This is a genomic window from Roseateles sp. P1_C1_2 (genome assembly GCF_056406535.1).
This window is the reverse complement of sequence record NZ_JBFUAB010000008.1, coordinates 1-57,671: the sequence shown is the minus strand read 5'-3', so window position 1 is coordinate 57,671 and position 57,671 is coordinate 1. Positions and strand designations below refer to the sequence as shown.

Sequence of the window (57,671 nt, the reverse complement as noted above, 5' to 3'; positions counted from 1 at the left end):
GGCCCTGCGCCTGCATGCCTTCAACAACGCCGCCCGCCTGCTGGAGCAGGAAAAGCGCTATGACGAGTCCGAGGCGCTGATGCGCCGCTCGCTGGAGCTCGACCCGCGCCAGAGCGACGTCGCCCAGCATTACGTGCACATCCGCCAGAAGCAATGCGCCTGGCCGGTCTACCAGACCGTCGGCGAGGTCACGCACAACCACCTCTTGATGAGCACCTCGCTGCTCGGCATGCTGGATGAGAGCGACGACCCGGCCCTGCAACTGCTGACGGCCCAGCGCTTCGTGCTGGAGAAGGTCACCAAGGTCACTGAGCCGCCGCTGCACAAGGGCCGCCAGCGCGAGGGCAAGATCAAGATCGGCTATTTGTCGGGCGACCTGCACATGCATGCCGTCGGCCTGCTGACGGCGGAGCTCTACGAGCTGCACGACAAGAGCAAGTTCGAGATCCACGCCTTCAGCTGGAGCCGCGACGACGGTACGCCGCTGCGCGCCCGCATCCGTGCGGCGATGGACCACTACACCCCGCTGCATGGCGTGCCCGAGCGCCGCGCCGCCGAGATGATTGCCGAGGCCGGCATCGACGTGCTGGTCGACCTGCAGGGCCTGACCAGCGGCGCCCGCCCGGGCATCCTGGCCTACCGCGGCGCCCCCATCCAGGTCAGCTACCTCGGCCTGCCCGCCACCTCGGCCCTGCCGGGCGTGGACTGGATCCTGGCCGACCGCTTCGTGATGCCGCCGGAGTCGCTGCCGTATCACACCGAAAAGCCCATCTACCTGCCGCACTGCTACCAGGTCAGCGACCGCACCCGCGCCGCCAACCCGGCGCCCAGCCGTGCCGAGATGGGGCTGCCGGAAGGCGCCTTCGTCTTCTGCGCCTTCAACAACAACCACAAGATGAGCGAGCAGGTCTGGCGCTGCTGGATGCGCGTGCTGCGCCAGGTGCCGAACAGCGTGCTGTGGCTGCTGGCCGACAACCCCTTTGCCAAGGCCAACCTGACCCGCGTCGCGGTGGAAGAGGGCATCGCCCCGGAACGCCTCGTCTTCGCGGGGCGCGCCCAGCCGGCCGACTACCTGGCCCGCTTCACGCTGGCCGACCTGTTCCTGGACACCTTCCCCTACAACGCCGGCACCACGGCCAGCGACTGCCTGTGGATGGGTACGCCCATCCTGACGCGCTCGGGCAGGACGTATATCTCCCGCATGGCCGGCAGCCTGCTGACGGCCGTCGGCCTGCCCGACCTGATCACGACGACGCTGGACGAATACGAGCAGCGCGCCATCCAGATCGGCAACCAGCCGGCCCGCGCGGCTTCTTACAAGCGTTACCTGGCCGAGCATGGCCACAGCTCGCCGTTGTTTGACATCCCGGCCATCGTGCGCGATATAGAGCGTGAATTCGAGCGCCTGGCGCTCGACGCGCGCAGCAGGACCTGATGTCACGCCAGCACGACCCCTTCTTTGACGGCCAGCCCCAGGCGCCGGGCCTGCGCCTGGCCGCCAATGGCGAACCGGCGCCGCCGCCGGACCCGCTGGAGAACCTCGCCAACCAGCCCGCCGGCGACCCGCTGCTGCAGGCACTGTCGTGGCTGACCCGCCACCACGGCCGGCCGCGCTCGCCCGAGTCGCTGCGCGCCGGTGCGCCGGTGGAAGGCGCCCTGGCGCCCGACAGCGCCATCCGCGTCATGCGCGAGGCGGGCTACAACGCCGGCCTGCTGCGCAAGAGCATCGACGACATCCACGAACTGCTGCTGCCGGCCGTGCTGCTGCTCAATGGCGGCGACGCCTGCGTGCTGGTGCGCCGCCTGGACGACCCCGCCACCGTGGCCGCCGGTGCCTGCCGCTACGAGGTGGTTTTCCCTGGCCCCGAGGCGGCTGCCGTGCCGGCCACGACGGCCGAGCTGGAGCCCGAGTACAGCGGCTTCATGCTGGCGGTGTCCCGCCAGGAGGCCGCCCAGGGCCAGCGCGCCGAGTCGCCGCTGCTCAAGCTGGCTGACAAGGGCCTGGCGTCGCACTGGCTGTGGGGCACGCTGAAGCGTTTCACGCCCTACTACCGCGCCTCCATGCTGGCGGCCCTGCTGTCCAACGTGCTGATGCTGGTGTCGGGCCTGGTCACCTCGGTCATCTACGACAAGGTCATTCCCCACCAGGCCATGGTCACGCTGTGGACGCTGACGGTCGGCGCCTCGGTGGCCCTGGTGTTCGACCTGTTCGCACGCCAGCTGCGTTCCCACCTCATCGACCTGGCCGGCCGCAAGGCCGACCTCGTCATCGGCGCCAAGCTCTACCGCCAGACCCTGGGCGTGCGCATGGAGCACAAGCCCGCTTCGGCCGGCGCCTATGCCGCCCACCTGGCCCAGGTGGAGATGGTGCGCGAGTTCTTCACCGGCGCCACGCTGTCGGCGCTGTCGGACCTGCCCTTCCTGGTCATCTTCATCGGCATGACCTTTGTCATCGGCGGGCCGCTGGGCTGGGTGCTGGTGCTGGCCGTGCCCGTCATCATGGGCCTGTCCTGGGCCATCCAGGGCGCGCTGCGCCGGGCCATGAGCACCAATATGCAGGAGACGGCCGACCTGCATGGCACCCTCGTCGAATCCCTCGAGGGGCTGGAAGACCTGAAGACCTCGGGCGCCGAAGGCCGCTTCCTGCGCCGCTACGAGCGCACCACCGCCATCGTGGCCGACACCGCCCTGACTTCGCGCGCGCTGTCCAGCTGGAGCATGAACCTCTCCAGCACGCTGCAGCAGGCGGTCAACCTCATCATCCTCGTCTGGGGCGTCTACCTGATCCATGACGGCGTCATCTCGGCCGGCGCGCTGATCGGCTCGGTGATGTTCGCCAGCCGCGCCATCGCGCCGCTGGGCAGCCTCGTCAGCCTGGCGACGCGCTACCAGGGCGCCCGGGCGGCCATGCTGGCGCTGAACCAGATGATGAATGCGCCGGTCGAGCGCGACAGCAGCCGCAACTATGTGCCGCTGTCCCAGGTCAGCGGCAAGGTCGGCCTGCACGACGTCGGCTTCAGCTACCCGCCCCAGCCCCAGCCCGGCCACCAGCCGGCGGGCGACGCGGCCTCGCCCAAGGTGCTGCGCAACGTCACCATGCGCCTGGAGGCCGGCGAACGCGTCGCCATCCTGGGCCGCATCGGCAGCGGCAAGTCCACCATCCTGCGCATGCTCGGTGGCCTCTACCAGCCGTCCGAGGGCATGGTCGAGGTCGACGGCATCGACCTGCGCCAGGTCGACCCGGCGGAGTACCGCTCGCGCGTCGGTTTCGTCAGCCAGGAGCCGCGCCTGTTCGTCGGCACGCTGCGCGACAACGTGATGATGGGCCGCGCCCACCTGGACGCCAGCCGCCTCGTCGAGGTGGCCAAGCTGACCGGGCTGGATCGCGTCGTCGCCGGCCACCCGATGGGCTGGGACCTGCCGGTGGGCGAAATGGGCCAGTTGCTGTCCGGCGGCCAGCGCCAGCTCGTCGCCCTGGCCCGCGCCCTCGTCACCAAGCCGCAGATCCTGCTGATGGACGAACCCACCAGCTCCATGGACGCCCAGAGCGAGATGGCATTCCTGCGCCAGCTGCGCGATGCGGCCGGCACGGCCACCCTCGTCGTCGTGACCCACCGCCCGGCGGTGCTGGAACTGGTGCAGCGCATCGTCGTCGTCGACGGCGGCCGCATTGTCATGGACGGCCCGCGCGACCAGGTGCTGGCGGCGCTGTCGGGCGTGCGCCCGGCCGCGGCGCCCGGCGCCCAGGGCGGTGAGGGCGTTCACATGCACCCGTCCGCCCAGCCCGTGCAGCGCTCCGCTTCCGTATGACGTCGGCCCTGACCAAGGAAGAGGGCCTCTTCGTCAGCGCCCTGCATGCCGCGCACATCGACGAGCCCCTGCCGCGTGCGACCTGGGCGCTCTATCTGCTGTGCGCCGTCGTCACGGTGGCCATCACCTGGTCGGCCCTGGCCAAGGTGGACGAGATCACGCGCAGCGACGGCCGCATCGTGCCGGACGGGCGCGAGCAGGTCATTGCCAGCCTGGACGCCGGCATCCTGCGCGAGCTGAAAGTTCGCGAGGGCCAGGAGGTGCAGGTCGGCCAGGAGCTTGTCGACCTGGACCCGACCCGTGTCGAGGCCCAGCAGAACGAAGGCCAGGCCAAGCTGCTGGCCCTGAAGGCCGCCGCCGCGCGCCTGACGGCCGAGGCCAATGGCCGCGCCAGCATCCAGTGGCCGCGCGATGTCGACGCCAAGGCGCGCTATGCCCAGGGCGAGACCGAGTCCTTCGAGGCGCGCAAGCATCTGCTGGACGAGGCGGTCGGCAGCATCAACCGCAGCCTGGGGTTGATCTCCAAGGAACTCAAGCTGGCCCAGGACATGTCCAGGAGCGGCCTGATGAGCGACGTGGAAGTGATGCGCCTGAACCGCCAGGTCAACGAGATCCAGCAGCAGCGCGCCGAGCGCATCTCGCGCTACCGCCAGGAGGCCAGCCAGGAACTGGTGCGGGTGCAGAGCGAGATGGCCCAGCTCGACGAACAGATGGTGGTGCGCCAGGACGCGCTGACGCGCACCGTGCTGAAGTCGCCCGTACATGGCGTCGTCAAGAGCATCAAGGCCGGCACCATCGGCGGCGTGGTCGCCAGCGGCGCACCCATCCTCGAGATCTCGCCCATCGGCCCCAAGGTGCTGGTGGAGGCCAAGATCAAGCCCAAGGACATCGGCTTCATCCGCCTGGGCCAGACGGCCGAGGTCAAGCTGGCCGGCTATGACTTCAACACCTATGGCGGCCTGGAAGGCAAGGTCACCTACATGGGCCCCGACGCCGTCACCGAGGGCGACAAATCGGGCGAAGGCCATTACCGCGTCATCGTCACCGCCGAGCGCAACAACCTCAAGTACAAGGGCGAGAAGCTGCCCGTCATCCCCGGCATGACCTCGCAGGTCGAGATCAAGACCGGCGAGCGCTCGGTGCTGAGCTATCTGCTGCGGCCGATGATGAAGTCACAGGAAGCGCTGCGGGAGCGGTGACGCCTAGTGGCGGCACCGCCTTTACCCTCCATATGCTCATCAAGGACAGGCGGGGTAGTTCGCCTGGAAGGCCGCGCGGCCGGCCGGGGCGGTGTAGTCCTCGGCGCTCGGGGTGTTGATCGTGTACGTGCAGCCGTAGCTGGGCAGGGCCACCGTGGCCGCCGTGCTCACGTCGTCACCCGCCGGCTTGGGCCCGCCGGCCTCCCACTTGACCATGTCGTCGAAAGCCTTGGTGGCTTCGGCGGCGGTGAAGGCGCAGTGGCCCACGTCACGGATGGCGCGCTGCACCAGCCATTTGTCGTTGCCCTTGGCCTTGGCCCGCGCGGCGTAGACCTGCTCCATCTTGAACGGGACAAACAGGTCGCCCAGCGTGTGGAGGGTCACGACCGGCACGCTGAAGTCGCCGGCCACCTGCGGAATCCAGCGCAGGCCGTCGCGGCGCAGGCGGTTGGCATCCGCCGTCGGCTTGATCTTGAAGATGCTGTTGTTGAAGGCCGTGTCCAGCGCGGTGGTGCTGGCGCTGGACGCATCGACCTTGTAGGTCAGTGCGGTGGTGTCGAGCACATTGGCGGTCAGGATGCCATTGATCGTGCCGTCGCCGCCAATGGACGCCCAGATGTTGCCCTGGTTGCCGGCGTTGGCCCAGCCTTCGGCGAAGAACGGGCGTGGCCCGCCGCTGAGGTAGGCGACGATGTTCTTGAGCTTGTCGCCGATGGCGTTGGTCTGGGTCGGAAAGGTGGTCCAGAGCGTGGCCTGGATGGCCGGGGCTATTGCCGGGAAGTCGGCCTGCGGAAAGCTGCTCATCGGGAGCCCGGCCAGTTGCTGCGCGGCCAGCTGGTAGCCGGCGAAGTAGTTGAACAGCTCGTTGTCGCCCACCACGCCGCATAGGGGCACCGCGCCGTTGTATTTGACCTTGTTCACCGCGTTGGCCTGTGCCTCCGCCTCGATGGCCGCGGCCGTGATGTGGCCGCCCATCGAGACGCCGGTGATGAAGATCTTGCTCGGCGCGGCCAGCGTGCGGCCGTTGGCGGCTGCCAGCGAGACAAACTTGTTGGCGAGCGCGTTCGTGTCCTCCACGCCGGCCTTCACGTCGTAGTAATTCTTGGAATAGCTGGACGCCGCCCAGGCGTAGCCGTTGGCGATCAGGTAGCGCCGCATGATGGGCGTGCCGACCGTGAGGCTGGCACCGGTGCCGGCATAGCCGTGCGCCCACATGACGAGCTGTCCGTTCCAGCCGGTCTTGGGCACTTCGATGCGATAGGCCGAGCCGTTCAGCACGCCCACCCAGCGGTCGGTGTCTGCGGCACCCGCGAGGGCCGTGAAGCCGGTTTCCACCGCCGGCGTGAACGTGCGCGTGTCCTGCGGCCGGGTGTCCTCGGGCATGGGGGCTGGCGCGGGCGCCGGTGCCGGGGCGGGGTCGCTGCCACCCCCGCCGCAGGCGCTCAACGCCAGGGCCGCGGCGAAGCAGGCGCCCACGACGCGCGGGCGAGGGCAGTTTTGGATCGAATTCATGGATTGTCTCCAGATGGATGCCGGCGCTCGACAGTTGGCGCCGTGAGGCGACGGTAGGCAAGGCGAGTGGCCCGCGCAGTCCGGTTGGCGACTCGGCGGCACCCCTAACTCGCAGTCAACGGGCCGGGCCGCGCGGGTGGAAACCACAGCCTCACCGACGAAAACCACCCCCGCACCCGCGCTTTTTCAGGCTTTGGACCGAGGGTGCGGATGGTCTAGTCACGGAGCCATGCTGTACCCGCTCCGTCCCCTCATCGCCCTCGGCTTCGCCGCGACACTTGCCATCCCGGGCTCCCTCGCGCTGGCGCAGTCGCGCCCAGCCAAGACGGCCACGCCGCCACCCGCCCCGGTCGCCGAGGCGCCCGCATCGCAGGGCCGCTGCAACGAGGACGACGCCGGCCTGTCACGCCTGGGCCGCGACATGAGCGCCCTCGAGACCCAGAGCGGCGACCCGCGTGCCGCGCTGCAGACGCTGATCGGCGCGACGCTGTCGCGCAGCAAGGCCCTGGGCGCCGTGCGCCTGCTGGCCGACGCCGCCCGCTCCGACCTCGAGGAGACGCGCGCTCTGGGCATGCCGACGGCCAGCCTCACCATCAGCACGAATGGCGTCTATCAGAAAGCCGGTAGCGTGACGGTCGGCCGTGGCGGCCAGGCCGGTGCGACGCTCTCGGCCGGCATGCCGGTGTGGGACTCCGGCCGCATCGCCAAGCTGACCGAATGGCGCAAGGAACTCGCCGAAGTCGCGGCCCAAGGCCAGCGCAGCGCCGAGGAGCAGTTGTCGCTCAACGTCGTCACGCTGGCACTGGACCGCAGCCGCTATGTGCTGCAGGGCCAGGTCTACACCCAGTACGTGCGCAAGATGGCCTGCCTGGTCGATGCGCTGGAGATCATCACCAAGGCCGACCGCGGCCGCGCCAGCGAGCTGGTGCAGGCGCAGAAGAGCCTGCAGCAGGCCGACCTGTCGCTGGAGCAGACCATGTCGGCACTGCGCCAGACCGAGGTGCGCATGCGCCGCCTGGTGGGCGAGCCGCTGCCGCCCAGCATCGGCATGACGGCCCAGCTGTCGGTGATGCCCGACCTGGAGCAGATGCAGAGCGACATCCTGCTCGGTGCCGACGTCGCCCAGGCCGAGGCCCAGGCGCGCTCGCAGCGCAGCTTTGCCGAGTCCGTCATCGCCGGCCAGAGGCCCAGCGTCAACCTGACCAGCAGCGCCAGTGCGATGTTCCGCAGCGGCCCCGGCGAATCGCGCTCGAACGACATCGGTGCCGGCGTGTCCGTCACCATCCCCATCCTGCAGCCCGGCGCCCAGGCCCAGGCCAGCGCCGCCGTGCAGCGCTACCGCGCCACCGTGTTGCAGCGCGACGAGGCCATCGAAGCCAAGCGCTACCGCCTGTTGGAGATGAACGAGGTCGGTGCGTCCACGCTGGACCGCGCGCGGCGCATCGTCGAGATCCTGCGCAACAGCGACCGCGTGCGCGCGTCCACGCTGCAGCAATGGCAGCAGCTCGGCCGCCGCTCGCTGTTCGACGTGATGGCCGCCGAGGGCGACTACTACTCGATGCGCGTCGCCCATGTGAACGCGATGTTCGACGCCCAGCAGATCGTCGCCTTGATCTGGTCCATGGGCCGCGGCGTTTCCGCGCCGCTGCGTTAGGCATACTGAAAGCCGTCACAGTTCGGGAGACATATCGATGACGGAAGGCAGCGGCTTCGTGCATTCGCACGCCCTGGTCGAATCCACGCAGATCGGGCCGCGCACGCGCATCTGGGCCTTCGTGCATGTGCTGCCGGGTGCCCGCATCGGTGCCGACTGCAACATCGCCGACCATATCTTCATCGAGAACGAGGTCGTCGTCGGCGACCGCGTCACGCTCAAGAGCGGCGTGCACCTGTGGGACGGCGTCACGCTGGAGGACGACGTCCTCGTCGGCCCCAACGCGGCCTTCTCCAATGACCCCGCGCCGCGCAGCCGCGTCAAGCCCGCCGAGCTGCTGAAGACGCGTGTGCGCGCCGGTGCCAGCATCGGCGCCAACGCCACCATCCGCGCGGGCGTCACCATTGGCCCCGGCGCCCTGGTCAGCGACGGCGCCGTCGTCACGCGCGACGTGCCGCCGCGCGCCATCGTCGCCGGCAACCCCGCCCACATCACCGGCTATCTCGACACGCCGGAGGTGCAGGTCAGCGGCCCGGCGATTTCCGCCCAGCGCCTGGGCAGCGAACTGCCGGCCCTGCAGGCGCGTGGCGCCAGGTTGCATGCCCTGCCCAAGATCGTCGACCTGCGCGGCGCCTTGAGCTTCGGCGAGATCGGCGCCCATCTGCCGTTCACGCCGCAGCGCTTTTTCATCGTCTACGACGCGCCCAGCGAAGAGGTGCGCGGCGAACATGCCCACAAGGCCTGCCACCAGTTCCTCGTCTGCGTGAAGGGCAGCTGCACCATCGTGCTGGACGACGGCGAGAAGCGCGACGAGCTGCGCCTGGACAGCGCCAAGGTCGGCCTGCACATCCCGCCCATGGTCTGGGGCATCCAGTACCGCTTCTCGGCCGACGCCGTGCTGCTGGTGCTGGCCTCGGACACCTATGACGCGGACGACTACATCCGCAGCTACGACGACTTCCTCGCCGCCGTCGGCAAGACTCCCGCATGAAGATTCCCTTCCTCGACCTGCAACCCACCTATGCCGCCTCGCGCGCGGCCATCGACGCGGCGCTGTCCCGCGTCGCCGGCAGCGGCTGGTTCATCATGGGCAAGGAGCTGGAGGCTTTCGAGTCGCAATGGGCGGCCTATTGCGGCTCGACCCATGCGGTAGGCCTGGGCAATGGGCTGGACGCCTTGCACCTGGGCCTGCGCGCGCTGGGCGTGGGGGAGGGCGACGAGGTCATCGTGCCGTCCAACACCTATATCGCGACCTGGCTGGCCGTCAGCCAGTGCGGTGCGACGCCGGTGCCGGTGGAGCCCGATGCGCGCACCTACAACCTCGACCCGGCCCGCATCGAAGCCGCCATCACGCCTGCTACCCGTGTCATCCTGCCCGTCCACCTCTACGGTCAGCCGGCCGACATGGACGCGATCAACGCCATCGCCGGCAAGCATGGCCTGAAGGTGCTGGACGACTGCGCCCAGGCCCWTGGCGCGCGCTGGGGTGGCCGCCGCGTCGGCGGCACGGCCGATGTGTCGGCCTGGAGCTTCTACCCCGGCAAGAACCTCGGCGCCATGGGCGACGGCGGCGGCCTGACGACGAACGACACCGGCGTGGCCGAGCGCGTGCGCGTGCTGCGCAACTACGGCTCCAAGGTCAAGTACCACAACGAGGTCAAGGGCGTGAACTCGCGCCTGGACGAGATGCAGGCCGCCGTGCTCGCCGCCAAGCTGCCCGAGCTGGACGCGCTGACGAACGAGCGCCGCCGCATCGCCGCCCAGCTGCTGGACGGGTTGAGCAGTGCCAACGTCGTGCTGCCCTTCGTGCCGGCGCAGGCCGACCCGGCCTGGCATCTCTTCGTCATCCGCCATGAAGCCCGCGACCGCCTGCAGGCCGCGCTGTCCGAGCGCGGCATCGGCACGCTGATCCATTACCCCGTGCCGCCGCATCTGCAACCCGCCTATGCCGAGCTGGGCAGGGGCAAGGGCGACTTCCCCGTCTCCGAGGCCATCCACCGCGAGGTGCTGAGCCTGCCGCTGTGGCCCGGCATGAGCGAGGCGCAGATAGCCGCCGTCGTCGCGGCGGTCAAGGGCTGCGCGTGAGCGCATCGCCCGCGCTGGAGCACAGCCTGCGCCGCATGGCCGCGCAGGAGACGCTGTTCGCGCCGCGGCCCAGCCGGCTGGACCTCCTCGGCCTGGCGCTGGACCCGGCTCAAGGCCAGTCGCGCCGCATCAACATCTGGCGCAACCACGCCATCGAGACGCTGCTGACGCTGGCCAAGCCCTATCTGGACTGGGCCGACCTGGCGCTGGACCCCTGGCTGTCCGGCTATGACGACAGCCTCTCCTTCGCCGAGCATGCGCCGGCCGAGCTGGAGCTGCTGTGGTTGGACGCGTCGCGCCTGCCGGCCGATGCGGGCTGGCTGAACGGCCGCATCGCCGCTTTGCGCGCCATCAGCCGCGCGCCCATCCTCGTGCTGGCCACCGCGCCCGTCGAGGCCTCAGGCCCGGATGTGCAGGCCGCCGACCTGGCCGCCGTCTGCGAAGCCGCCGGCGTGCCGCTGCTGGATGCGCGCCTGGCCAAGGTGGCCGGCTCGCCGCTGTCCGCCGCGGCCCAGTCCGTCATCGCGCGCGAGCTGGCCTGCCGCTGGCTGCCGGCCCTGCTGCTGCCCCCGGTCAAGGCCGTGGCGGTCGATCTTGACCACACGCTGTATGCCGGCGTGCTGGGCGAGGACGGCCCCGACGGCGTGCTGCTGACGCCGGGCCACGCCGAGTTGCAACGCCAGATCAAGGCCTTGCGCGAGCGCGGCATCTTCATCGCCCTGGTGTCGCGCAACGAGCATGCCGACGTGAAGGCACTGTTCGAGGCGCGCGCCGACTTCCCGCTGCGCTGGGACGACTTCTCGGTCACCGAGGTCTCCTGGGGCGACAAGGCCGAGGCGCTGCAGCGCGTGGCGCAGGCCCTCAACATCGACGTGTCGGCCGTCGCCTTCGTCGACGACAACCCCGGCGAGCTGGCCCAGGTGGCCGCGCGCCTGCCGACGCTGCGCAGCGTCTTCGCCCATGCCGACGCCGCGCTGACCAGCCGCGTGCTGGGCCATCTTCCGGCGCTGTGGCGCTGGCGGGTCAGCGCCGAGGACGCCAAGCGCGTCGACGACCAGCGCGCCAACAGCCAGCGCGCCGAACTGGCATCGGCCGACCCCGAGGCCTATTTCAAGTCCCTGGGCGTGAAGCTGCGCTTCTCGCTGAACGACCGCGCCCAGCTCGCCCGCATGGCCGAGATGAGCGGCAAGACCAACCAGTTCAACCTCGCGCTGGCGCGGCTGGGCGAGGCTGACTACGCCGCGCGGCTGAATGACCCAGCGGGCGCCATCGTCACCATCGAATTGGCCGACCGCTTCTCCGACAGCGGCGTCATCGGCTTGCTGGCGGCGCACACCGGCAGCGACGGCATCGTCGTCGACGAGTTGCTGATCTCTTGCCGCGCCATGGGCCGGCGCCTGGAGGACAGCATCGTCATCGGTGCGCTGCAATGCCTGCCCGTCGGCGCCGTGCGTTTCCAGGTCACCGAAGGCCCGCGCAACCAACCCGCTCGCCAGTGGCTGGGCGAGGCCACAGAATGGCCGGCCGAGCGTGTCCAATCCTTCGCGCCGCCCGACGGCGTCCACATCGAGAGAATCGTTCCGTGATCAACACCGTCCTCGACGCCCTGCGCGTCGTGCTCAAGACCGAGGTCAATGCCGACACGTCCGTGCACAACACGCCGCAATGGGACTCGCTGCGCCACATCGAGGTCATCTTCGCTGTGGAGGACGCCACCGGCGTGCAGTTCGACGAGGCCGAGCTGAGCGAGTTGAACAGCGTCGCGCGCATCGTCGCGGCCATCGAGGCCAAGCGTGCGCCATGAGCTGAATCTCAGAGGCGCGGCCTTCGGCCTGCGGCCGGTGCGCGACGACGATGCGGAATTCATCGTCGGCCTGCGCAGCGACCCCGAGCTGGGCCGCTGGCTGAACCCGACGTCGCCCCACGTGGCCGACCAGCTGGACTGGCTGGCGCGCTACTACGAGCGGCCGGGCGACTACTACTTCGTCATCGAGCGGCTGTCGACGGGCGCCGCCGAGGGGCTGATCGGCGTCTATGACGTCGAGGGCGGCGAGGCCGAATGGGGCCGTTGGCTGCTGAAGCCCGGCTCGCTGGCCGCGGTCGAGAGCGCGGCGCTGATCTACCGCTGCGCCTTCGAGCTGCTGGACCTGGACGCCGTCTGCTGCCGCACGCTGGCGGCCAACGAGCGTGTCGTGTCCTTCCACGATTCCTGCGGTATCGCCGAGCGGCGCCTGCTGCCTGGCCATGTCGAGCTGCGCGGCGAGCGCCGGGATGCCGTCGAGCACCGCCTGAGGCGCGAGGCCTGGGGCGCCGTCGACGCGCGCCTTTCGCAGCTGGCCCAGCTCACGGCCCGGAGGTTGCAGCGTGGCGCCTGACGCATTGCCGCAAGGCTTCGATTTCCACCACCTGGGTTACGCCTGCGCCGACCTGGCCAAGGATCAGGCGCAGTTCGAGCGCCTGGGCTATGCCGTCGAAGGCGAGGCCTTCGAAGACCCGGTGCAAGGCATCAGCGGCGTCTTCCTGACCGGCGCCGGGCCCCGTGTCGAGCTGCTGCAGAACCTGCCCGGCAGCACGACGCTCAAGCCCTGGCTGGAGCAGGGCACGCGCATCTACCACTTCGCCTACGTGGTGCCCGACATGGCGCAGGCCCTGGCCTGGGCGCGCACGCAGCGCGCCGTCACGACGGTCCAGCCCGTGCCGGCCGTGGCCTTCGGCGGGCGCCACATCGCCTTCGTGATGCTGCGCACTGGCTTCATGCTGGAGTTCATCGAGAAATGACTCAACCCGACCTCAATGCCATCGCCCAGAAGGCCTATCTGACCGACTCGACGGGCGAGGGCTTCATCGAGCCGCTGATCCACGCGACCCAGCTGCCCAGTCTGCTCGCCCGCATCGGCGCGGCGCCGCGCCGCGTGCTGGAGATGGGCTTCGGCGAAGGCACCATCACCGGGCCGCTGCTGGAGGCCGGCTATGACGTCGAGCTGGTGGAAGGCTCCAGCGCGCTGTGCGACGACGCCCGCGCGCGCTTCGGTGCGGGCCTGCCGGTGCATTGCAGCTATTTCGAGCGCTTCACGCCCAAGCAGCGTTTTGATCGCGTGCTGGCCCTGCATGTGCTCGAGCATGTCGTCGAGGACGCCGCCGTCGTCGAGAAGATGCACGACTGGCTGGCGCCGGGCGGCCAGGTCATCGCCGTCGTACCCAATGCCGAGTCCCTGCACCGCCAGCTCGCCGTCATGATGGGCCTGCAGCCCCAGCTGGATTCGCTGTCGCCGCGCGACCATCTCGTCGGCCACCAGCGGGTCTACAACCTGGCGGGCTTCATCGCGCTGTTCGAGCAGGCCGGCTTCGAGGTCGTCGAGCAGTTCGGCTATTTCGTGAAGACCGTGCCCAACGGCATGATGACGACGTGGAAGCCCGAGCTGATCCGCTCGCTGACGCAGATCTCCGACCAACTGCCGCCGCGGCTGCTGGCCAATATCGGCCTCGTCGCCCGCCCCCGCACATGAGCAGCAGCCCCAACTTCCTCGAACTGGTGCGGCGGCTGGAGGCCCACCAGGCCGCTGGCGAGTGGCCGGCCATGATGCTGGAGATCACCAACATCGTCATCGCCGTCGTCAACGACCCGCGCGCCAAGGGCCTGGTGTTCGGCTCGGCCGAACTGGACCGCTTCTGCCTGGCGGCGGGTGCGATGTCGGCGCGCCATCTGGGCATCCAGACGCCGACCGACTACAACGAYCATGTCGCCGTGCATGTCGCCACGGAGCTCTACGAYGGCCAAGGCGGCCACTCGCTGGCGCTGAAGGATGTGATCCGTGCGCGGCCCGACCTGACCCATGTCGTCGTCGTCACCAATCTGCATGACCGCACGCTGCCGCTGGAGCGCTTCAACCGCGACCTCGAGCGGCCGGTGCAGATCGTGCTGGCGCCCAAGCTGCCGCTGCAGGACAAGATGGGTTGGCTGCAGCTGCAGCTGGCCACGCTCAAGCCTGGCCTGCTGACGCTGTTCAACCACCACTACGACACGGCGGCCATCGGCGCGGCCCAGCCCGGCGTGGCGCGTGAGACGGCCTATTTCCACCATGCCGACCACGACATGGCGCTGGGCGTCTTCCTGCCGCATGCCCTGCATGTGGACTGCACCAACCTGTCCCACCACAAGTGCCAGCACTACCTGGGCGTGCACAAGCCGGTCTACTGGCCGCTGGTGTCGCCCGACCTGGGCGCGCGCGCGGCGCATGGCTTCTTGGTAGACGGCCAGCCGACGACCTGCTCGCATGGTTCGTCCGGCAAGTTCATGTCGCCCGGCCGCTACGACTACTTCGACGTCATGCTGCGCCGCCTGGCCGAGGTGGGCGGCACGCATGTGCATGTGGGCTCGCTGCCCGACGACGTGCTCGCGGCCTTCCGCGCCAGGCTGGGCGAGGCGGGTATTGCCCAGGAGCGCTTCATCCACCAGCCGCCCGTGCCCAGCCTGTGGGGCTGGCTGCGCGACAGCCGCGTGGACCTGTGCATCTCCTCCTTCCCTATCCAGGGCGGCAAGGGCCTCGTGGAGACCCAGGGCGCCGGCCTGCCGGTGCTGATGCAGCAGAGCAGCCTGTCCAAGCACCACTCGACGCGCGATCTGATCTACGACAGCGCGCTGTGGTGGGAAACGCCGGACGACCTCATCCGCGTGCTGCGCGGCCTGACGCCCGAATTGCTCGCCGATCAGGCCCGCGCTTCACGCAGTTTCTACGAGCAGTGGCACCATCCGCGCGAGCTGGCCTATGCGCTGGCCAATCCGCGCCGCACGGCGGCCTGCCCGCCGGTGCAGCACCCGCCGGTGGACACGCTGGCCCTCTATCTGAGGTGAGCGCGTGATCGACCTTGTTTGCGCCACGCGCGCCACCGAAGCGGAGTTCTGGAACAAGTCCGCCCTGGGCCTGTCGCTGCGCCGCATGGCGCACGACGACCGGCTGCTGCCGCGCGTCTATTTCGAGAATCGCCGCGGCCTGCCCATCCTCTACAACGAACGCATCGCCGCGCCCGATGCCGCGCCGGTGCTGGCCTTCATCCACGACGACGTCTGGCTGGACGACTATTTCTTCTACGAGCATGTGATGGCGGCCGTGCACGCCTTCGACGTCATCGGCGTGGCCGGCAACAAGCGCCGCGCGCCGATGCAGCCGTCCTGGGCCTTCCCGACCACCCAGTTCGAGTGGGACGACCGTGCCAACCTCAGCGGCGTCGTCTCTCACGGCCCGTCGCCCTTCGGCCAGATCTCGGCCTTCGGGCCCGTGCCCGCCGAGTGCGAACTGCTTGACGGCGTGCTGCTGGCCGCCAGGCGCGACACGCTGCGCGCCAGACAGGTGGGCTTCGACGAGCGCTTCGACTTCCATTTCTACGACATGGACTTCTGCCGCAGCGCCCGCGCCGCCGGCCTGCGCCTGGCCACCTGGCCCATCGCCATCACCCACCAGAGCGAGGGTGGCTTCGGCTCGAACGGCTGGATAGAGAACTACAAGAAATACGTCGGCAAGTGGGGCGACTAGCTGTGGAGTCTCAATAGGTTCTTGCGCGAAGCATGGAGCCTGGAGATGGGTGGCAGGCATCCGATGCCGTGATGACGGCGGTGCCAGTTGTAGAAGTGAGTCCAGACCGGCAAGGCTTGGCAACGGGCCTCGGAGTTGCTGTACGGTCGCCCGTAGGCCCACTCGCGCAAGGCCGACTGGATGAACCGCTCGGCCTTGCCATTGGTCTGGGGTCGGAATGCACGCGTGAACTTCTGCGCGATGCCGTTCTCCAAGCAAGTCTCGGCGAAGGCTATGGAGTGGAAGGCCGGCCCGTTGTCCGTGATCACGCGCTGCACCGGCACACGCAGCGCGGCAAAGTGGCCTATGGCAGCCCGCAGGAAGCTGACTGCGCTCTCCTTGCGCTCGTCTGGGTGAATCTGCGTGAACGCGATGCGGCTGTGGTCGTCCACGGCAACGAAGACGAAGTCCCAGCCCACATGGCGCGTTCGGTGGCTTCGATCGCCGGTGACGCGATGGCCCGCACCGTCGAAGCGTCCGAGCTTCTTGATGTCGATGTGCAGCAGCTCTCCCGGCACTTCGCGCTCGTAGCGCTGCACCGGCTCAACGGGACGCAGATCGCTCAGCCGAGACAGCCCTTCGCGCTTGAGCACGCGGCTGACCGTCGCCTTGGATACGCCCATGTAGGACGCGATGTTGGACTGCAGGAACAGCTTGCGGCGCAGCTCGACGATGGTGTTGGCTACGGCCGGCGTGATGGCGCGAGGCGAGCGCGCTGGGCGCGAAGACTTGTCCAGTAAAGCCTGGGCGCCACCGGCCAGGTAGCGCGCGTGCCACTTGCGCGCGGTAACGGCGCTGACACCGTGGTTGATCGCCGCCTGTGAGGCGGACAAACCACGCTCTGCGATGTCTTGAACCATCTTCAGACGGCCAAGGTACGTCAATCGGGCATTCTTATGGATGTTCATCCGGCTCCGGCTTTGAAGTTGACTGGGGGTTTGGCGATTTCCAGTCTCTCAAAACCTCGCCGGGTGAACACCCGCAACAACCTATTGAAGCTCCAGAACTAGCGCGCGTTCGGGCGCCGCAGTCCCGACCAGCTCGCCTGCACTGGAAGCCGCGGGTGGCGAGCGTCATGCCTTGCATCAGTCGATGCTGTACTGCAGGCCGGCCCAGAGGCCACGCGGTGCCCCATGGCCACGAAACTGCTCGGCGCGCGCGTTGGCCGCGTCCCAACTCGCACCCGGGCCCGTGAACACGTTCATGCCCAGCACGCCGAAGTTGGCGTAGCGCCGATCCAGGACGTTGTCGATACGGGCGAACAGGTTCAGCCGCGGCGAGGGCGCGTAGCGGCCATCGAGGTTGATCAGCGAGTAGCCACCGATGCGGCCATTGACGTCGGCATTGTTCTCGTCACCGCGCGCTCGTACGGCGCTGCTGGTGACGAGGTTGAGGCCCAGGGTCCATCCCGGCAAGGGCGAATGCTCCGCACGCAGCTTCAGCGTATGGCGCGGCAAGCCGGGAATACGGTCACCAGGCTTGACGTTGATGGCGCCGTTCGCATCGGCGGTCGAGTTGCTGGGGCTGCTCTCCAGGAAGCCTGAGACGTAGTGAGCGTCGAGGTAGGTGTAATGCAGGTTCAGGACCAGAGGGGCCGCACGAAGGCCGGCATCGAGCTCGAGTCCCTGGCGGCGGGTGGAGCCGATATTCTGGAAGTAGCCGGCGTTGACCGCCAGGCCGTCGCCGCTGACGAACTGGATGTCGTCGCGCAGGTCGCTGCGGAACAGCGCGATTCGCCAATCCGTGGATGCCGATGGCTTGCCGCGCGCCCCCAACTCGAAGGTGCTGGAGACGACCTTGCGCAGTGGTGGGTCGGAGATGAAGGCGTTGGGCAGCTTGCAGGGCGCGGCAGGGTCGGCGCAGGTGAGCTCCATCGCGGTCGGCGCCCGCATGCCCTGGTTGTAGCTGGCATAGGCAGTCAAGCCGGGCCTCGGATTGAAGTTCACGCCGATGGACGGATTGAAGCGGGTGAAACGGTGGCTGCCGTTCAGTTCGGGCGCGGTGCCGCTGCGGTCCCTGATGGACACCGTGGCGAGGTTGAAGCGCCCGGCGAGCGTCAGCGTCCAGACGGGGCCGAGGTCCAGCGAGCTCGATGCATAGGCGCCGCTGTAGCGGGTGTCCGAGTCGGAATCGGTTTCGGCTTCGAACGGTCCCAGCGGCGTCGTGCCGCGGTCGCTGGTGAAGGCGGCCGGCTGCGAGGTGCGCGTGAAGCGGGCGTGCCCGTCGTCCAGCCCCAGGCCGATGCTGAGGTGGTGCGGCATCGCCGCCAGCTTGCCGGCATAGGCCAACTGCACGCTGCCGCCCCGGCTGGTCTGGGTGACGACCGAGGCGTCGTTGACCGCCGGGGGGGCGTCCTCGTCGTCCTGCGAGTCGTTGGCATTGCTGCTGACATTGCGGTTGCGGAAGCTGCGGTGGTAGACATTGCCGCTCAGGCGCCAGGCCTCGCCGAGGGCCTGGCTGCCATGCAGGGCCAGGCCGAACAGGTGGTTCCGGTTCAGGTCGGGCCAGGTGTAGGCCTGGCGGATGTCGCTGAAGCTCCGCGGCAGTGTCTGCGTGCCCTCGAGATGGTTGTCGGCCCACTGCAGGCTCAGGGTCAGTTCGCGGGTGGTGTCCTGATAGCCCAGCTTGCCGAACACCTGGCGGAGCTCGCTGGCGTTGTGCTCGGCCCAACCGGTTTCCCGGGTGTGGGCACCGGTCACGAACCAATCCCATCGACCCTGGCGGCCGCCGAACTCGGCGCCGTAGCTGCGGCGCCCGAACGAGCCGCCGGAGGCCGTGATGGATGCGCCCGGATGGTCGGGATACTCGCTGGCACCGCGCTTGGTGACGAGGGCCAGGGCGCCGCCCAGCGTGTTCATGCCGTGCACGGGGCTGGACCCGGGGATCAGCTGGATGCCGGCGATGGCCGAGGACGGGATCAGGTCCCAGTTGACCACGTCGCCGAACAGCTCGTTCATGCGCACGCCGTCCAGGAACACCGAGATGCCCTGCGGCGTGCCCAGCAGCGGCGAGGCGGTGAAGCCGCGCACATTGAGGTCGACCTGGTTGGCGTTGCCTTGCACCGCATTCAGGTTCAGCCCGGTGGCGTTGGCGGCCAGAAAGGCGGTCAGGCTGTCGGTGCCTTGCGGGCCCCACTGCCCGCTGGTGAAGGTCTGCACATTGGCCGGGATCTTGCTGAGCGGCAGGGTCGAGCCGGGCAAGGGCATCGGGCTCACCAGTTCGACCTTGGGCAGCACTTCGATGGCGGCCGGCGCCGGGTCGGCGTGACCCAGCGGCGCCAGCAAGGCGGTAGCGAGTGCGAGAGGGAGTCGGATGAAGCGGGCAGGCCTCATCGGATGGCAACTCCCCAAGGCAGCTTGCCAACGGTGACATCGGCCAGCCGGCCGTTGCCTGCGGTATCGATCACGCTGACCACGCCCGATCGGCCGCAGGCCACGTAGAGCTTCTTGCCATCGGGGGTCAAGGCCATGTTCCACGGTCGCTGGCCCACCGGGATGGTGGCCACGATGGTGCGGCTGGCGACGTCGACCACCGACACCGTGGCATCGCCGCCGTTGGACACGAAGACCCGTTTGCCGTCGGGATGCACGCTGATGCCATTGGCGCGCAGGCCCGCCTTGATCCTGGCCAGCACCTTGAAGCCGGCGGTGTCGATCAGGTAGAGCTCGCTGGAGTTCTCGGCAGCCACATAGGCCACCTTGCCATCGGGTGAGAAGCCGATGCCGCGGGGGCGTGCGCCCACCGGAATGTGGGCCACCTGTTCGCGACGCTTGAAGTCGATCACGTCCACCGCCTCACCTTCCTCGGCGCTGACGAAGATCAGCCGCCCGTCGGGCGAGAAGACCGCGTGCTCGGGGTTCTTGCCCTGCACCTTGACGACGAAGGCCTTCTTGTTGGTGCCGGTGTCGACGAAGACCACATCGTTGGACTCCTCCAGCGCTACCACCACCCAGCGCCCGTCGGGCGAGATGCCCACGCCCTCCGGGGACTCGCCCAGGGCGATCGCTCCGCTTTGCCTGCGTGCCTCCAGGTCTACCAGCACCAGTTGGTTGCTGGGCTGGTCGCTCACATAGGCCGTGCGTCCGTCCAGACTGATCACGGTGCCGCGGGGCTTCTTGCCGGCGGGAATCTCGGCGACCACCATGTCGCTGGCCGTATCGATCACGCTGAGCGTGCCCGAGCCCTCGTTCGGCACGTAGGCCAGCGGTGCAGCGAGGGCCAGCCAGGGGCTGAGCATCAGGGCAAGGAGCAGGCAACGGGAGTTGGGCATCAAGGGTCCTTTCGCAATCTCAAGGCGCAATCTCAAGGCGCAATCTCAAGGCGGTTTGCGGCTGTCGTGCGTAGGCGGACAGACCCGCCAGCCAGTTGCGGCCCTCGTTGACGATGACCGATTGGCGTGGTGGCGATCGAGGAGGTTGGTGGCACGTGCGAAGGCCGACGGAAGCCGCGACTTCAAGCCCGCGCCCCTAGATCAGGGCGTCGATCTGGCGTTTGAAAGCCGTCAGTTCCGCGCGGCCAACCGTCGGTCCTTCATTCGGCACCGCTTGGTCGAAATCGAGTTCCAGCACCTGGGCCAATGCCGCGCTCCAGCCGGCGAGGTTGCCGCCGGCGGCAGCATCCAGGTGCGGCCCCTGCGGGGAATACAGGTCGCCCACGGCCACCACCTGCTTGTCAGGGAAATAGACGACCGTATCGGCATCGGTCGTGGCCTTGCCAAAGTACTTCAACTCGATCTGGATGCCGCCGAGCTTGAGCAGGTAGCTGCGGTCGAAGGGCACCAGGGCCGCCGCGCCGCTGTCCTTCAAGCGGGGCACGGCGTTGGCCTGCAGCAGGATCGGCACCTTCGCAGCGGCGAAGCGCGTGCTGTTGGCTGCCTGCCCATCCAGGGCGTTGGTCAGGATCAAGGCGCGCAGCGGCATGTCCGCAAGCTTGTTGATCTTGCGGACCTGGGACATCAGGACCTTGTAGCTGTCGGGAGACTTCCCATTCACCAGCACGAGTCCGTTGGCACTGAAGCGCAGCAGCGAATTGCCGCCGCCCCCGGTGATCAGGTACAGGCCCGTCTTGAGCAACTGGGCCTGCAACTGGGGCGGCTGTACCGCTACTTGCGCCTCTTGCTTCTCTTGCGCCTGGGCGCCCAGGCAAGCCAGGCTGCCCAGCGCGATGAGCAGCCGCCTGCGTTCCTTATTTGCCATTCTTCGAGAAGGCAAAGAATTTGTTGTTGGTCGTGAAGCCAGGAATGCCGAGGTGGGCATAGCCCGAGCCCCAATAGACGACGCCGTCGACGATGGAAGCACCCGCGTTGACCGAGGAGCCCGATGCGTAGGTCCACAGCGTCTGGCCGTTCGCGGCATCCAGGGCCAGCATGGTGGGCGCGGTCGGCGCGCTGCCCATGGACGACGCGAACACCACGCCGTCCGCCACCGACAGCGGGCCGATGGCGATGGAGCCGTTCGGGTCGCCGACCTGCCAGAGGATCTTGCCGGTCTCCGGGTCCAGCGCGGCCCAGGAGCCGCCACCGCCGTATTGCGTCGGGATGCCGTAGAAGTTCGCGATCGACACATAGATGCGCTTGCCATCCGTGGCCGAGCCCCATTCCATGCCGCCCAGCGAGGAGCCCGGGCCGACCTGCGTGCGCCAGAGTTCGGCGCCGGTGTCCGGGTCCATCGCGAAGTAGATGCCGCTCTTCTGGCCTGCGCCCAGGATGGTCTTGTACCGGCCCTTGCTGTCGCGGTAGGTGATCAGGTTGGGCGCCGACGCGAAATCGTAGTCGGGGCCCGCGCCCGCCGGGCAGTTGCCGTTGGCGAAGATGAAGCAGTCGACGTTCCAGTCATCGCTGCCATCCTTGGCCATGCCGGGTTGGTTCCAGGTGACGAACTTCTTGGCCCAGCGGATCTTGCCGGTCAGCAGGTTGAGCGCGACGATGGAGTCCACATGGTTGTCCGGCGAGGCGCAACTGGCTTGCGTGCCGCCTGCGGCGATGCAGGCCACATAGGTCGGGTCTTTCGGCGTGCTGTAGTTGTTGCCGGTGCTCGCGTAGACCGTGCCGCGCAGGATGTCCACGACGAAGTTGCTGCTCCAGACCCCGGCGCCGCTGTAGCCCTTGGGCGTCATATAGGTCTGCCAGAGCACCTTGCCGGCGTTCTTGCCCTCCAGCGACACCGCGACGACGCTGCCGCGCCCGTTGCAGCAGACAAAGCCCGGGAAGAAGGCGGCCAGGCCTTCGCCGTTGGAGGCCACGCCCGTGTAGAGCAGGCCGCCCACGACGACCGGCGAGGCCGTGATCATCGCGAAGGCATCATTGGCCGGCGATTCGAGCTGCGTCTTCCAGAGGAGCTTGCCGTTGTCGGCCTTGATGGCCAGCAGCCAGGCGCCCTCCTGCGTACCGATGTAGACGACGCCGTCGTTCACCGCCGGGCTGGTGCGCGAATGCGTGTTGGCCGGCAGCCCATAGTCCGATAGCTGGTGTCCCCAAACCTTTTTGCCGGTCTTGGTGTCGACGGCCCAGACATTGCCGCCCCAGTCGGGGAAGTAGGCCGTGCCGTCCACGACCGCCGCGCGGGCCGAGATCTCGCCGCCGGCAGTGAAGACCCATTTGGGCTTCAGCTTCTCCACGTCCTTCAGGGAACCAGGGACGGCCTGGGCCGTGTTGTGGATGTTCTGGCCGAACATGGGCCAGTCATTGGCGCCGATCCAGTCGGGCAATTCAGGCGCGTTGTGCGCCGTGGCGCAGAAGCTGAGGGCGGCGAGCGCCAACCCCAAACCCGCACGCATAACAGACCAAACGAAGGCGTTGCGACCAGTCATCTCACATCTCCCAGTTAGGAATACCGCTTACCGATGAAGTCTTTGGTTCGTGTGTTATTGCCGTTTGTTACGAATTGATTGTGCGCGACACGTCCAAAGAGTTTTAGGTGATTACCCGGGTGGCTACGGTTTGTCACGCCTGCAGGGCTGCGGCATCGCGGCAAGGCGAGGTGATGGACACGCATGCCGCGCGACGCCGGTCCCCATCGTGCGCCCGGTGATTGAGCCCTCCAGCCGGCCTATCCTTTCGTAGGGCTGCCAGTTGGCGCGGGGCTGGGCATGATGCGAGGCATGCTGCCTCACCCCCAGGACGAACGCACGCGCCGCGCGATGCTGGGCTTGTTCTATGCCCAGAGCGGGGTGAGCCTGGTGGCGGCGGCGCTGCTGGTGCTGCTGCATGTGGGCACGCAGATCGACCGCGTGGCGCTGCCGCTGCTGCTGGCCTGGGGCTTGGCATTTGCGGCGCTGATCGTGCTGCGGGCGCGGTGGAAGCACCAGGTGGCGCAGCTGCCGGAGGCCGCCGACGCCGTGCCCTGGGAGCGGCGCGCCGAGCTGGGGGCGCTGGCAACCGGTGGGCTGTGGGCGCTGGCGCTGCTGATGGCTTTCGACGCGCGGCTCCATGCGACCCAGATGTACGCCGCCATGCTGGCCTGCCTCACCTGCGTGGCCAGCATCAATGTGATGGCGCCGCAGCCGCGCGCCTTCGTGATGCTGATCGCCCCCGTGGCCGCGGCACTGATCGCGCTCTTCCTGTGGCCCGGCAGCTGGGGCGGCGCCTACAACGCCTTGCTGGTGCTGGCCGCCGTGGGCCTGGCGATGGCCTTGACGCTGCGCCACACCCGGCTGCTGCGCGACAGCCACGCGCTGCGCTTCGAGCGCGAGGCCTTGCTGGCCCAGGCCCAGGCGGCGCGCGAGGCGCAGACGCGTTTCCTGGCCGCCGCCAGCCACGACCTGCGCCAGCCCGTGCATGCACTGGGCCTGCTGGCCGCGCAGGCTGCGCACGAGCTGCAGGGCCGGCGCGCGGCGCAGACGGCGGAGCAGTTGCAGGCCATGGCCCAGGCGCTGGATGGGCTGGTGGAAAGCCTGCTCGACGTGTCGCGCCTGGACAGCGGCGCGCTGCAGCCGCAATGGCGCTCGCTGCCGCTGCAGCCCTTGTTCGAGCGCCTGTCCACCGAGTACGCGGTGCTGGCCGAGGCCAAGGGTTTGCAGTGGCGCCTGCGCCCGACGCCGCTGTGGGTGCGCAGCGACGCGCAGCAGCTCGAACGCCTGCTGCGCAATCTGCTGTCCAACGCGCTGACGCACACCGTGCACGGGGGCGTGCTGCTGGCGGCGCGCAAACGCGCGGGCCGCGTGCAGGTCGCCGTCTGGGACACCGGGCCGGGCATCCCGCCCGAGCACCACGAGCGCATCTTTGAGGAGTTTGTGCAGCTCGCCAACCCGGGGCGCGACCGGCGCCGCGGCCACGGCCTGGGCCTGGCCATCGTGGCGCGGCTGGCGCGGCTGCTGGACCACCCGGTGGCCCTGCGCAGCCGCCTGGGGCATGGCAGCTGCTTCACGGCCAGCCTGCCGCAGGACGAGCCGCGCCAGCTGACCGAGCCTCGCACGGTGCCGCAGGGCCAGCCGCTGCAGGGCCGCTGCGTGGCCCTCGTGGAGGACGATGAGGCGGTGCGCGAGGCCACCGTGACGCTGCTGCGCACCTGGGGCTGCGAGGTCTGGGCCGAAGCCGCGGTGGCGCCTCTGCTGGTGCGCCTGCGCGCGGCGGGCGCGCGGCCGCAGCGCCTCATCAGCGATTGGCGGCTCGGCGAGGGCGACGGGCTGAAAGCCATTGCGGCCCTGCGCGAGGCCTTCGGCGGCAAGCTGCCCGCACTGCTGATCAGCGGCGAGACGCTGCCGATGAGCGCCAAGACGCTGCAGGCGCTGCGCGTGCAGCCGGCGCGCAAGCCCCTGCCGCCGGCGGCCCTGCGCGCCTGGCTCAGCGCGCCGTCAGAGCCACGTTCAGAACCGCATTGACGCCAGCCGCGCCTGACCCGCCAGCGCGGCCTCGGCGCGGTTGCGCACGCGCAGGATGCGAAAGATCGTCACCAGATGGCCCTTGACCGTCGGCTCGCCCATGCCCAGCTCGCGCGCGATCTCCTTGTTGCTGCGGCCCTTCACCAGCTCGGCCAGCACTTCGGCCYGGCGCTGCGTGAGGGCTTCTTCCGCGGCCTCGGCACCGCGTTGCAGCAGAAACGGCGGCAGATAGCAGCCGCCGGCCAGCACCAGCTCCAGCGCCCCGAGCAGCACGCCCACGTCGGCGCTCTTGGGCAGCCACCCGGCGGCGCCCTCGTCCAGGGCGCGCATGGCCAGCAGCGGGTCGGTGTCGGCCGACATCAGCAGCACCGGCAGCAGCGGCCATTCCGTGCGCAGCTGCTGGAGTGCCTGCAACGGGGCGAGGCCGGGCAGGTGCACGTCCAGCACGACGAGGGCCACGTCGGGCCGGGCGCTCAGCAGCGCCTGCGCGGCGGCCAGGCTGTCGGCCTCGCTGACCTCGCAGCCCTCGCGCTGCGTGCGCAGCAGCTGCGCCATACCCACGCGCACGACGGGGTGGTCGTCGACGATGAGGAGGTGCAGTGCGTGCAATGGCGCGGTCATGGCCGCGCGATCATGCCGCCAAACGCCGGGTTCGGGCAGGCCGGCGCTGGATTCTGGCGCCGGGCCTTGGCCAGGCCCCGCGTTCAACCGCCGTGTCGCAGCTGCCGCCGGGCGGCTGCGGTGAGGACGGCGAGCCCGATGCCGAACAGCGCGAGGGAGGCCGGCTCGGGCACGCTGGAAACGTTGATGGTGCTGCCCATGGGCGTCGTGGTGATGTCCGCCAGTGCCGAGTCGAGCAGCACGACATTGCCGAAGGACAGCTCGCTTCGCCCCGCGGTGAGCGCCTGGAAGGACAGGTGCACGACCCAGCCGTCGCCGCTGACGCCGGGGCCCGGCCCGACCAGGGTGTTGGCCGTGAATGACACCGTGCCGGCGAGGTTGTCGATGCTGCCGGGCCAGAACAGCGTCGCCCGGCCGCCGGCGGACAGGAAGTCGCCCTCCAGGACCGGGCTGGCCTGCAGGATCGCGGGGTCGAACGCGATGTCGAACTGGAAGGCATACAGGTCCACCACTTCGGCGACGAGCACGTCCAGCGTGAAGCTGTCGCCGGGGCGGACGGCGGCGGGCGGGGTGGTGAAGGACAGGGTCGCGGCCGGTGCGGGCGCGACCAGCAGGGCCAGGGCGACGGCGCACAGGCCGGTCAGCAGCTTGATCATTTTGTTCTCCTTGGAGTGGCGTCTTGCCTTGTCGGGCGGTCAGGGGCAGCTCGTGCCCGCCGCGAGCTTCTGCGCGACGAAGGACAGGTCACGGATGTCGACCACGCCGTCGCCGTTCACGTCGGCCCGGGCGTCGAAGCCGGCCTGGCCGGTGCGCCTGCCGAAGGAGGCCTTCACGACGGCCTGGTCCTGGCAGTTGATGGCGCCGTCGAAGTTCACGTCGCCCGGCAGCGTCACGACGGTGAAGGTGGTGGTGCCTAAGCCGGTGTTGCCGGCGACGTCGGTGGCGGTGGCGCTGTAGCGGTGGCTGCCCGGGCCGAAGGAGGACGCCAGGCCGCGGATGTCGGCGCAGCTCGTCGACGCCACGCCGGAATCCTTGTCCATGGCCTCGCACTTGATGTCCACGGTCTGGCCCGGCGAGTAGGCGCCCAGGTTGCCGCGGTAGACGACGGCGGGCGGTGTCTTGTCGATCTTGACCGTGAGGCTGGCGCCGTCGCTCTTGTTGCCGGCGACGTCCAACGCATACATCAAGCCGGTGGACACGATCCCCTCCCTGCTCAGCACCAGCTCGCCAGGGCATTGCGCAACGCCGGAGCCGCCGGTGTCGGCACAGCTGAAGCGCACGGTCACGTTGCCGGTGTACCAGCCGGCGCGGCCGGGCTGCGTCGTCGCGGCTGCCGTGATGGTGGGCGGCTTCGGGTCGACGCGGACGGGGCTGGTCATGAAGCTGACGCTGTGGCCACCGCCCGACATGACGTAGTTGAATCCGTTGGGCAGGTCCTCCGACACGGCCAGGCGGTTGCCGACACAGACGACGTCGCACTGCGGCTTGACCACGACCTGCCGGTTGGTCCAGGTGCCGGGAACATAGGCCTTGCCGTCCGACGTCACCAGGGCGTAGGCGAAGCTCGGGCGACTGAACGTGACGCCGGCGTTCACGCCGGCCACCGCCGTGATGAGACGCCAGCCGGGGAAATCGGCCGTGACGATGCCGACCCGGCTGTTGGCGAGGTGGAAGTTCGGGCGCATCAGGTAGTCGGCCACCAGGGTGTTCATGCCCTCGAACGAGATGGTGCACAGGCCCAGGGCGCAGCCGGTGCGCGGGAAGTCCGGGTAGGTGGAGGCGTTGGCCGTGATGCCGTCCACCAGCCCGGTGGACAGCCGTGCCGCGCCGGTTTCGGGGCTGACATGGCCGCTGGCGAAGAAATAGGGAAACCCACCGACCGAACCGGCCAGCCCCGTCCTTTGCAGCGTGGAGAAGACTTCATTGACGCGTGCCCCGAGGAAGGCCTTGGTGGGCACCCACAGCAGGTCGTACAGGTCCCAGTTCGTCGTCAGGTCATGAGTCACCGGCTCCGCATAGCGGATGTAGCCGTCACCGGCTTCCGTGTGTTCGCGCCGGTAGTGGTGGTTGGCGTTCATGGCGCCCGACATGAACTGGTCCACGATCAGCAGCTTGCCGCGGGCATTGCAGGAGGCCGGGTCTGGTTTGGCGTTGATGGGGCGCACGGGCCCCAAGGTCAGCGCATCGGGATCGGGGCAAGACAGGGGCAGCAGGTAGTCGGCATATTTCTGTCCACTCGGCACGCCATCCAGGATGGCCTCGCGTTCCAGCAGCTCATCCAAAGCCTCGCCGGGGTTGCAATTGCAGTTCGCCGTCTCCTTGGCAATGCGCATGATGACGATTTCGGACGGGTTGTTCTTCAGGAACGAGACGGTCGGCCTGAGCACGTCCCGCTCGAAGTACAGGTTCATCTGGACCCCGCCGTGGAACACCATGACCTGGCAGCGCGTTGAGATCCCGGCACACCCGATCAAGGTCGCCGGGTCGACGTACTTCACCCGGATGTCGAGGTAGCGGATGCCGGATTCCAGCTGCTCGCCGATGTTCATCGTCTGCGTCTGCGCGAGAGGGCCGCCAATGCCCGGGTAGGTGCCGCTGTCATGCGTGCCCGGCAGGGACAGCTCGGTGAGCTTCTTCGCGCCGCTGATGGTCAGCATCCACTGCGGGTTTTTCGCGGTGGCGCCGGTGTCGTGCCAATAGGCGCCGTCGTCGTGCGCCAGTGCGGGCAACGGGCAGCAGAGCGCGGCCCCTGTGAGCGCCAGCAGCGCGGCCACGCGCCGCGCTGTGCGCGCAAATGCGGAAGTCAGCATGGAACTCTCCCTGTCAACGGGGCAGGGCAGGCCACCTATCCACCGCGTCAACGGCTTTGGCCAGCTCGCAAGTCACCCGATGCAGAGCAGTCTAGGAAGCGCCACCCGGGCTGCCCAGCCGACAGACGGATGGGTTGGGGGGATCCGTTTGGATGAGCGGCAGACCCCTCACGCAGCGCCCAGGGCTGCGACGTACACGGCCAGGTCTTCTTCGGAGAAGCAGCAGAAGGTGATGTCCGCAGGCAGTTCGCTTTCTCGCAGCCACAGCTGCACGCTTTCCACGGCGACCTTGGCGGCCAGCTGGATGGGGTAGCCGTAGGCGCCCGTGCTGATGCTGGGAAACGCCAGGCTCTGCAGACCCTGGTCGCGGGCCAGGGCCAGGCAGGCCGCATAGCAGCTGCGAAGCAGCGCCTCCTCACCCTTGCCGCCGCCCTGCCAGACCGGGCCGACGGTATGGATGACGTGCTTCGCGGCCAGGCGAAACCCTGGCGTGATCTTGGCCTGCCCGGTCTTGCAGCCGTTCAGCTTGCGGCAGGCTTCGAGCAAGGCCGGGCCTGCGGCGCGGTGGATGGCGCCATCGACACCGCCGCCGCCCAGCAGCGAGGAGTTCGCGGCGTTGACGACGGCATCGACGGCCAGGGTGGTGATGTTGGCGCGGATGGCGCGGGTCTGCTTCATGGCGAATCAACTCCGGTTCAGATGTCAGGCCGTGTGGCGTGGGCTGAAGGTCCTGGGGAAGAACACGGGCGCCGAGCGGTCCTTCAGGCGGTAGCCCATCGGTGGCCGGTTGGATTCGCTCTCGACAAAGCCGACCTCCTGCAGAAAGTCTGCCGCCATCATGCGGGTGCGAAAGCCGCTCTTGTCGATGGGGCGCCCCAGCACCACCTCATAGGTGCGCTGCAACTGTGGCAGGGTGAAGGGCTCGGGCAACAGGAAGGCGGGCAGCGAGGTGTACTCGACCTTGCCGCGCAGGCGCTCGACGCCCGCCTGCAGGATGTCGGCGTGGTCGAAGGCGAGCCTGGGCGCCTGCAGCAATTCGTCCACCTCGAACCAGGCGACGTCCGCCGCGTTGGCGCCCTTGGCCAGCTCGAGATCCTGCGCCGCGATGAGCGCGAAGTAGGCGTGCGTCGCCGACCAGCCGCGTGGGTCACGCGCCGCGCCGCCCCAACTGCCCAACTGCTCCAGGTAGGGCGAGGTCACGCCGGTCTTCTGCAGCAGCTTGCGGCGCGCGCAGGCCAGCAGGTCCTCGTCCAGGCTGACGTTGACGAAGCCGCCCGGCAAGGCCCAGCGCCCGGGATAGGGCTCGGCCGTGTCCGATGGCCGCTGCACGAGCAGCACCTTCAACGCGTCCTCCAGCACCGTGAAGATGACGACGTCCACCGTCGTGTAGGGCCGGGGAAAGTCGTTGACCGGTGCTGCCGCCTTGGGGGTTGCCTTGCTCGCCATGAATCCGCTGCCTCTTGACGTTCCAGGATATAGGTTGTACTGTACACCTTATAAAGTTGTATTGAGCAACTTATAAGTCGAAGGAAGGAAAGGAATCATGTTCGGCATTCGCTTCATCAAGTCACAACCCACCACCCACCTGATGCAGTTCCGCGGCGGCAAGCTGGCGCGCCAAGGCGCTGGGTTGTCCTTCTATTACTACGCGCCGACCACGACGCTCGTCGCCGTGCCCGTGGCCAGCCATGACCGGCCGTTCATGCTGGACCTGGTGACGTCGGACTTCCAGAGCGTGACCGTGCAGGGGCAGGTGACCTATCGCATCAGCGAGCCGCAGCGCACCGCCGCCCTGATGGACTTCTCGCTGCGTGCCGACGGCAAGACCTATGCGTCCGATGATCCGGCCCGCCTGGCGGACCGTGTGGCCCAGCAGGCCGAGGTCATCGTCCAGCAGGCCGTGCAGGCGCTGGACCTCAAGCAGGCCTTGCGCTCCTCGGCGCTGATCGCAAGGACGGCCCAGCGTGAGCTGGGCGTGCAGCCGGAGATCGAGGCGCTGGGGCTGGAGATCCTGGGCGTGTCCATCCTGAGCGTGAAGCCGACGCCCGACATCGCCCGGGCGCTGGAGGCCGAGGCGCGCGAGTCCAATCTGCGGGCCGCGGATGACGCGGTCTACTCACGCCGCATGTCGGCCGTGGAGAAGGAGCGCGCCATCCGCCAGAACGAGCTGGACACGGAGATCGCCGTCGAGCACAAGCGCCGCGAGATCAGTGAAACCAAGCTGGAGGCCAAGGCGGCCCTGATGCGCAAGGACAACGGCCTGCGCGCCGAGCAGATGGACGCGGACATCGAGCTGGAGGAGAGCCGCAAGGCCTTCGTCAGCGGCCAGGCGGCCAACAGCCGCACGCTGGCCGAGGCCGAGGCCCATCGTGTTGCCAGCGTCATGACGGCCCTGAGCCAGGCGGACACGCGCGTGGTGCAGGCCCTGGCGGCTGTCGGCATGCAGCCGGCCCAGCTGATCGCGCAGGCCTCGGCGGCATTGCCGAGAACGCCGAACGCATCGGCCAGTTCAATATGGCGCCCGAGCTGCTGCAGTCGCTGCTGGGGCACACGCTGCCCGAAACCGAGGGAGGCAGGCGTGAACGCAGCCGTTGAACGCAAGGTCGTGCTGGTCACCCGCAAGACCCGGCTGGAGGAGCTGATCGCCAGGTACCACACGCTGGGGCAGGCGCGCTTCTACATCGAGCACCTGGGCGCCGACTTCACGGACTATGTGCAGGAGAACCTGGCCTATGCCGACAGCCTGCAACGGGTCTGTGCGGCGCTGCGGGATTGGGGGCGCCATCAGGTGCTGGACCGGGCCCTGCTGCCCAACTTCGTGTTCGCACCGGACGACATCGTGATGGCGCTGGGGCAGGATGGCCTGGTCGCCAACACGATGAAATACCTGGAAGGCCAGCCGCTGATCGGTGTGAATCCGGAGCCCGGCCGCTGGGACGGCTTGCTGCTGCCCTTCGAGCCCTGTCATCTCGGCGCCTTGCTGAGGGATGTCTCGCGGGGGCGGCGGCCGACCCGGGCGGTCACCATGGCGCAGGCCCGGCTGTCGGACGGGCAGACCTTGCGCGCGGTCAATGACCTGTTCATAGGGCCCCGCAGCCATACCTCGGCGCTCTATGACATCGCCCAGGGCGACAGCCACGAGCAGCAATCGTCATCGGGCGTCATCGTCTCGACCGGCCTCGGCTCCACGGCCTGGTTGAAGAGCGTCATGACGGGGTCGTTGGCGCTGGCCACTGCTTCAGGCGCAGCGGGGCGAGGCGCATACCGGCCCATGGACTGGGATGCGGATCACCTGACGTTTGCGGTGAGGGAGCCTTTCCCGACACGGCGCACGCAGGCCAGTCTGGTCTACGGCCAGGTGACGAAGTCGGCGCCGCTGAGCCTGCGATCCAGAATGCCCGAGCATGGCGTCATCTTCTCCGACGGCATGGAGGCGGATTTCCTGCGTTTCACGGCGGGCATGGAAGTGACGGTGAGCGTGGCGCAGACGCAAGGGATGCTGGTGACCTGATCAAAGAACAAGACGAATGAAATGAATTCCAAATCTCAACTGACAGCCGTCAGCAAATTTCTCAGCCTGGTGCTGAGACACGAACCGCATCGCATCGGCCTCCAACTCGACGAAGCGGGTTGGTCATCGGTCGACGAGTTGCTGGGCAAGGCCGCAGCGGCTGGAAAGTCGATTTCGCGTGCCGTGCTGGATGAAGTGGTGGCGGGCAGCGACAAGCGGCGCTTCGCCTTCAGCGAGGACGGCCTGCGCATCCGTGCCAACCAGGGGCACTCCATCGAGGTCGACTTGGACCTGCCCGCCATCCAGCCGCCGGACCTCCTCTTCCATGGGACCGCGTCGCGGTTCGTGGAGTCCATCCTCAAGAGTGGGCTGGAGCGCCGGGCGCGACATCATGTGCATCTGACGCAGGACCGCTCGACGGCGTCCGCTGTCGGGCAACGCTACGGCGAACCGGTGCTCCTGTGCGTCGATGCCAAGGCGATGGCCGCCCAGGGGCACGAGTTCCGTTGCTCTGCCAATGGCGTGTGGTTGGTCGATGCCGTGCCCGTCGAGTTCATCCGTGTCGAGCCGTGATGACGAGCCCCTGGCCTTGAACTTCACATTGACCTCACCGACCTCTCACTGAGCTCACCGCCGGTTTGCAAACTTCGGGGCAGGGCAGCCGGTCCCCTTGCGCATCTCGCGTCAAGGGCGGCATGCCGGGAGGCTTGCATGAAGGTCATCTTGATCAACCCGCCGCACACGGCCATCGGCAGTCGCATTCCGGACGATCATCTGCCGCCGCTGGGTTTGCTCGGCATTGGCGGGCCCCTGATCGACGCCGGCTTCGCGGTCGAGCTGATCGATGCCGACCTGGAGAACATGCCGCTGGAGCGGATCGTCGAAGCAACGGCGCGCAGGCAGGCTGACGTGGTGATGCTGGGGCATTCCGGCTCCAGCTCCGCCCATGCCACAGTGGTCACGCTGTGCAGCGCAATCAAGCAGCGGCTGCCGGGCGTCACGGTCGTCTATGGCGGCGTGCATCCCACCTACCACTGGGACGAGATCCTCGCCGACTGCCCTTGCATCGACATCATCGTGCGCGGCGAGGGCGAGCAGACGGCCGTCGACCTGATGCAGGCCTTGAGCCGTCAGGGCGAGTTGCACGGGCTGCGCGGCATTGCCTTTCGCGAAACGCGCCCCGACGGCCCGCCGAGGGTCGTCGAAACGCCGGCGGCCCACATGATCCGCAACCTGGACGATTACCGCATCGGCTGGGAACTGATCGAGCACCGCCGCTACACCTACTGGGGCGGCAAGCGCGCGGTGGTGCTGCAGTTCTCGCGCGGCTGCCCCTATCTGTGCAACTACTGCGGGCAGCGCGGCTTCTGGACGCAATGGCGCCACCGCGACCCGGTGAAGCTGGCCGGGGAAATTGCACGGCTGCACCGCGAGCAGGGCGTGGAGCTGATCAACTTTGCCGACGAGCTGCCCACCGGCTCGCGCAGGATGTGGCGGGCCTTCCTCGAGGCCTTGATCGCCGAGCAGGTGCCGGTGCTGCTGGTCGGCTCGACGCGGGCCGGCGACATCGTCCGGGATGCCGACATCCTGGCGCTGTACCGGCAGGCCGGCGTCATCCGTTTCCTGCTGGGCATCGAGTCCTACAGCGAAAGCACGCTCGCCCGCATCGGCAAGGGCGCCAGCGTCCAGGAGGACCAGCAGGCGATACAGCTGCTGCGCCAGCACGGCATCCTGTCGATGGCGACCTATGTGGTCGGGTTCGAGGAAGAGCGGGACGCGGATCTGTGGCGGTCGTTGCGCCATCTGCTGCGCTACGACCCGGACCAGATCCAGCTGCTGTACGTGACGCCGCACCGCTGGACTCCCTTCTACAAGACGGCGGAACACCGCCGCGTCATCCAGCTCGACACGCGCCGCTGGGACTACAAGCACCAGGTGCTGGCGACCCGCCACATGCCGCCGTGGCGGCTGTTCCTGTGGTTCAAGGCCATGGAGCTCATCCTGCAACTGCGGCCCAAGGCGCTGTGTCGGCTGCTGCTGCACCCGGATCCGGTCATCCGCCAGTCGATGCGCTGGTACTCCGAGATGGGGCGGCGCACCTGGTTCAAGGAGGTGTTCGAGTTTGTGTTCAAGACCGTGCGGCAGCGCCGGGGGCCAGAGCTGAAGGCCTTCCTGGGGCCGACGCTGGAAACCAGGGAATACGCCCTGGACAAGGCCGCGCCGGCCCGGCGAACCATTCCCTTGAAAGAAGTGCGGCCATGACGACCGGCAACGACGAGGCGCACTGGCTCGAAGTCGTCGATGCCAAGGGCCTGTTCCCGGTCAAGGTGCTCGGCCCCTATGCGACGGCGCGGCTGGCGGGCCGGGCGCAACGTGGCGTCATGCGCCTGCTGAACCTCGGCCGCTACAGCGTCGCCGTCGTGTCGCAGCAGGACCTTGAAGGCCGCGCCCCGCGCAGCAGAGAGATCACCTCATGAACAGCTAGGCCACGGCAATGGGCAGGCGCTGGTCGAGGCTGTTCTGGTCGGTGCAGAAATGCAGGTCCTTCAGGTATTTGGGCTCGTAGCTGCGCACGTCGTAATGCACCCACGTCGGCGCGATATCGGCCGGCTCCAGGGACTTGCGATTGCTGCCCAGCCAGCCGACCTGGGCATTGGATTTCTCGACCAGCAGGCCCCTGATCTCGTTGCAGCGCTCCATGTCCTCGCGCTTTCCCATGTCGGGCGAGAGGGCGATGTCGATGTCCACGGCCTTGCCGTGATGGTTGGTGGTGGTGCGGCCCTTGCGCTCGTTCTCGACGCTGCAGCGATAGCCCGACGTGAACGAGAACCTGAGCTCGCGGCGGTAGGAGAACAGGCCGCGAGCCGCCCAAAGAATCATCCGGTGAATGCCGGGGTACTCGTAGCGATGGAACTGCTCCTGGCCCTTGCCGCCATTCATGTAGAGCCCCTTGAACTTGCCCTGACCGAAGCCGCCGCAGACGCCGCAAGGGCAGCGCAGCTGCGCGAAGTCGATGGGGAATTTGCGGGCCATGTCGTCGATGGCCAGGAAGGTGGCCCGGTCGACCACGCTGGTCGGCGAGGCCATGCCCATGTAGTCTTTCTGGAATGCCTTGACCTGGAGCTCCGTTCCCGGGCCGAAGTCGCCATCGGGCAGCGTGCCCCGAAAGCCGGCCAGCCGGAGTTGCAGCTCGGCGACGTCGTCGCCACTCATGTCTTTCTTCAAGACCCGGTCGCCGTAGGGCATCTGATCCTCCTCGCAGGTGAGCGGATGGTGTGGGCAGCTTCAGCCGCTGTCCACACCTCCAGTCCTCAGCGTTGAGGATGCGGCGCCTCGGTGGCCAAGTCAGTTCGATCCATGCCCGTAGCTGAAGGCCCGCGTGATCGTCCACGTGGTGCCTTGCTGGCGCCACAGCATGGTGAACTCGGCGCGGCCTTCGCAGGGGTGGGTCGTGCCGCCTGGCTTGTAGTGGCAGAAACGGTGCTCGCCGCGGGCCAGCGCGCCGTAGCCCTTGATGGGCCAGACCTTCAGCGTGCCCGGCACCAGCTCGCGCTGGAACTTGCCGCAGACGTTGGCCCGGGTCTGGGCGATCATCACGTCGCGCGTCCACGAGACGCCGCCGTTGTCGTGATAGAACTCGACGTTGGGGTCGAAGAAGCTCGCGTAGCGATCGAGCTGGCCGGGGGCCTCGCAATGGTTGAAGGCTTCGAAAGCTGCTGCGTCCAGCGCGGCCACGGTGGCTGTCAGCTCTTCGGGCGCTGGGGTGTCCGCCGCCTGGGCGGCAAGCATCGTGACGCCGGCGAGCGTGGCGACGAGAAGGCGGTGGAGGGGAGCGATCATCGATGGGCCTCGGGTGGGATGGGAAGGCCGCATCCTCGTGGCAGGCCGCCGGGCGCGCCCCGCTGCTGCGACAGGCGGTGACAACGCAGCGACAGGCCGGCTATCGCCGCGACAGGGCGCGCGATGTCTGCATACTCCTTCGATGGACAGACCGCCGATGCAAGCCTCCGGGGACCTCTACACCTTCATCCGCACGTCGCCCTGGGGCCGGACGCTGGCGCCGGGCGATCTCGATCTGGTGCTGGCGGGCGCCATCGAGCGGGTGTATTTCCCGGGCCAGTCCATCGTGCGCGCCGGCGGCGAAGCGAGCTACTGGGTCGGCATCATGGACGGACTGGTGGTGCAGAAGGTCGTCAGCGAACGCGGCGAGGAAACGGCCCTGACCGCGGCCAGCTCGGAAACCTGGTTCGGCGAAGGCACGCTGATGAAGCAGGGCATCTGGCAGTACGACGCCGTGGCCCAGCGCGAGACCAAGGTGGCGCTGATCCCCTTGCATGTCTTCCAGTGGCTGCTGGACAGCAGCCTGGCGTTCAATCAGTTCGTCGCGCGTCTGTTGAACGCCCGGCTCGGCCACTTCATGGCGCTGCTGGCGATCGGGCGTCTGACCAGCATCGACTCCAGGGTCGCGCACATGCTGGCCAGCCTTTTCGATCCCTATCTCTACCCCAACCGCTCCAAACTGCTGCTGCTGAGCCAGAGCGAAATCGGGCTGCTGGCGGGCGTGTCCCGGCAGCGGGCGAATGCGGCGCTGAAACGCCTGGAAGCCGCCGGGCTGATCGAAACCCGTCGACAGGGCATTTGCGTCATCGACGTCGAGGGCCTGAGAAGCCGATAGGCCGGCAAGTGGCCCCAGAAGCCTCTAGAACCACTCCACCGGCAAGGCCAGGCCCACACCCTTGAGCAGGCCGGCCCGCGCCGCCTTCAGCTCGGGTGTCGGTGCCGGCCAGCGGCGGTAGACATGCAGGAAGTCCAGCACCACGGTCGTGTTGTTGGACGCCTCCTGCTGGCCGCGGCGGGCGCCGGGGTTCACATAGTCCTTGTGCATGACGGCGCCACCGCCGGCGATGTGGCGGGGCAGGGCGCGCGAGCAGACGCCGAGCAGCCAGTCCCAGTCTTCCTGGGAGGCCAGATGGGCGTCGAAGCTCAAGCCCTGCAGCAGGCTGCGCCGGTAGGCCAGGCAGTGCAGCGGGATGAAATTCTTGACCCACAGCGTGTTGACGTCGGCGCCCGCCAGCGGCGTGGTCTGGCGGCCCAGCTCGGGGATGCCGGCCAGCTGGCGGTCCTCGGTGACGACGGTGATGTCGGTGAACAGCACCTGGGCATCCGCGCGCTCGCAATGCGGTTTCAAGGTGGCCAGGTGATGGGGCTCGAAAGTGTCGTCGTCGTCCAGGAAGATGACCCATTCGCCGCGCGCCAGGGCCAGGCCGCGGTTGCGGCTCTCGGCGGGGCCATTGGCGCCGCTGCGCTTCAGGAAACTGTCGTCCGGGCCGAGATCGCGGGCGATGACGGCGGCCGTTTCAGTGTCCAGCGCGTCGGCCACCAGCAGGATCTCGAAGTCGGTGCAGGTCTGGGCGCGCAGCGAGGCGATCGCCCGGGCCAGCGTGGCCGGCCGGTCGTGCGTGGCCATGACGATCGAGAAGAAGGGCGACGGCATCGCCGCGTTCACACCTTGCGGCGGGCGATCGCCAGCAGCGAGATGTTGTTGAAGAACCAGATGCCCTGCAGGTCCAGCGTCGTGTACTTGTGGATGACGTTGGCCAGCGTGTAGGGCGTGTACCAGCAGTTGTGGTCGGGGTGCACGACTTCGACAAAGGTCTCGGCCTCCGTCTGGTAATCGAAGTGGCGGCTGAAGCAGCTGTAGGCGTCGGGCACGGTGATGACGTATTCCTTGGCGCCGACACGGTCGAGCTGCTCCAGGAAACCCTTCACGTCGGGCACATGTTCCAGCACCTCGGGCACCAGCACGAGGTCGTAGTCGTCCTTGACCTGGTCCCAGGACGAGAACAGCCGGCCCTTCAGATGCGGCAGCATGTGCGGGAAGGCCTCGTCATGGATGTCGAAGCCATCGAGCTGGCAGACCTGATCGAGCTGCAGGTGCAGGGAGCGGTTCAGGTCAGTGATGGGCCAGTCGACGCAGCCCACGTGCAGCACGCGCTTGCCGCGGCACATCTCCTGCAGCACCGCCACGCGCGGATGGCCCATCAGCTGGCGGCTGACGGGAATGCGGTGCACGAAATAGGGCGAGTGGGCGCGCTCCAGCGCCGACACCGGCGGCAGGCCTTCGGGCTGACACAGGGCCGGCCTGGGGCCGCGCTCGGTTTCAGGGGACGTCGTCGTCTGGCTCATGCCACGCTCCGTGTATGCAACTCGTCGTAGTTCCGGCGCGTGCTGCCCCATTCCTGGTCGGCGAACACGGGCCCCTTGCCGCTGTAGCGGATGCCGGAGTAGTGCTGGGGAATGAAGAAGTGGCTGGGCCAGATCGTCAGGTTGATGTAGTTGTATTTGCGGTGGGCCTCGGTCAGGTAGAGCGGCCCGACGCTCTGCCAGGCCATGCGGTCGATGACCGTGGGCTTTTCCTTCAGGTCCAGGATGAGCTGGCGGAAGAAGGGGTTCTGCGGCTCGGAGGCGACATAGCCCGCCGCGATCAGGCTGGGGCGGATGATCTCGTTCTCCCAGCAGGCGCAGGCCTCGCAGTCGAACAGCCAGGGCTCGAGCGRGCGGCGGCAGATGCTGTCGGCATCGACGACGAAGCCGCCTTCGCGGAACAGGATCTCCCAGCGCATGATGTCGGCGACGCCATTGAGCTCGCGGCCCGACATGGCACGGATGTGGTCGGCGTTGTACCAGCCGTAGGACATCAGTTCGGCATTGCCCCAGATCTTGAGTTCCCAGTCGGGGTTGTGGGCCCGCCAGGTGGCTATGCAGTTGTCCGGTCGTTTGGATTCGTCGCCGACCCAGATGATGTGGATGGTCTTGGGGATCATGGTGCTCTCCTGAGCCTATCCAGCGCAGTATCCGGCCGCGGCCCGGCGTCGCTAGCCCGGAACTGAGGCCCATTGTTTGCCCTTTTGCCTTCTGGGTGGGCGATTGGCCTCGCCTATGCTTGGCCCCAGCATCATGACCCCACGGCTTTTCGTTGCCATCGGCAGCTCGCACCTCTTTGGCCTGATCGACCGCTATATCGAGCCGGTGTCATCGGCCAAATACCGCTCCGTCTGGTCGACGGGCGTGCCGTTTCGCGAGCCCATCGAGCTGGAGGCGCCGGCCGGCTGGCGCGGCGAGCATGTGCTCTACAACACTCCCGTGGCCGGGCCGCCGCCGCTGCTCAAGGAGGGGGTGCTCTACATCCCCGACGTGCTGAGCGGCGTGCTGGGCCATATCCCCGCCGAGGCCGACGTCATCTTCTCGCTGCTGCGCGGCCAGGAGTTCGCCATCGCCGCCCTCGTCGACGACCCCTCGCACGCCGACTTCCTGGGCGACGACGGCCAGATGGAGGCGGGGCGGCGCTGGATGTCGCGCGCCGATGCGCTGGAATGGGTGCGGCAGATCGCCGAGCCACTGTGGACGACGCACCTGGCGCTGCGCCAGCAGTTCCCGCGTGCCCGCATCGTGCATGTGCCGGCGCCGCCGCCGGTGGAGTCGCACGAGCACATCCTGGCCAATCCCGAGGCCTTCGGCGCGCTGTTCGCGGTGCATGGCATCAAGCCGTTCGCGATGCGCCAGCGCATCTACCGGCTGATGTACGGCGACCTGAACCAGCGACTGGCCCAGGTGGGCGTCGTCAGCATTGCGCCGCCCGCAGGCGCTCTGACGGAGAACGGCGGCCTCAAGGCCGAATTCGCGCGCGGCTGCCTGCATGGCAACGAGCTTTATGCCGAGCTGCTGGCGCAACAGATACGGGAGGTGCTCGCGCATGCCTCATCCCTATGAGCAGATGCCGGCTGGAGCCTTCTGGCGCAAGACCGTCAGCGCCCAGGCCTGGGGCCAGCTCGACTTCAAGCCCAGCACCAAGTTCAAGCTGACTCCGTCGCTGAAGATCGCGACCGCCGGCTCCTGTTTTGCCCAGCACATGGCCAGGCGGCTGGAGAGCTTTGGCCTCAGCCACTGGGTGGTCGAGCAGGCGCCTGCGGGCGTCACACCCGAGCGTGCGCGGGAGCTGCAGTACGGCGTGTTCTCGGCCCGCTATGCCAATGTGTACACGGTGCGCCAGCTGCGCCAGTTGGTCGAGTTCGCCTTTGGCCTGCGCGCGGACGACAGCCCCGTGCTGACCGAGAAAGGCCGTTTCTTCGACGGCCTGCGCCCTCGCATCCAGGCCGGCGGCTATGACAGCCTGGCCGATCTGCGCGCCGACCGTGCCTGGCATCTGGCCCAGGTGAGGCGGCTGTTCACCGAGTGCGACGTCTTCGTCTTCACGCTGGGCCTGACAGAGGCCTGGGTGGAGCAGGGCGGTGGCATCGTCTTCCCGGTCTGCCCGGGCACGGCGGCGGGCGAGTTCGACGCCGCGCGCCATGGCTTCGTGAACTTCGAGTATCCGGAGATCCTGGCCGACCTGGAGTGGGTGCGCGAGTTCGTCGCCGCTGTGAACCCGGGCATGCGCTGGATCGTCACCGTGTCGCCGGTGCCCCTGGTCGCCACGGCCACCCAGCACCCGGTCATCGTCGCCTCCAGCTACTCCAAGGCCGTGCTGCGTGCGGTGGCAGGGCGCTTTGCGGACGCGCACGAGAGCGTCGAGTACTTCCCTTCCTTCGAGATCATCGCGTCGGCCCAGAGCTTCGGCCAATACCTCGAAGGCGATCTGCGCGAGGTCTCGCCGCGGGGCGTCGACCATGTGATGCGCCAGTTCTCGGCGGCCTTCGTCGAGTCGGGCGAGCGCGTGGCCGCCGTCGCATCGACGCTGGCGGCCCAGGCCGCCGCCGCAGCCCAGGTCGAGTGCGAAGAGCTGCTGAACGACAGGCCCTGATCACATCAGGCGCGGCAGCCACATGCCCATCGCCGCGCCGAAGATGCCGACGGCCATCGCCAGGCTCAGCAGCACCAGCGTCACTGCCAGCACCCTGGCCCGGCCGCGGGCGCGCAGATAGAGCTCCAGCACGGCCAGCGGCAGCAGGAACTGCGCAAAGCTCAGCGCGTCGACGAAGGGGCCGGTGAAGGTCTTGGGGTCGAAGCCCACCGGCGCCCGCCAGACCATCAGCCACAGCATCAGCCCGACGCGGAAGAACCAGACACCGTTGACCGCCATGAAGAGGCGCAGGGCCCAGCGCCGGTGCTCGGTGAAGCGACGGGCCCGCGCGTCGCGCCAGGCCAGCCCCGCGAAGGCGAGGATGAGCAGGCCGTTGAGGCTGATGGCGAAATGCATCGTGAAGCCGCCGACGGTGCCCTTCACCCACACGAGGTAGAAGCCGCTGACGGTGCCCAGCAGGGCGCCCACCATGAAGACGCGGCCGAGGTTGCGGTGCAGGGCCGGCGCATTGCGCCGCAGCGGCGGAATGAGCTGCAACACGCCGATGCCCGTCATCAACAGCGCGAAGACGAGGTGCACGCTGAGCAATCCATTGCCCAGCCAGTCCCCCGCCACCCAGCGGGCCTGGCCGGGTGGCCCACCGAGGGCGGCACGGCCATAGCTGATGCCGATGTAGCTGGCGAAGATGGCCAGGCCGGTGGCGGCGACGAGAAACCAGAGACCGGCCGCGCTGGCGAGCGGGCGGCTGGGGCTGCTGACGGTGCTCATGGAAGCTCCTGCTGGCGTGATGGCCGGCGGCATTCTTCGCAGCGCCGCGCGCGGGGTCGCCGGCGGGCCGACGGGCCGCAGCGGGACCTTGACGAACTGCAGCGGCGGCCGACAGGCGGAAATAAACAGGCCCTGCGGATTGCTCCGCAGGGCCTGCGAGGGCCGGCACCCCGTGCCGGCGTCAGGAGATCAGCTTAGATCCAGTTGCCGCCGTTGTTGCGGCGGTGCTCGTCGTCCTCGGCCAGCTTGCGGTCGATGGCCGCAAGGTGTGCGTCGGCCGCCGGATGCGGCACGGCTGCCTTGGCCAGGTCGACAGGCTCGGAGCCGAGCAGGGAGGCGCTCGGCGGGGCCAGCAGGTCGTGCAGGCCGACCGTCGCGTCCTTGCCGTCATCGGCCTTTTGCGGCTGCACGTCCTTGGTGAACCAGACGTCGGCCATGTCGTGCTTGCCGCCGTCGGTCGTCGTGTAGCTGGACACCAGGCCGATGAGGTTGCCGTTGTCTGCACCGGAGCCCTTGGCGGCATTCAGGTCGAGGGAGGCGATGCCCACTTCGTCGAGTGACTTCAGCTCGCCGGCGTCGGTCTTGCCGTCGTGGTTGGCGTCGACCCAGACCTGCAGCTGCTTCCAGTTGGYGTCGTGGCTGTCGAGCTTGCCGTCGTGGTTGCTGTCCTGCTCGGCCATGGCGGCATAGCCGTCCTTGGCATGCTTGCCGTTGGCCAGGATGGTGCCCATGCCGAAGAGCTCGCCACCGTTGTTGATGACGCCGTCATGATTGCGGTCCATGACGAGCAGGCCATCGCCGCCGGCGATCCAGCCGACCTTGTCCGCGTGGCCGGTGCCGATCAGGTCGAAGTTGACGCCCTGGGCCGCGGCCAGCGTGTTGATGCCGTGGCCGTCCAGGTCCAGCACGATCGGGGTCTTGGAGAAGTAGGCGTCCAGCTGGGCGCCGTTCATCTCGCCGACCGCGGCGGCACTCAGCGCATCGAGCTGGGTCATGCTCATCGCCGCGATGTCGCGGGTTTCCAGGCCCGCGACCTGGTCGGTCGTGATGGCATGGATCTGGTCGGTCGTCAGCGCGACGGCCTGGTCGGTCGTCAGCGCGGTGATCTGGGTCACCTTCAGCGTCTGGAACTGGGCCGTCGTGATGGCGTCGATCTGCGCATTGCTCAGGGCCGCGAAGTTGGCCGTGGTCAGGGCGCGCAGGTCGTCGGTCTCCAGCGCCTTCATCTGGTCGGTACTGAAGGCCTGGACCTGGCTGGAGTTCATCACCGAGAACTGCGAGGCGGTGAACGAGTTCAGGTCATCGGTCGACAGATGGTTGATCTGGCTCGTCGTCAGCACGTTGACGCGGCCGGCCAGGCCGGTCAGCTGGTCGGTCGTCAGCGCCGCGAGCTGGGTGTCGGTGATGGCACGCAGCGAGGCGGTGGACAGCTTGGCCAGGTCGGCGGCGTCGATGGCCACGATCTGATCGGTGGACAGCGAGGCCACATGCGCGGTCGACAGCATGGAGATCTGCGCCGAGTCCATGGCCTTCATGTCGGCGGCCGAGAAGCCGTCGAGCTGGCCGGTCGTCAGCGAGAACACCTGGGCCGTGGTCAGGGCGGCGATGTGGTCGGTCGACATGGCCGCGAACTGGTCGGAGTCCAGGCCGGCAAGGGCCGCCGTCGTGATGGCGCGCAGATCGGCCGTCTCGAGCTTGCCGACCTGGGCGGTGGTCAGCGAGCCGATCTGGTCCGAATCCAGCGCCGCGAACTGGCCGGTGCCCAGGGCATTGAGGCTGTCGGTACCCAGGTTGCCGAGCTGGGTGGTGTTCAGCGCCTGGGCCTGGGCAGACGACAGGTTGGCGAACTGGCCGGTGCTCAGGCTGTTCAGGTCGGCCGTGCCCAGGGTGTTGATCTGCGACGTCGTCAGGTTGTTGATCTGCGTGCTGCTGAGGGCGCGCAGCTGGTCGCTGGTGAAGGCGTCAAGCTGGTCGGACGTCAGCGTGCGCAGCGCGGCCGTGGACAGCGACTTGATGTCGGCGGTCTCGATGGCAGCGATCTGGGCCGTGGACAGCACATCCGCCTGGACCGAGTTGATCGCGGCGATCTGCGTCGACGTCAGGGCCACCATGTCGCCCGTGCTCAGACCCTGGATCTGGGTCGTGCCCAGCGCCCCGATCTGCGTCGCGCTCATGGAGCCGACGGCGTCGCTGGCGAGGGCCGCGACCTGGTCGGAGCTCAGCGCGTTCAGCGCCGCGGTGGACACCGCGCGCAGGTCGGCCGTCTCGAGCTTGCCGAGCTGGCCGGTGGTCAGTGCACCGAACTGGCTGGAGTTCAGCGCGGCGAACTGCGATGTACCCAGGGCATTCAGGTTGTCCGTCGCCAGGTTGGCGAGCTGGGCGTTGGTCAGCGCCTGGACCTGGGTGGACGACAGATTGCCGAACTGGCCGCTGGTGAGGCTGTTCAGGTCGGCCGTGCCCAGGGTGTTGATCTGGCTCGTGCTCAGGCTGTTGACCTGGTTGCTGGAAAGTGCCCGCAGCTGGTCGCTGGTGAAGGCGTCGAGCTGGTCAGAGCTCAGGTTGCGCAGCGCGCCGGTCGACAGCGACTTGATGTCGGCAGTCTCGATGGCGGCGATCTGGGCCGTGGACAGGGTGCCCGCCTGGGCCGAGTTGAGTGCCGCGACCTGGGTCGAGGTCAGGGCCACCATGTCGGCCGTGCTGAGGCCCTTGATCTGCGCCGTGCCCAGCGACCCGACCTGTGCCGTGGTCAGCGTGCCGACAGCATCGCTGGCCAGGGCGCCGATCTGGTCGGAGCTCAGCGCATTCAGGGCGGCCGTCGTCACGCCGCGCAGGTCGGCGGTTTCGAGCTTGGCCAGCTGGCCGGTGGTCAGCGCGCCAAACTGGCTGGAACCCAGCGCGCCGAACTGCGTCGAGTTCATCGCGTTGAGGCTGTCGGTCGCCAGGTTGGCGATCTGCGTGCTGGTCAGCGCCTGGACCTGGGCCGTGGACAGGTTGGCGACCTGGGCGGTCGTCAGCGAGTTCAGGCTGGCGGTGGACAGGTTGGCGAACTGCGGGCTGGTGCTCAGCGCATTGAGCTGGGCCGAGGACAGGGCGCGCAGCTGGTCGCTGCTCAGCGCGGCGAGCTGGTCGGTCGACAGATTGCGCAGCGACGCCGTGGACAGCGACTTCATGTCACCCGTCTCGATGGCGGCCAACTGGGCCGTGGACAGGCTGGCGGCCTGCGTCGAGTTGATCGCGGCGATCTGGCCCGAGGTCAGGGCCACCATGTCGGCTGTGCTCAGGCCCTGGATCTGGGCCGTGCCCAGCGAAGCCACTTGCGCGGTGGTCAGCGCGCCAACGGCATCGCTGGCCAGGGCGGCGATCTGGGCGGAGGTCAGACCATTCAGCGCGGCCGTCGTGACGGCACGCAGGTCGGCCGTCTCGAGCTTGCCGAGCTGGCCGGTCGTCAGCGCACCGAACTGGCTGGAGTTCAGGGCTGCGAACTGGCTGCTGCCCAGGGCGTTGAGGTTGTCCGTCGCCAGATTGCCCAGCTGGGTGTTGGTCAGCGCCTGGACTTGGGCCGTGGACAGGTTGGCGAACTGGCCGCTGGTGAGGCTGTTCAGGTCGGCCGTGCCCAGGGTGTTGATCTGGCTCGTGGTCAGGCTGTTGACCTGGCCGCTGCTCAGCGCACGCAACTGGTCGCTGGTGAAGGCGTCCAACTGGTCGGACGACAGATTGCGCAGGGCGCCAGTCGTCAGCGACTTGACGTCGGCCGTCTCGATGGCGGCGACCTGGGCTGTCGACAGCGTGCCGGCTTGCGCCGAGTTGATGGCGGCGATCTGGGCCGAGGTCAGGGCGACCATGTCACCCGTCGTCAAGCCCTTGATCTGGGCCGTGCCCAACGAGCCGACCTGTGCGGTGGACATCGAACCGACAGCATCACTGGCCAGGGCGCCGACCTGGTCGGAGGACAGGCCATTCAGCGCGGCGGTGGTCACGGCACGCAGGTCGGCCGTCTCCATCTTGGCGAGTTGGCCAGTGGTCAGCGCGCCGAACTGGCTGGAGTTCAGCGTGGCGAACTGGGCGCTGCCCATCGCGTTCAGGCTGTCCGTCGTCAGGTTGGCGAGCTGGGTGTTGGTCAGCGCCTGGACCTGGGCCGTGGACAGGTTGGCGATCTGGGCGGTCGTCAGCGAGTTCAGGTCGGCCGTACCGAGGTTGGCGAACTGCGGGCTGGTGCTCAGCGCATTGAGCTGGGCCGAAGACAGCGCACGCAGCTGGTCGCTGGTCAGGGCGTCCAGTTGGTCGGTCGAGAAGTTGCGCAGCGCGGCGGTCGTCAGCGACTTGATGTCGCCCGTCTCGATGGCCGCGATCTGGGCCGTCGAGAGGCTGGCGACCTGGGTCGAGTTGATGGCGGCGATCTGGGCCGAGGTCAGGGCGACCATGTCGGCCGTGGTCAGGCCCTTGATCTGGTTGGCACCCAGGGAGGCGATCTGCGCGGTGGACAGCGCGCCGACGGCATCGCTGGCCAAGGCGCCGACCTGGTCGGAGCTCAGCGCATTCAGGGCCGCCGTCGTCACCGCACGCAGGTCGGCGGTTTCGAGCTTGGCGAGCTGGCTGGTGCTCAGGCCCACGAACTGGCCGGAGTTCAGCGCGGCGAACTGGGCCGTGCCCAGGGCGTTGAGGTTGTCGGTCGAGAGGTTGGCGAGCTGGGTGCTCGTCAGCGCCTGGACCTGGGCGGAGGACAGATTGCCGAACTGGCTGCTGGTCAGGCTGTTCAGGTCGGCCGTGCCCAGGGTGTTGATCTGGGCGGTCGTCAGCGAGTTGATCTGGCTGCTGCTCAGCGCACGCAGCTGGTCGCTGGTGAAGGCGTCGAGCTGGTCGGAGCTCAGATTGCGCAGGGCGCCGGTGGACAGCGACTTGATGTCGGCGGTCTCGATGGCGGCGATCTGGGCGGTGGACAGGCTGCCGGCCTGCGTGGAGTTCAGCGACGCGACCTGGGCCGAGGTCAGGGCGACCATGTCACCCGTGGTCAGGCCCTTGATCTGGCTGCTGCCCAGCGAGGCGACCTGGGCGGTGGACAGCGAGCCGACGGCATCGCTGGCCAGTGCGCCGACCTGGTCGGAAGACAGGCCGTTCAGCGCGGCCGTCGTGACGGCACGCAGATCGGCCGTCTCGAGCTTGCCGAGCTGGCTGGTGCTGAGGCCGGCAAACTGGCTGGAACTGAGGGCCGCGAATTGGGCGGTGCCCAGGGCGTTGAGGTTGTCCGTGCTGAGGTGGCCGAGCTGGTCGGTGGTCAGCGCGCGAACCTGGGCCGTCGACAGATTGGCCATCTGGCCGGTCGTCAGCGAGTTCAGGTCGGCCGTCGACAGATTCGACAGCTGCGGGCTGGTGGTCAGGGCATTGAGCTGGGTCGAGCTCAGGGCGCGCAGCTGGTCACTCGTGAGGGCATCCAGCTGGTCCGTGGACAGATTGCGCAGCGCAGCGGTGGACAGCGACTTGACGTCGGCCGTCTCGATGGCGGCGATCTGGGCCGTGGACAGCACACCCGCCTGGGTGGAGTTGATGGCGGCGACCTGGGCCGAGGTCAGGGCGACCATGTCACCCGTGGTCAGGCCCTTGACCTGGTCGGTGCCCAGCGAGGCGACCTGGGCGGTGCTCAGCGAGCCGACGGCGTCACTGGCCAGGGCGGCGATCTGGGCGGAGGTCAGGCCGTTCAGCGCGGCGGTCGTGACGGCGCGCAGATCGGCCGTCTCGAGCTTGCCGAGCTGGCCGGTGCTCAGCGCACCGAACTGGCTGGACGACAGCGCCGCGAACTGGGCGGTGCCCATGGCATTCAGGTTGTCGGTCGTCAGGTTGGCGAGCTGGTCCGTCGTCAGCGCGCGGACCTGGGCCGTCGACAGATTGGCGATCTGGCCGGTGGTCAGCGAATTCAGGTCGGCCGTACCCAGGTTGTTGACCTGCGGATTGGTCGTCAGCGCGTTGAGCTGGGTCGAGCTCAGCGCGCGCAGCTGGTCGCTGGTCAGCGCATCGAGCTGGTCGGTGGACAGGTTGCGCAGCGCGCCGGTCGAGATGGACTTGACGTCGGCGGTCTCGATGGCGGCGATCTGGGCCGTGGACAGCACGCCGGCTTGCGTCGAGTTGATCGCGGCGATCTGACCCGAGGTCAGGGCAACCATGTCACCGGTGGTCAGGCCCTTGATCTGGGCCGTGCCCAGCGAGCCGACCTGGGCGGTCGACATCGAACCGACGGCATCGCTGGCCAGGGCGCCGACCTGGTCGGAAGACAGGCCGTTCAGCGCGGCCGTCGTGACGGCACGCAGATCGGCCGTCTCGAGCTTGCCGAGCTGAGCGGTGGTCAGCGAACCGAACTGGCCGGAGTTCAGGGCCGCGAACTGGGCGGTGCCCAGGGCATTCAGGTTGTCGGTCGCCAGGTTGGCGAGCTGGGTGCTGGTCAGGGCCTGGACCTGGCCGGAGGACAGATTGCCGAACTGGCCGCTGGTGAGGCTGTTCAGATCGGCTGTGCCCAGGGTGTTGACTTGGGACGTCGTGAGGCTGTTGATCTGGCCGCTGCTGAGGGCACGCAGCTGATCGCTGGTGAAGGCGTCCAGTTGATCCGACGACAGATTGCGCAGGGCACCCGTCGCGATGGACTTGATGTCGGCGGTCTCGATGGCGGCAACCTGGGCCGTGGACAGCGCAGCGGCCTGGGTCGAGTTGATGGCCGCGACCTGGGCCGAGGTCAGGGCGACCATGTCACCCGTGGTCAGGCCCTTGATCTGGGCCGTGCCGAGCGAGCCCACTTGTGCTGTCGTCAGCGAGCCGACGGCGTCGCTGGCAAGCGCGCCCATCTGGTCGGAGCTCAGCGCGTTCAGCGCGGCGGTCGTGACGGCGCGCAGATCGGCCGTCTCCATCTTGCCGAGCTGGCCGGTCGTCAGCGCACCGAACTGGCTGGAGCTCAGGACGGCGAACTGGGCCGTGCCCATCGCGTTGAGGTTGTCGGTCGACAGATTGGCGAGCTGATCCGTCGTCAGCGCACGGACCTGTGCCGTCGACAGGTTCGCGATCTGGCCGGTCGTCAGCACGTTCAGGTCCGCCGTGGCGAGATTGACGAGCTGCGGGCTGGTGGTCAGCGCATTGAGCTGGGTCGAGCTCAGTGCGCGCAGCTGGTCACTGGTCAGCGCATCGAGCTGGTCGGTGGACAGGTTGCGCAGCGCGCCGGTCGAGATGGACTTGACGTCGGCGGTCTCGATGGCGGCGATCTGGGCCGTGGACAGCACGCCGGCTTGCGTCGAGTTGATCGCGGCGATCTGACCCGAGGTCAGGGCGACCATGTCACCGGTGGTCAGACCCTTGATCTGGGCCGTGCCCAGCGAGCCGATCTGTGCGGTCGACATCGAACCGACGGCATCGCTGGCCAGCGCACCGACCTGGTCGGAAGACAGGCCGTTCAGCGCGGCCGTTGTGACGGCACGCAGGTCGGCCGTCTCGAGCTTGCCGAGCTGGCCGGTCGTCAGCGCACCGAACTGGCTGGAGTTCAGCGCGGCGAACTGCGACGTGCCCAAGGCATTCAGGTTGTCGGTCGCCAGGTTGGCGAGCTGGGTGTTGGTCAGCGCCTGGACCTGGCCCGAGGACAGGTTGCCGAACTGGCCGCTGGTGAGGCTGTTCAGGTCGGCCGTGCCCAGCGTATTGACCTGTGACGTCGTCAGGCTGTTGATCTGGCCGCTGCTCAGCGCACGCAGCTGGTCGCTGGTGAAGGCGTCGAGCTGGTCCGAGGACAGGTTGCGCAGCGAGCCGGTGGTGATGGACTTGATGTCCGCCGTCTCGATGGCCGCCAACTGGGCCGTGGACAGGCTGCCGGCCTGGGTCGAGTTGATGGCGGCGATCTGCGACGAGGTCAGGGCGACCATGTCACCCGTGGTCAGGCCGTCGATCTGAAGGGTGCCGAGGGAGGCCACCTGGGCCGTCGTCAAGGAACCGACAGCGTCGCTGGCCAGCGCACCGACCTGGTCGGAAGACAGGCCGTTCAAGGCCGCCGTCGTGACAGCGCGCAGATCGGCCGTTTCGAGCTTGCCGAGCTGGCTGGTCGTCAGCGCGCCGAACTGGCTGGAGTTCAGGGCCGCGAACTGGGCGGTGCCCAGCGCGTTGAGGTTGTCCGTCGCCAGGTTGGCGAGTTGGGCATTCGTCAGCGCCTGGACCTGGGTCGACGACAGATTGGCGAACTGGCTGCTGGTGAGGCTGTTCAGGTCGGCCGTGCCCAGGGTGTTGATCTGGGCGGTCGTCAGCGAGTTGATCTGGCCGCTGCTCAGCGCACGCAGCTGGTCGCTGGTGAAGGCATCGAGCTGGTCGGACGACAGATTGCGCAGGGCGCCGGTCGTCAGCGACTTGATATCGGCCGTCTCGATGGCCGCGATCTGGGCGGTCGAGAGGGTGGCGGCCTGGGTCGAGGTCAGCGAGGCGACCTGGGCCGAGGTCAGGGCGACCATGTCACCCGTGGTCAGGCCCTTGATCTGGGCCGTGCCCAGCGAACCGACTTGTGCGGTCGTCAGGGAGCCGACGGCATCGCTGGCCAGCGCGCCGACCTGGTCGGAGGACAGGCCATTGAGGGCGGTCGTCGTGACGGCACGCAGATCGGCGGTTTCAAGCTTGCCGAGCTGGCTGGTGCTCAAGGCGCCGAACTGGCTGGACGACAGGGCCGCGAATTGCGAGCTGCCCAGGGCGTTGAGGTTGTCGGTCGTCAGGTTGCCGAGCTGGTCGGTCGTCAGCGAGCGGACCTGGGCCGTCGACAGATTGGCCATCTGGCCGGTCGTCAGCGCATTCAGATCGCCGGTCGACAGGTTGACGAGCTGCGGGCTGGTGGTCAGCGCATTGAGCTGGGTCGAGCTCAGGGCGCGCAACTGGTCGCTGGTCAGCGCGTCGAGCTGGTCGGTCGACAGGTTGCGCAGCGCGCCGGTGGTGATGGACTTGACGTCGGCGGTCTCGATGGCGGCGATCTGGGCCGTGGAGAGCGCAGCGGCCTGCGTCGAGTTGATGGCGGCGACCTGGGACGAGGTCAGGGCAACCATGTCGCCGGTGGTCAGGCCCTTGATCTGGGCCGTGCCCAGCGAGCCGACCTGTGCGGTCGTCAGCGAGCCGACGGCGTCGCTGGCCAGCGAGCCGACCTGGTCGGAGGACAGGCCGTTCAGCGCGGTCGTCGTGACGGCACGCAGATCGGCCGTTTCGAGCTTGCCGAGCTGGCTGGTCGTCAGCGCGCCGAACTGGCTGGAGTTCAGGGCCGCGAACTGGGCGGTGCCCAGCGCGTTCAGGTTGTCAGTCGCCAGATTGGCGAGCTGCGCATTCGTCAGCGCCTGGACCTGTGTGGACGACAGATTGGCGAACTGGCTGCTGGTGAGGCTGTTCAGGTCGGCTGTGCCCAGCGTGTTGATCTGGGCCGTCGTCAGCGAATTGATCTGGCTGCTGCTCAGGGCGCGCAGCTGGTCGCTGGTGAAGGCGTCGAGCTGGTCGGAGGACAGATTGCGCAGGGCGCCGGTCGTCAGCGACTTGATGTCGGCCGTCTCGATGGCCGCGATCTGGGCGGTCGAGAGGGTGGCGGCCTGGGTCGAGTTGATGGCGGCGATCTGAGACGAGGTCAGGGCGACCATGTCGCCCGTGGTCAGGCCCTTGATCTGGGCCGTGCCCAGCGAGCCGACTTGGGCCGTCGTCATCGAGCCGACGGCGTCGCTGGCCAGCGCGCCGATCTGGTCGGAGGACAGGCCATTCAGTGCGGTCGTCGTGACGGCGCGCAGGTCGGCCGTCTCGAGCTTGCCCAACTGGCCGGTGGTCAGCGCGCCGAACTGGCTGGAGTTCAGCGCGGCGAACTGGGCGGTGCCCAGCGCGTTCAGGTTGTCGGTCGCCAGATTGGCGAGCTGGGTGTTGGTCAGCGCCTGGACCTGGCCCGAGGACAGGTTGGAGAACTGGCTGCTGGTGAGGCTGTTCAGGTCGGCCGTGCCCAGCGTATTGACCTGGGACGTCGTCAGCGAGTTGATCTGGCTGCTGCTGAGGGCACGCAACTGGTCGCTGGTGAAGGCGTCGAGCTGGTCGGAGCTCAGGTTGCGCAGCGCACCGGTGGTGATGGACTTGATGTCCGCCGTTTCGATGGCGGCGATCTGGGCCGTGGACAGCGTGGCGGCTTGCGTGGAGTTGATGGCGGCGATCTGGGCCGAGGTCAGGGCGACCATGTCGCCCGTCGTCAGACCGTCGAGCTGGGTGGCGCCAAGCGACGCCACCTGGGCCGTCGTCAGCGAGCCGACGGCGTCGCTGGCGAGAGCGCCGACCTGATCGGAGCTCAGCGCATTCAGGGCGGCCGTCGTGACCGCACGCAGGTCGGCCGTTTCGAGCTTGCCGAGCTGGCTGGTCGTCAGCGCACCGAACTGGCTGGAGTTCAGCGCCGCGAACTGGGCCGTGCCCAGCGCGTTGAGGTTGTCCGTCGCCAGGTTGGCAAGCTGGGTATTCGTCAGCGCCTGGACCTGGCCCGAGGACAGGTTGGAGAACTGGCTGCTGGTCAGGCTGTTCAGATCGGCCGTGCCCAGGGTGTTGATCTGGGCCGTCGTCAGCGAATTGATCTGGCCGCTGCTCAGCGCACGCAGCTGGTCGCTGGTGAAGGCGTCGAGCTGGTCGGAGGACAGATTGCGCAAGGCGCCAGTCGTCAGCGACTTGACGTCCGCCGTCTCGATGGCGGCAAGCTGGGCCGTGGACAGCGTGGCGGCTTGCGTCGAGTTGATGGCGGCCACTTGAGCCGAGGTCAGGGCGACCATGTCGCCCGTGGTCAAGCCATCGATCTGGTTGGCGCCCAGGGAGGCGACTTGCGCCGTCGTCAAGGAGCCGACGGCGTCGCTGGCCAGCGCACCGACCTGGTCGGAAGACAGGCCATTGAGAGCCGCGGTCGTGACGGCGCGCAGATCGGCCGTTTCGAGCTTGCCGAGCTGACCGGTGGTCAGCGCACCGAATTGGCTGGAGTTCAGCGCGGCGAACTGGGCGGTGCCCAGCGCATTGAGGTTGTCGGTGGCGAGGTTGGCGAGCTGGGTGTTGGTCAGCGCCTGGACCTGGCCCGAGGACAGATTGGCGAACTGGCCACTGGTGAGGCTGTTCAGGTCGGCCGTGCCCAGGGTGTTGACCTGGGCAGTCGTCAGCGAGTTGACCTGGCTGCTGCTCAGGGCGCGCAGCTGGTCGCTGGTGAAGGCGTCGAGCTGGTCGGAGGACAGATTGCGCAGGGCGCCGGTCGTCAGCGACTTGATGTCGCCGGTCTCGATGGCGGCGAGTTGGGCCGTGGACAGCGTGCCGGCTTGCGTCGAGTTGATGGCAGCCACTTGAGCCGAGGTCAGGGCGACCATGTCGCCCGTCGTCAGACCCTTGAGCTGGGCCGTGCCCAGCGAGCCGACCTGTGCCGTTGACATCGAGCCGACGGCGTCGCTGGCCAGTGAGCCGATCTGGTCTGAGGACAGGCCGTTGAGGGCCGCCGTCGTGACGGCGCGCAGGTCGGCCGTCTCGAGCTTGCCGAGCTGGCCGGTCGTCAGTGCACCGAACTGGCTGGAGTTCAGCGTGGCGAACTGGGCGGTGCCCAGCGCGTTGAGGTTGTCGGTCGCCAGGTTGGCGAGCTGGGTGTTGGTCAGCGCCTGGACCTGGGCCGTCGACAGATTGGCCATCTGGGCCGTCGTCAGCACATTCAGGTCGGCCGTACCGAGGTTGGCGAACTGCGGGCTGGTGCTCAGCGCGTTGAGCTGGGCCGAGGACAGGGCGCGCAGTTGGTCGCTGGTCAGCGCGTCGAGCTGATCGGTGGAGAAGTTGCGCAGGGCAGCCGTGGACAGGGACTTGATGTCACCCGTCTCGATGGCCGCGATCTGGGCGGTGGACAGGTTGGCCACCTGGGCCGAGGTCAGGGAGGCGACCTGGCCCGAGGTCAGGGCGACCATGTCGGCCGTGGTCAGGCCCTTGATCTGGGTGGCGCCCAGCGACGCCACTTGCGCCGTCGTCAGCGAGCCGACGGCATCGCTGGCCAGCGAGCCGACCTGGTCGGAGCTCAGCGCATTCAGGGCCGCCGTCGTGACGGCACGCAGGTCGGCCGTCTCGAGCTTGCCGAGCTGGCCGGTGGTCAGCGCGCCGAACTGGCTGGAGTTCAGCGCACCGAACTGAGCGGTACCCAGCGCATTGAGGTTGTCGGTCGCCAGGTTGGCGAGCTGGGTGTTGGTCAGGGCCTGGGCCTGGCCCGAGGACAGGTTGGCGAACTGGCCGGTCGACAGGCTGTTCAGGTCGGCCGTGCCCAGGGTGTTGATCTGGGCCGTGGTCAGCGAATTGATCTGGCCGCTGCTCAGCGCACGCAGCTGGTCGCTGGTGAAGGCGTCGAGCTGGTCGGAGGACAGATTGCGCAGGGCGCCGGTCGTCAACGACTTGACGTCGGCCGTCTCGATGGCGGCGAGCTGAGCGGTGGACAGGCTGCCGGCTTGCGTGGAATTCAGCGCGGCGACCTGGGCCGAGGTCAGGGCGACCATGTCACCCGTGGTCAGGCCATCGATCTGGTTGGCGCCAAGCGACGCCACCTGAGCCGTCGTCAAGGAGCCGACAGCGTCGCTGGCCAGCGCGCCGACCTGGTCGGAAGACAGGCCGTTCAGGGCGGCGGTCGTGACGGCGCGCAGGTCGGCGGTTTCGAGCTTGCCGAGCTGGCCGGTGGTCAGGGCGCCGAACTGGCTGGAATTGAGTGCTGCGAACTGGGCGGTGCCCAGGGCGTTGAGGTTGTCGGTCGCCAGGTTGGCGAGCTGGGTGTTGGTCAGGGCCTGGACCTGGCCCGAGGACAGGTTGCCGAACTGGCTGCTGGTGAGACTGTTCAGGTCAGCCGTGCCGAGGGTGTTGACCTGGGCCGTGGTCAGCGAATTGATCTGGCTGCTGCTCAGCGCGCGCAACTGGTCGCTGGTGAAGGCGTCGAGCTGGTCGGAGGACAGATTGCGCAGCGCGGCTGTCGTCAGCGACTTGACGTCGGCCGTCTCGATGGCTGCGATCTGGGCCGTGGACAGCGTTCCCGCCTGCGTGGAATTCAGCGCGGCGACCTGACCCGAGGTCAGGGCGATCATGTCGCCGGTCGTCAGGCCCTTGACCTGGTTGGCAGTGAGCGACGCGACCTGGGCCGTCGTCATCGAACCCACGGCGTCGCTGGCCAGCGAACCGATCTGGTCGGAGGACAGGCCGCCCAGGGCGGTCGTCGTGACGGCACGCAGGTCAGCCGTCTCGAGCTTGCCCAACTGGCCGGTGGTCAGCGCGCCGAACTGGCTGGAGTTCAGGGCCGCGAACTGGGCGGTGCCCAGCGCGTTGAGGTTGTCGGTCGCCAGGTTGGCGAGCTGGGTGTTGGTCAGCGCCTGGACCTGGCCCGAGGACAGGTTGGAAAACTGGCTGCTGGTCAGGCTGTTCAGGTCGGCCGTGCCCAGGGTGTTGATCTGGGCGGTCGTCAGCGAGTTGACCTGGCCGCTGCTGAGCGCACGCAGCTGGTCGCTGGTGAAGGCATCGAGCTGGTCGGACGACAGATTGCGCAGTGCGCCCGTGGTGATGGACTTGATGTCCGCCGTCTCGATGGCGGCGATCTGGGCGGTGGACAGGCCGCCGGCCTGGGTGGAGGTCAGCGAGGCGACCTGGGCCGAGGTCAGGGCGACCATGTCGCCCGTGGTCAGGCCATCGATCTGGTTGGCGCCGAGCGAGGCCACCTGGGCCGTCGTCAGGGAGCCGACGGCGTCGCTGGCCAGTGCACCGATCTGGTCGGAGGACAGGCCGTTCAGGGCGGCCGTCGTGACGGCGCGCAGATCAGCGGTTTCGAGCTTGGCCAGCTGGCTGGTCGTCAGTGCGCCGAACTGCGAAGACGACAGCGCGGCGAACTGGGCCGTGCCCAGCGCATTGAGGTTGTCCGTCGCGAGGTTGGCCAACTGGGTGTTGGTCAGCGCCTGGACCTGGGCCGTGGACAGGTTGGAGAACTGGCTGCTGGTCAGGCTGTTCAGGTCAGCCGTGCCTAGCGTATTGATCTGAGCCGTCGTCAGCGCATTGACCTGGCCGCTGCTCAGGGCGCGCAACTGGTCGCTGGTGAAGGCGTCGAGCTGGGTGGACGACAGATTGCGCAACGCGCCGGTCGTCAGCGACTTGATGTCGGCCGTCTCGATGGCGGCGAGCTGGGCGGTGGAGAGGCTGCCGACCTGGGTGGACGTCAGCGACGCGACCTGGGCCGAGGTCAGGGCGACCATGTCACCCGTGTTCAAGCCGTCGATCTGGTTGGCGCTGAGCGAGGCCACCTGGGCCGTCGTCATGGAGCCGACGGCGTCGCTGGCCAGCGCGCCGATCTGGTCGGAGGACAGGCCGCCCAGGGCAGCCGTGGTCACGGCACGCAGGTCGGCCGTTTCGAGCTTGCCGAGCTGGCTGGTCGTCAGCGCGCCGAACTGGCTGGAGTTCAGGGCCGCGAACTGGCCCGTGCCCAGGGCGTTCAGGTTGTCGGTCGCCAGGTTGGCGAGTTGGGTGTTGGTCAGTGCCTGGGCCTGGGCCGTGGACAGGTTGGCGAACTGGCTGCTGGTCAGGCTGTTCAGGTCGGCCGTGCCCAGCGTGTTGATCTGGCTGGTCGTCAGCGAATTGACCTGACCGCTGGAGAGCGCGCGCAGCTGGTCGCTGGTGAAGGCGTCGAGCTGGTCAGAGCTCAGGTTGCGCAGGGCGCCGGTCGTCAGCGACTTGACGTCGCCGGTCTCGATGGCAGCGATCTGGGCCGTGGAGAGGGCACCGGCCTGGGTCGAGTTGATGGCGGCGACCTGGGCCGAGGTCAGGGCGACCATGTCACCCGTGGTCAGGCCCTTGATCTGGTTGGCACCCAGGGACGCGACCTGGGCCGTCGTCAGCGAGCCGACGGCGTCGCTGGCCAGGGCGCCGACCTGGTCGGAGGACAGGCCATTGAGGGCGGCCGTCGTGACGGCGCGCAGGTCGGCCGTTTCCAGCTTGGCCAGCTGGCTGGTGGTCAGTCCGCCGAACTGGGTGGACGACAGCACGGCGAAATGGCCCGTGCCCAGGGCATTCAGGTTGTCGGTGGCGAGGTTGCCGAGCTGGGTGGCCGTCAGGGCCTGGGCCTGGGCCGTCGTCAGGTTGGCGAACTGGCCGCTGGTCAGGCTGTTCAGGTCGGCCGTGCCCAGGGTGTTGATCTGGCTGGTCGTCAATGAAGTGACCTGCCCGCTGGAAAGGGCGCGCAGCTGGTCGCTGGTGAAGGCGTCCAGCTGGGTGGACGTCAGATTGCGCAGCGCCGCGGTGGTGATGGACTTGATGTCGCCCGTCTCGATGGCGGCGACCTGGGCCGTGGACAGGTTGCCGAGCTGGTTGGACGTCAGGGCGCCGATCTGGGCGGACGTCAGCGCCACCATGTCGGCGGTGTTCAGGCCCTGGATCTGGACGGTGGACAGGACCGCGATCTGGTTGGTGCTGAGGGCCTGGACCTGGTCGGTCTTGAGCGCCAGGATCTGGTCGGAGCTGAAACCGGCGATGGCGCTGGTGGCAATGGCCCGCAGGTCTTCGGTCTGGAAGGCGCGGATCTGGTCGCTCTTCAGGACGGCCAGGCTGCTGGACAGGATCACCGAGGCCTGGGCCGTGGTGAACGCGATCAGCTGGTCAGTACTCAGGGCCGCATAGTCTTCCGTCGACCACCCCCGGATCGTCGCCGTGCTGAGACTCGCGATGACAGCTGTCGAAAGGCTGGGGATGACGGTTGACATGTTTTCTCACCTGTACTGATGGCCGCCAGACCTTGCGGCATGGCGGCACTGAGCCATTGCTGGCCCGCCCTCGAAACTGAAGGCGTTGTCCTGATCTGAATCAGTGCCCAGGCCTGTCGAGCGGAGCGCCCGACCTGCCGGAGACACGAAAAATCTGCAATTCGGGCCCCTGCCGACACGGCCGCGGCCGGGCAAGCCCGGCCGGAGCGCCATGACGGAAGGCTCCCGTGCAGTCATGCTAGGGATGAGCCCGTGGGATCAACCGGCAAAAAGGCCGGCTTTCCCGGCCCAGGGCCGACCGTTCGGCGGGATCGCCGGGCGGAGTGGAAGGAAGTCACGAACTTCATACCCAGTTGCCGCCGTTGTTGCGCCGGTGCTCGTCGTCCTCGGCCAGCTTGCGGTCGATGGCCGCGAGGTGGGCTTGAGCGTCGGCCGATGGATGCGGGAGCGCCGCCTTGGCCAGGTCGACGTGCTCGGCGCCGAGCAGCGGGGCGGTCGGCGGCGCCAGCAGGTCGTGCAGGCCGACCGTCGCGTCCTTGCCGTCGTCGGCCTTCTGCGGCTGCACATCCTTGGCGAACCAGACGTCGGCCACGTCGTGCTTGCCGCCGTCGGTCGTCGTGTAGCTGGACACCAGGCCGATGAGGTTGCCGTTGTCGCTGCCCGAACCCTTGCTGGCGTTCAGGTCCAGCGAGGTGATGCCCAGCTCGTCCAGGGTCTTCAGCTCGCCGGCGTCGGTCTTGCCGTCGTGGTTGGCGTCGACCCAGACCTGCAGCTGCTTCCAGTTGG

General features: G+C 68.3%; 39 protein-coding genes and 1 pseudogene (1 of these 40 running past the window's edge). 21 read left to right on the top strand and 19 right to left on the bottom strand.

Going from position 1 to position 57,671, the window contains the following annotated elements; all coding sequences use genetic code 11:
• The 3 genes in view from AC1D2H_RS09390 to AC1D2H_RS09380 are tightly spaced (each overlapping or abutting the next) and all read left to right on the top strand, a layout consistent with a single transcriptional unit that may run on beyond the window.
• On the top strand, nucleotides 1-1,435 hold the 3' portion of the coding sequence (locus AC1D2H_RS09390; RefSeq protein ID WP_478010755.1) for an O-linked N-acetylglucosamine transferase, SPINDLY family protein. Its footprint begins 416 nt before the window's first position; only the last 1,435 of its 1,851 coding nucleotides appear in the window; its start codon lies beyond the left edge, outside the window; the stop codon is at nucleotides 1,433-1,435.
• Nucleotides 1,435-3,810 (top strand): type I secretion system permease/ATPase, encoded by a 2,376-nt coding sequence (locus tag AC1D2H_RS09385; RefSeq protein WP_478010754.1) that lies wholly within the window; start codon nucleotides 1,435-1,437, stop codon nucleotides 3,808-3,810. The genes AC1D2H_RS09390 and AC1D2H_RS09385 overlap by 1 nt, the downstream gene beginning before the upstream one ends.
• Nucleotides 3,807-5,009: an HlyD family type I secretion periplasmic adaptor subunit gene (locus AC1D2H_RS09380; RefSeq protein WP_477933903.1), complete on the top strand. Its 1,203-nt coding sequence runs from the start codon at nucleotides 3,807-3,809 to the stop codon at nucleotides 5,007-5,009. Before AC1D2H_RS09385 ends, AC1D2H_RS09380 begins: the two co-directional genes overlap by 4 nt.
• A 39-nt stretch (nucleotides 5,010-5,048) precedes the next feature.
• On the opposite strand, the gene AC1D2H_RS09375 is transcribed toward AC1D2H_RS09380, so the two are convergent.
• Complete coding sequence (locus tag AC1D2H_RS09375; protein ID WP_478010753.1) at nucleotides 5,049-6,521, bottom strand: alpha/beta hydrolase; 1,473 nt, start codon at nucleotides 6,519-6,521, stop codon at nucleotides 5,049-5,051.
• 229 nt (nucleotides 6,522-6,750) lie between these two features.
• Between AC1D2H_RS09375 and AC1D2H_RS09370 the strand changes: the two genes are divergently transcribed.
• From AC1D2H_RS09370 to AC1D2H_RS09325, 10 genes are read left to right on the top strand one after another with little or no spacing between them, the layout of a single operon-like run.
• Nucleotides 6,751-8,175: a TolC family protein gene (locus AC1D2H_RS09370; RefSeq protein ID WP_478010752.1), complete on the top strand. Its 1,425-nt coding sequence runs from the start codon at nucleotides 6,751-6,753 to the stop codon at nucleotides 8,173-8,175.
• Between the two features lie 37 nt (nucleotides 8,176-8,212).
• Complete coding sequence (locus AC1D2H_RS09365; RefSeq protein ID WP_478010751.1) at nucleotides 8,213-9,166, top strand: WxcM-like domain-containing protein; 954 nt, start codon at nucleotides 8,213-8,215, stop codon at nucleotides 9,164-9,166.
• Nucleotides 9,163-10,260 (top strand): DegT/DnrJ/EryC1/StrS family aminotransferase, encoded by a 1,098-nt coding sequence (locus AC1D2H_RS09360; RefSeq protein ID WP_478010750.1) that lies wholly within the window; start codon nucleotides 9,163-9,165, stop codon nucleotides 10,258-10,260. The genes AC1D2H_RS09365 and AC1D2H_RS09360 overlap by 4 nt, the downstream gene beginning before the upstream one ends.
• Complete coding sequence (locus AC1D2H_RS09355) at nucleotides 10,257-11,846, top strand: HAD-IIIC family phosphatase (protein ID WP_478010749.1); 1,590 nt, start codon at nucleotides 10,257-10,259, stop codon at nucleotides 11,844-11,846. Before AC1D2H_RS09360 ends, AC1D2H_RS09355 begins: the two co-directional genes overlap by 4 nt.
• Nucleotides 11,843-12,064: an acyl carrier protein gene (locus tag AC1D2H_RS09350; protein WP_477933916.1), complete on the top strand. Its 222-nt coding sequence runs from the start codon at nucleotides 11,843-11,845 to the stop codon at nucleotides 12,062-12,064. Before AC1D2H_RS09355 ends, AC1D2H_RS09350 begins: the two co-directional genes overlap by 4 nt.
• Nucleotides 12,054-12,635 carry a GNAT family N-acetyltransferase gene (locus AC1D2H_RS09345; protein ID WP_478010748.1) on the top strand — a complete coding sequence of 194 codons (582 nt, stop codon included), beginning with the start codon at nucleotides 12,054-12,056 and terminating at the stop codon, nucleotides 12,633-12,635. The genes AC1D2H_RS09350 and AC1D2H_RS09345 overlap by 11 nt, the downstream gene beginning before the upstream one ends.
• On the top strand, nucleotides 12,625-13,038 hold the full coding sequence (locus tag AC1D2H_RS09340) for a VOC family protein (RefSeq protein ID WP_477933920.1): 414 nt from the start codon (nucleotides 12,625-12,627) through the stop codon (nucleotides 13,036-13,038). Before AC1D2H_RS09345 ends, AC1D2H_RS09340 begins: the two co-directional genes overlap by 11 nt.
• On the top strand, nucleotides 13,035-13,766 hold the full coding sequence (locus AC1D2H_RS09335; RefSeq protein WP_478010747.1) for a class I SAM-dependent methyltransferase: 732 nt from the start codon (nucleotides 13,035-13,037) through the stop codon (nucleotides 13,764-13,766). The genes AC1D2H_RS09340 and AC1D2H_RS09335 overlap by 4 nt, the downstream gene beginning before the upstream one ends.
• Nucleotides 13,763-15,112 (top strand): hypothetical protein, encoded by a 1,350-nt coding sequence (locus tag AC1D2H_RS09330; RefSeq protein WP_478010746.1) that lies wholly within the window; start codon nucleotides 13,763-13,765, stop codon nucleotides 15,110-15,112. Before AC1D2H_RS09335 ends, AC1D2H_RS09330 begins: the two co-directional genes overlap by 4 nt.
• Before the next feature lie 4 nt (nucleotides 15,113-15,116).
• Nucleotides 15,117-15,791: a hypothetical protein gene (locus AC1D2H_RS09325; protein WP_478010745.1), complete on the top strand. Its 675-nt coding sequence runs from the start codon at nucleotides 15,117-15,119 to the stop codon at nucleotides 15,789-15,791.
• On the opposite strand, the gene AC1D2H_RS09320 is transcribed toward AC1D2H_RS09325, so the two are convergent.
• The 5 genes from AC1D2H_RS09320 to AC1D2H_RS09300 form a co-directional block, all read right to left on the bottom strand.
• The gene (locus tag AC1D2H_RS09320; protein ID WP_478010744.1) at nucleotides 15,788-16,738 is read right to left on the bottom strand and encodes an IS481 family transposase; all 951 of its coding nucleotides are present in this window, start codon (nucleotides 16,736-16,738) and stop codon (nucleotides 15,788-15,790) included. The genes AC1D2H_RS09325 and AC1D2H_RS09320 overlap by 4 nt on opposite strands.
• Nucleotides 16,739-16,915: 177 nt before the next feature.
• Entirely contained in the window at nucleotides 16,916-19,162 is a 2,247-nt protein-coding gene (locus AC1D2H_RS09315) for a TonB-dependent receptor (protein ID WP_478010743.1), read from the bottom strand.
• Nucleotides 19,159-20,100, bottom strand: a complete 942-nt coding sequence (locus tag AC1D2H_RS09310) for a beta-propeller fold lactonase family protein (RefSeq protein ID WP_477933930.1) — start codon at nucleotides 20,098-20,100, stop codon at nucleotides 19,159-19,161. The genes AC1D2H_RS09315 and AC1D2H_RS09310 overlap by 4 nt, the downstream gene beginning before the upstream one ends.
• Before the next feature lie 196 nt (nucleotides 20,101-20,296).
• A complete protein-coding gene (locus AC1D2H_RS09305; RefSeq protein ID WP_478010742.1) occupies nucleotides 20,297-21,085 on the bottom strand; it encodes an MBL fold metallo-hydrolase in 789 nt (262 codons plus the stop codon).
• Complete coding sequence (locus AC1D2H_RS09300; protein WP_478010741.1) at nucleotides 21,015-22,586, bottom strand: outer membrane protein assembly factor BamB family protein; 1,572 nt, start codon at nucleotides 22,584-22,586, stop codon at nucleotides 21,015-21,017. Before AC1D2H_RS09300 ends, AC1D2H_RS09305 begins: the two co-directional genes overlap by 71 nt.
• A gap of 342 nt (nucleotides 22,587-22,928) precedes the next feature.
• On the opposite strand from AC1D2H_RS09300, the gene AC1D2H_RS09295 reads away from it, so the two are divergent.
• Nucleotides 22,929-24,647: an ATP-binding response regulator gene (locus AC1D2H_RS09295; protein ID WP_477933936.1), complete on the top strand. Its 1,719-nt coding sequence runs from the start codon at nucleotides 22,929-22,931 to the stop codon at nucleotides 24,645-24,647.
• On the opposite strand, the gene AC1D2H_RS09290 is transcribed toward AC1D2H_RS09295, so the two are convergent.
• The 5 genes from AC1D2H_RS09290 to AC1D2H_RS09270 form a co-directional block, all read right to left on the bottom strand.
• Nucleotides 24,633-25,268, bottom strand: coding sequence for a response regulator (locus tag AC1D2H_RS09290; RefSeq protein WP_478010740.1), 636 nt, complete (start codon nucleotides 25,266-25,268; stop codon nucleotides 24,633-24,635). The genes AC1D2H_RS09295 and AC1D2H_RS09290 overlap by 15 nt on opposite strands.
• 83 nt (nucleotides 25,269-25,351) lie before the next feature.
• A complete protein-coding gene (locus AC1D2H_RS09285) occupies nucleotides 25,352-25,924 on the bottom strand; it encodes a cohesin domain-containing protein (RefSeq protein WP_478010739.1) in 573 nt (190 codons plus the stop codon).
• 39 nt (nucleotides 25,925-25,963) lie between these two features.
• Nucleotides 25,964-28,078, bottom strand: coding sequence for a dockerin type I domain-containing protein (locus tag AC1D2H_RS09280; RefSeq protein ID WP_478010738.1), 2,115 nt, complete (start codon nucleotides 28,076-28,078; stop codon nucleotides 25,964-25,966).
• A gap of 168 nt (nucleotides 28,079-28,246) precedes the next feature.
• Nucleotides 28,247-28,756 (bottom strand): O-acetyl-ADP-ribose deacetylase, encoded by a 510-nt coding sequence (locus AC1D2H_RS09275; protein ID WP_477933944.1) that lies wholly within the window; start codon nucleotides 28,754-28,756, stop codon nucleotides 28,247-28,249.
• Nucleotides 28,757-28,780: 24 nt separating this feature from the next.
• Nucleotides 28,781-29,524 carry an NUDIX hydrolase gene (locus AC1D2H_RS09270; protein ID WP_478010737.1) on the bottom strand — a complete coding sequence of 248 codons (744 nt, stop codon included), beginning with the start codon at nucleotides 29,522-29,524 and terminating at the stop codon, nucleotides 28,781-28,783.
• Nucleotides 29,525-29,621: 97 nt separating this feature from the next.
• On the opposite strand from AC1D2H_RS09270, the gene AC1D2H_RS09265 reads away from it, so the two are divergent.
• From AC1D2H_RS09265 to AC1D2H_RS09250, 4 genes are all read left to right on the top strand, one after another.
• Nucleotides 29,622-31,589 carry an SPFH domain-containing protein gene (locus AC1D2H_RS09265; protein ID WP_478010736.1) on the top strand — a complete coding sequence of 656 codons (1,968 nt, stop codon included), beginning with the start codon at nucleotides 29,622-29,624 and terminating at the stop codon, nucleotides 31,587-31,589.
• 21 nt (nucleotides 31,590-31,610) lie between these two features.
• Complete coding sequence (locus tag AC1D2H_RS09260) at nucleotides 31,611-32,162, top strand: RNA 2'-phosphotransferase (RefSeq protein WP_478010735.1); 552 nt, start codon at nucleotides 31,611-31,613, stop codon at nucleotides 32,160-32,162.
• A gap of 138 nt (nucleotides 32,163-32,300) precedes the next feature.
• Nucleotides 32,301-33,851, top strand: coding sequence for a magnesium-protoporphyrin IX monomethyl ester anaerobic oxidative cyclase (bchE, locus tag AC1D2H_RS09255; RefSeq protein WP_478010734.1), 1,551 nt, complete (start codon nucleotides 32,301-32,303; stop codon nucleotides 33,849-33,851).
• Nucleotides 33,848-34,066, top strand: a complete 219-nt coding sequence (locus tag AC1D2H_RS09250; protein WP_478010733.1) for a hypothetical protein — start codon at nucleotides 33,848-33,850, stop codon at nucleotides 34,064-34,066. Before bchE ends, AC1D2H_RS09250 begins: the two co-directional genes overlap by 4 nt.
• 4 nt (nucleotides 34,067-34,070) lie before the next feature.
• Here the strand turns inward: AC1D2H_RS09250 and AC1D2H_RS09245 are convergent, their stop codons facing one another.
• Both AC1D2H_RS09245 and AC1D2H_RS09240 read right to left on the bottom strand, forming a co-directional pair.
• Entirely contained in the window at nucleotides 34,071-34,802 is a 732-nt protein-coding gene (locus AC1D2H_RS09245) for a peptidoglycan-binding domain-containing protein (protein ID WP_478010732.1), read from the bottom strand.
• A 132-nt stretch (nucleotides 34,803-34,934) separates the two neighbouring features.
• Nucleotides 34,935-35,429, bottom strand: coding sequence for a nuclear transport factor 2 family protein (locus tag AC1D2H_RS09240; RefSeq protein ID WP_478010731.1), 495 nt, complete (start codon nucleotides 35,427-35,429; stop codon nucleotides 34,935-34,937).
• Between the two features lie 157 nt (nucleotides 35,430-35,586).
• Here AC1D2H_RS09240 and AC1D2H_RS09235 point away from each other — a divergent pair, with 157 nt between their 5' ends.
• Nucleotides 35,587-36,264 (top strand): Crp/Fnr family transcriptional regulator, encoded by a 678-nt coding sequence (locus tag AC1D2H_RS09235; protein ID WP_477933959.1) that lies wholly within the window; start codon nucleotides 35,587-35,589, stop codon nucleotides 36,262-36,264.
• A gap of 24 nt (nucleotides 36,265-36,288) precedes the next feature.
• Here the strand turns inward: AC1D2H_RS09235 and AC1D2H_RS09230 are convergent, their stop codons facing one another.
• The 3 genes from AC1D2H_RS09230 to AC1D2H_RS09220 are packed head-to-tail and all read right to left on the bottom strand — an operon-like array spanning nucleotide 36,289 to nucleotide 38,413.
• On the bottom strand, nucleotides 36,289-37,083 hold the full coding sequence (locus AC1D2H_RS09230; RefSeq protein ID WP_478010730.1) for a glycosyltransferase family 2 protein: 795 nt from the start codon (nucleotides 37,081-37,083) through the stop codon (nucleotides 36,289-36,291).
• Between the two features lie 8 nt (nucleotides 37,084-37,091).
• Nucleotides 37,092-37,775 (bottom strand): class I SAM-dependent methyltransferase, encoded by a 684-nt coding sequence (locus AC1D2H_RS09225; RefSeq protein WP_478010729.1) that lies wholly within the window; start codon nucleotides 37,773-37,775, stop codon nucleotides 37,092-37,094.
• A complete protein-coding gene (locus AC1D2H_RS09220) occupies nucleotides 37,772-38,413 on the bottom strand; it encodes a glycosyltransferase family 32 protein (protein WP_478010728.1) in 642 nt (213 codons plus the stop codon). The genes AC1D2H_RS09225 and AC1D2H_RS09220 overlap by 4 nt, the downstream gene beginning before the upstream one ends.
• Nucleotides 38,414-38,546: 133 nt before the next feature.
• On the opposite strand from AC1D2H_RS09220, the gene AC1D2H_RS09215 reads away from it, so the two are divergent.
• Nucleotides 38,547-39,359, top strand: a complete 813-nt coding sequence (locus AC1D2H_RS09215) for a hypothetical protein (RefSeq protein ID WP_478010727.1) — start codon at nucleotides 38,547-38,549, stop codon at nucleotides 39,357-39,359.
• Nucleotides 39,343-40,389: a GSCFA domain-containing protein gene (locus tag AC1D2H_RS09210; protein WP_478010726.1), complete on the top strand. Its 1,047-nt coding sequence runs from the start codon at nucleotides 39,343-39,345 to the stop codon at nucleotides 40,387-40,389. The genes AC1D2H_RS09215 and AC1D2H_RS09210 overlap by 17 nt, the downstream gene beginning before the upstream one ends.
• Here AC1D2H_RS09210 and AC1D2H_RS09205 read toward each other — a convergent pair whose 3' ends face one another.
• From AC1D2H_RS09205 to AC1D2H_RS09195, 3 genes and pseudogenes are all read right to left on the bottom strand, one after another.
• Complete coding sequence (locus AC1D2H_RS09205) at nucleotides 40,390-41,157, bottom strand: DUF2306 domain-containing protein (protein ID WP_478010725.1); 768 nt, start codon at nucleotides 41,155-41,157, stop codon at nucleotides 40,390-40,392. It abuts the gene before it with no gap.
• Nucleotides 41,158-41,351: 194 nt separating this feature from the next.
• On the bottom strand, nucleotides 41,352-56,885 hold the full coding sequence (locus tag AC1D2H_RS09200) for a hypothetical protein (protein WP_478010724.1): 15,534 nt from the start codon (nucleotides 56,883-56,885) through the stop codon (nucleotides 41,352-41,354).
• Nucleotides 56,886-57,228: 343 nt separating this feature from the next.
• A pseudogene (locus AC1D2H_RS09195) lies at nucleotides 57,229-57,671 on the bottom strand (hypothetical protein); the annotation flags it as partial.

What these genes read in the sequence shown, in the direction of transcription:
- AC1D2H_RS09310 (WP_477933930.1), bottom strand. Translation starts at nt 20,100, where the DNA reads ATGCCCAACTCCCGTTGCCTGCTCCTTGCCCTGATGCTCAGCCCCTGG.
- AC1D2H_RS09210 (WP_478010726.1), top strand. Translation starts at nt 39,343, where the DNA reads ATGCCTCATCCCTATGAGCAGATGCCGGCTGGAGCCTTCTGGCGCAAG.
- AC1D2H_RS09250 (WP_478010733.1), top strand. Translation starts at nt 33,848, where the DNA reads ATGACGACCGGCAACGACGAGGCGCACTGGCTCGAAGTCGTCGATGCC.
- AC1D2H_RS09305 (WP_478010742.1), bottom strand. Translation starts at nt 21,085, where the DNA reads ATGCCCACCTCGGCATTCCTGGCTTCACGACCAACAACAAATTCTTTG.
- AC1D2H_RS09245 (WP_478010732.1), bottom strand. Translation starts at nt 34,802, where the DNA reads ATGAGTGGCGACGACGTCGCCGAGCTGCAACTCCGGCTGGCCGGCTTT.
- AC1D2H_RS09385 (WP_478010754.1), top strand. Translation starts at nt 1,435, where the DNA reads ATGTCACGCCAGCACGACCCCTTCTTTGACGGCCAGCCCCAGGCGCCG.
- AC1D2H_RS09235 (WP_477933959.1), top strand. Translation starts at nt 35,587, where the DNA reads ATGCAAGCCTCCGGGGACCTCTACACCTTCATCCGCACGTCGCCCTGG.
- AC1D2H_RS09205 (WP_478010725.1), bottom strand. Translation starts at nt 41,157, where the DNA reads ATGAGCACCGTCAGCAGCCCCAGCCGCCCGCTCGCCAGCGCGGCCGGT.
- AC1D2H_RS09240 (WP_478010731.1), bottom strand. Translation starts at nt 35,429, where the DNA reads ATGATCGCTCCCCTCCACCGCCTTCTCGTCGCCACGCTCGCCGGCGTC.
- AC1D2H_RS09375 (WP_478010753.1), bottom strand. Translation starts at nt 6,521, where the DNA reads ATGAATTCGATCCAAAACTGCCCTCGCCCGCGCGTCGTGGGCGCCTGC.
- AC1D2H_RS09285 (WP_478010739.1), bottom strand. Translation starts at nt 25,924, where the DNA reads ATGATCAAGCTGCTGACCGGCCTGTGCGCCGTCGCCCTGGCCCTGCTG.
- AC1D2H_RS09265 (WP_478010736.1), top strand. Translation starts at nt 29,622, where the DNA reads ATGTTCGGCATTCGCTTCATCAAGTCACAACCCACCACCCACCTGATG.
- AC1D2H_RS09260 (WP_478010735.1), top strand. Translation starts at nt 31,611, where the DNA reads ATGAATTCCAAATCTCAACTGACAGCCGTCAGCAAATTTCTCAGCCTG.
- AC1D2H_RS09365 (WP_478010751.1), top strand. Translation starts at nt 8,213, where the DNA reads ATGACGGAAGGCAGCGGCTTCGTGCATTCGCACGCCCTGGTCGAATCC.
- AC1D2H_RS09295 (WP_477933936.1), top strand. Translation starts at nt 22,929, where the DNA reads ATGCTGCCTCACCCCCAGGACGAACGCACGCGCCGCGCGATGCTGGGC.
- AC1D2H_RS09230 (WP_478010730.1), bottom strand. Translation starts at nt 37,083, where the DNA reads ATGCCGTCGCCCTTCTTCTCGATCGTCATGGCCACGCACGACCGGCCG.
- AC1D2H_RS09280 (WP_478010738.1), bottom strand. Translation starts at nt 28,078, where the DNA reads ATGCTGACTTCCGCATTTGCGCGCACAGCGCGGCGCGTGGCCGCGCTG.
- AC1D2H_RS09215 (WP_478010727.1), top strand. Translation starts at nt 38,547, where the DNA reads ATGACCCCACGGCTTTTCGTTGCCATCGGCAGCTCGCACCTCTTTGGC.
- AC1D2H_RS09380 (WP_477933903.1), top strand. Translation starts at nt 3,807, where the DNA reads ATGACGTCGGCCCTGACCAAGGAAGAGGGCCTCTTCGTCAGCGCCCTG.
- AC1D2H_RS09275 (WP_477933944.1), bottom strand. Translation starts at nt 28,756, where the DNA reads ATGAAGCAGACCCGCGCCATCCGCGCCAACATCACCACCCTGGCCGTC.
- AC1D2H_RS09315 (WP_478010743.1), bottom strand. Translation starts at nt 19,162, where the DNA reads ATGAGGCCTGCCCGCTTCATCCGACTCCCTCTCGCACTCGCTACCGCC.
- AC1D2H_RS09370 (WP_478010752.1), top strand. Translation starts at nt 6,751, where the DNA reads ATGCTGTACCCGCTCCGTCCCCTCATCGCCCTCGGCTTCGCCGCGACA.
- AC1D2H_RS09335 (WP_478010747.1), top strand. Translation starts at nt 13,035, where the DNA reads ATGACTCAACCCGACCTCAATGCCATCGCCCAGAAGGCCTATCTGACC.
- bchE (WP_478010734.1), top strand. Translation starts at nt 32,301, where the DNA reads ATGAAGGTCATCTTGATCAACCCGCCGCACACGGCCATCGGCAGTCGC.
- AC1D2H_RS09320 (WP_478010744.1), bottom strand. Translation starts at nt 16,738, where the DNA reads ATGAACATCCATAAGAATGCCCGATTGACGTACCTTGGCCGTCTGAAG.
- AC1D2H_RS09225 (WP_478010729.1), bottom strand. Translation starts at nt 37,775, where the DNA reads ATGAGCCAGACGACGACGTCCCCTGAAACCGAGCGCGGCCCCAGGCCG.
- AC1D2H_RS09270 (WP_478010737.1), bottom strand. Translation starts at nt 29,524, where the DNA reads ATGGCGAGCAAGGCAACCCCCAAGGCGGCAGCACCGGTCAACGACTTT.